Genomic DNA, 57,671 nt, shown 5'->3' on the forward strand with positions numbered 1-57,671 from the left:
TCGCGTTGCGCCGCCCCTCGCTCGACGACGTCTTCCTCACCCTCACCGGCCATTCGCAAGCGAGCCCCACGCCGTGACGGCCACGACGCGAGGCGTCTCGAATACGCGTGCGGTCACCGCTCCTCGGACAACCACCGGGTCGACGACGCAGCAGCCCAAGCGCCGGTCACGAACGCGGCCGTCCGGCTTCGTGCAGTGGCAGGCACTGACCGGGCGTGCACTGTGGACGATGCTCACCCAGGGTGAGCTGCTGATCGCGGTCATCGCTCCGCTGATCTTCACTATCGGCTTCTACCTTCCGCTCAAGTTCGTGATGGGCCTGCAGGGCATCGACTACGCACAGTTTCTGATGCCGATCATCGTGCTGCAGGCAATGGCGTTCACCGCCATCTCCGCCGCGCAGAGGGCATCGACTGAGGCGATGAGTGGACTCAACTCTCGGTTGAAAACGATGCCCGTCGTACGCGGCGTCCCGCTGGTGTCGCGAATCTCGAGCGGTGTTGTCCGCTCACTGGTATCGCTCGTATCCGCACTCGGCTTCGGCTACGTCATCGGCTTTCGGTTCTCCGCAGGATTCGGTCAGGCCCTGTTGTTCTGCGCGCTCGCCATGCTGATCAGCACCACGTTGTCGATCGGTGCCGACGCAATCGGAACGCTGTCGAAGAGCCCCGAAGCGACCAGCCAGGTGTTGACCCTGCCCCAGCTCATCCTCGGCATGGCCTCGTGCGGATTCGTTCCCGAAAGCGGCTTCCCGGAACTCATCCGACCGTTCGTTCGCAATCAACCGATTTCGCAGTTCTCGTTCGCTATGCGCGACATGGCCGAGGGCGGAGTCAGCTTCCAGGTGTTGTGGCCATCCCTCGCCTGGGTGGCCGGCCTGCTCCTGTTCTTCGTCCCGCTCGCCATCTGGGCGAGCTCGAGACCAGAATGACGAGTCCGAGATGACGATGACAGAAGCGTCGGTGAACGCTGCACGCGTATCCAACCTGACCTTTCCCGAACCCAACATGGCCCTGCGAGAAGGGTCGATTCGTGCGCTCGGGACACACAGCCTGATACAGGCCAAACGACTTCTGATGCGGTGGATGCGCGATCCGTCGACGATGATTCAGGCGTTGCTGTACCCCGCGTTGATGCTGGTCATGTTCCGTGTCGTGCTCGGGAACTCGATTTCCGCGGCCACCGGATCGCCGGCGATCTACGGCCAGGTGCCGATGATCGCTCTGGTCGGAGCCATGTTCGGTTCCATCGTCAGCGCTGTCGGCCTCAAGGGCGAACGAAAGTCGGGTCTGTTGGCTCGGTTCTGGACAACGCCCACTCACCGAGCGGCCGGCCTACTGGGCAGGATGATTGCCGAAGCAGTTCGGGTGCTCGTGACCACCGTGGTCATCATCTGTGCCGGTGTAGCGCTGGGGTTCAGGTTCACCCAGGGAATTCAGGCCGGCATCTTGTTGCTGCTGATTCCTGTCGTGTTCGGTATCGGGTTCGCAGTCATGGTCACGTTCCTCGCCACGGTGGCCGGCGACGCACCACTGGTCGAAGTGGTGTCGATCTTCTGCACGTTGTTGATGTTCTTCAATGCGGGGTTCGTCCCCGTCCTCGCGTATCCGCTCTGGCTGCAGCCGGTGGTTGCAGCGCAGCCGATGTCGGTTGCGGTCTCCGCGATGCGCGCGCTGGCACTCGGAGGGCCCGTCATGACTCCGATTCTCCAAACTCTCGCGTGGTCTCTGGGAATGGTCGTGATCTTCCTCTACCCTGCGATTCGGGGGTACAAGAAGGCATCTGCGTCGGGCTGATCGCGTCGCCCGGGCCGACATTTCTACGTTGGGGGATTCGTTGTGGTCGACCGGGCACGACCTGAGCATCCGTCGGTCTCGGTGATCATTCCTGTCGGTGGCCTCGATCCGCACTTGGACGCACAGTTGCAGGCTCTGGCCGATCAGGATGTCGGGTTTCCGTTCGAGGTGCTCGTTGCGGACAACACGCGAGGCGGGGACCTCGGCGAATACGTACTCACTCATCCTTTGCGAGAGCGGCTGCGGCTCAGGTCGGTCGATGCTTCCCGCGAGACCGGAGCGGGTTACGCACGCAACTGCGGTGCCCGAGAGGCGTCCGGCGATCTGTTAGCGTTCTGCGACTCGGACGATGTCGTGCACTCGTCGTGGCTCACCACGCTCGTACAGGAGGCGTCGTCGTTCGATGTTGTCGGTACTGCGGTCGAAACCGACACGCTGAACAGCGTCCGGGCGCTGTCGTGGACGCCCACGACAGCGCCGGAGAACCAGGGCCGCACCGACTTCCTGCCGTTCGCGATCGGCGCGAGTATGGCCTGCTGGGCATCGGTCTACAGCGATCTCGGCGGCATGGACAACCGCTACCGAGCAAGCCAGGATGTCGAGTTCAGTTGGCGGGCGCAACTGGCGGGTTACACCTTGGGGTTCAGTACCGAGGCAGTAGTGGCGTATCGACTGCGTGACGAGCTACGCCCTCTCCTGCGCCAGTCTTTTCGCCTCGGGTTCGGCTTCGCCAAGCTTCGCGGAATCTACCGGCCCCAGGGTTGCCCGGCACTGAAAGTGCGCCGAGTCGCGTCCTGGTGGATGGCGCTGCTGCTGCGCAATCCCCTGCTGCCGACGTCGCTGACCGGGATGTCACGCGGCCACTGGCTGCGTGCGTTCGTCATCCGGGTCGGCGAGCTTCGCGCAGGAATTAGATACGGAGCCATCGGTTGGTGATGTCCACCACACGGGCTCGCCGACCGGCCTGCCCGACCGGCACCCTTGACCTGCACGCCTGTTACGCCTGTGTGTCCGGCTGTTACGGTCGGTGACGCAGATGCAGGTGACAGCGGCGGATTCCCACGCCCCGGACGAGATAGAGGCCATGCCGAAGAAGTTCACGAGAGTATTGCCCACGGCGATTGCTGTCGCGGTGGCCGGTGCCCTGTCCTTCACCGGGACGGGCACAGCGGTCGCTGCGCCCTCGCCCACCGGAACCTCGGTTTCCGCCACGCCTACCCTCGAGGGTGCCAACGACTTCGGCTGTGTTCCCAGCGCGGCCCATCCCCGTCCGGTCGTGCTCGTCCACGGAACCAAGATGGATGCGTCCACGTGGAAGATCCTGGCACCGCAGCTGAAGAGCGAGGGCTACTGCGTCTTCGCACCCAACTACGGCGGAGTATCGCTGCTGCTCGACCCGGGCACGACAATCTGGGGCTCCGGCGACATCGCTGAGTCGGGCCGTCAGATCGGCCGTTTCGTCGACGAAGTACTCGCGGCGACCGGTGCCGAGCAAGTCGACATGGTCGGCCATTCGCAGGGTGGCACCGCCACTCGGCAGTACATGAAGTTCGATGGCGGCACCGATGCGCAGGACCCCGCCCGCAACAAGGTGCACACACTGGTCACACTGGGTGCCACCAACCACGGCACGACCTTCGGTGGTCTGCAGCAGCTCTCCGAACTGCTCACCTCTCTCGGCCTGCCCGGCGACGCACTCCCCCCCCTGACATACAACATGGCGGGTGCCCAGCAACTCGTCGGTTCGACGACGCTGACGAGCTTGAACGAAGGCGGAGACGTCGAACCAGGGGTCGAGTACACCGTCATCGCCACGCGCAACGACACCGTCTCGACACCGCCCGCGAACACCTTCCTCAAGTCCGGCGACCCTGCGATGGTGCACAACGTCTGGGTTCAGGACGTGTGCCCCACGGCGACGACGTCCCACGTCGGTCTCGTCGCCGATCCCGCTCCCCTGTACATGGTGAAGACCGCACTCGATCCCGATTACGCAACCACCACGCCCGCACCCTGCTGAACATTCTCCACACGCCACGACGAAGGCCTCACGACACGATGTCGGGAGGCCTTCGTCGTTGCCGAACGGACTACCGGTGCAATTCCGCGTCCAGCACGGGCCCGATCTCGGTCGATGCCGGCGACGACGCCATCTGCCAGTGGGTCGAATGGACCGGGACGACCGTCACGCCCTCGCTCAGCGCACCGCGCCACGTCGCCGCCGCCACGTTGCCCGTGGGATCGTCGGTGACCGATGCGAACAGCAGCGCTCGTCCTGTGAAGGTCTGTGGCACATAGGTTTCGATGAGCTCTGCCGATTGTGCGATCCCGTCGAGTATCCCGGCGACGCGTTCGCGGGAAATCGAGTCGAAAGGTGCCGGCATCGACTTCAACAGTTCGGCCACGGAGTCGACCGTGAGTTCACCGATCTCGAGGTGGTTGTCCGCACCGACACCCAGCCCGCCGAGAATCTCGTCCGCCGATACCGGCCTGTCGACGAGGTGGTCCGACCCACCCGCAACGAACGAGTCCATCATGGCCAACGTCGAGACCTCGTGGCCCTCACGTTGCAGTTGCACGGCCATCGCATGCGCGATCAGTCCGCCCATGGACCACCCCAGCAGGTGATACGGGCCCGACGGTTGCACGGCGCGAATCTTGTCCACGAATACCGCAGCCCACTGTTCTATCGACTGCGGCACAGGTTCTGCACCGGACAGCGCGGGCGACTGCAATCCGTAGATCGGACGGTCGTCGCCGATGTGAGACGCCAGGGCACCGAAGGCCCAGGACAGACCCACGATGGGGTGGATACAGAACAGCGGGGCCGAAGAACCGCCTACCCGTAGAGGTATCAGGACCTCGAGCCCGCTTGCTTCCGCTCCGTCGACTCCCGATGCCGTGGCAGCAGTGATCCGTGCCGCAAGGGAGGCAACGGACGCGTCCACGAACAACCAGTTCAGAGGAACAGGCCGACCACCGAGGGCCCCCTTCAGCGCGGAGACCAACTTCACGGCCAGCAGCGAGTTGCCGCCGAGCGAGAAGAAGTCGTCGTCGAGTCCCACGCGTTCGACTCCCAGAACGTCCGCGAACACACCGGCAACAGCTTCCTCCACCGGTGTCTGCGGTGCCCTGAACTCGCGGGTCTCGAACTCCGGACTCGGCAGCGCACGACGATCCAGCTTTCCCGGAGCGTTGAGCGGTAGAGCGTCGAGCACCACGAAGGCCGACGGAACCATGTAGGACGGCAGCGCAGAAATTGCCTCCGCCCGAACGAGCTCGACATCGATGTCGGTACCGGGTGTAGGGACCAGGTACGCCACCAACGACTCACCGACCGCCGAGTGCGACACCACGACGACAGCCTGACTCACCGACGACCGCGCCGTCAGCGCAGTCTCGATCTCTCCCAACTCGATTCGCTGCCCACGGAACTTGACCTGAAAATCGGTGCGACCGATGTACTCGAGCCGATCGGCATCCATCGACCACCGCACCAGATCACCGGTCCGGTACATCCGCGTCCCCACGCCGTCGAACGGGTTCGCCACGAACCGCTCCGCCGACAGGTCCGGCCGCGCAACGTAACCCCGCGCCAACTGCACACCCGCCAAGTACAACTCCCCCGGAACGCCCGCCGGTACCGGATGCAGACGCGAATCCAGCACGTGCACCGAGGTGTTCCACTCGGGCACACCGATGGACACCGATCCGGACCCCGCCCCGTCCTCGGAGACATCGCGATAAGTGACGCTGACCGCCGCCTCGGTAGGCCCGTACAGGTTGTGCACCCGCGCATCCGACACTGCCCGACAGGCATCGACGGTACCCGCGGGCAGCGCCTCACCGATGACGAAAACATGCCGCAGCGACGAGATCGACTGCGCCGACACCGCTTCGACGAACACCGTCAGCATCGACGGCACGAAGTCCGTCACGGTCACCCCGTGCCGCGCGATATCGGCGGCGACCGCCTCGACGTCACGCTGCGCGCCCGGGGCCGCCACGATCAACCGACCGCCGGTTCGCAGCGGCAGGAAGAAACCCCACAGCGAGACATCGAACGTCGTCGCCGTCTTCTGCAGGTACACATCCGACGCATCGAGACCGTATTCCTGCGCCATCCACGCCATCTGGTTGACGATGGCCCGGTGTTCGATCGCCACGCCCTTCGGACGACCGGTCGACCCGGACGTGAACAACACGTACGCCAGGTCGTCCCCGGCGGCGCGCGGAAACACCACCGACCCGGACGGCTCCGGTGGATCGGTGATGTCGACGACCGGAACAGCGGTCGCCGTGACGAAACCATCTCTGGCCGTGGACAACACGACCACCGGGGCGGCCGTGTCGAGTATGTAGTCGTTACGTTCGGTCGGCTGATCCGGGTCCACCGGAACGTACGCCGCGCCCGATCGCAGCACCGCATACATGCCGACGACCAACTCGACGGACCGCCGCATCGCGAGCCCCACCAGAACACCTGGCCCGGCACCGTGCTCCTGCAACAGCTGCGCAGTCGCGTCCACCCGAGCCGAGAACTCCCGATACGTCAGCGACCGTTCGCCGAACACCACCGCGACCGCGTCGGGCGTGTCGGCCACCACCCGATCGAAGCCGTCCAACAACACCTCGGCGGATTCGATGGCCACCTCGTCGCCGTTGCCGCGCACCATGATTCGTTCACGCTCGGCCGAATCGAGAACGTCGATATCACCGACCACGCCATCCGGACGAGCGGTCACCGCCTCGAGTACAGCCACCAACCGTCGCCCGAACGACGCCACCGTCGACTCGTCGAACAGATCCGTCGCGTACATCAGCTCGCCGGCCAGACCTGCGCCGTCTCCGAGTTCGGTGAGCGTCACCTGGAGATCGAACTTTGCCGACGCCGCCCCGGACCCGAATGCCTCGACGCCCAGATCGGGGAGCTCGAACGATCCCTGGGAGAAGTTCTGGAAGAACAGCGCTACCTGGACCAGCGGGTGCCGCCCTTGCGATCGCACCGGATCGAGTACCTCGACAAGACGCTCGAAGGGTACGTCCACATTGTCGAATGCCTCCAGGTCGGAGGTACGTACGGCATCGAGTACCGCACCGAACGAGGCGTCTCGAGCGATCTGCGTTCGCAGGACCACCGTGTTGACGAACATGCCCACCAGGTCGTCCAACCGTGCGTCGCCGCGACCACCCACCGGTGCTCCCACGGCGATGTCGGACGTCCCGGACAACGTGGCCAGCAGCACCGCCAACGCTGCGTGCACCACCATGAACGCGGTGGCGTCGTGCTCGCGTGCACACTCGAGTACGCGGGTGTGCAGTGCAGCGTCGATCTCGAACGCCGTCACCGCCCCCTGTCCCGATGCGACCCGCGGGCGCGGCCGGTCGGAGGGCAGATCCAACTGCTCGGGGAGGCCGTCGAGCGTGCGACGCCAATAGTCGATCTGCTTGCGGGCCACCGACTTCGGATCCGATTCGGAGCCGAGCATGTCGAGTTGCCAGAGTGTGTAGTCGACGTACTGGACCGGCAGCGGTGCCCACTGCGGTGCCGATCCGCCGTGCCGCGCGAGGTAGGCCGTCATGACGTCGCGGGACAGCGGGGCCATCGAGAGCCCGTCCGCCGAGATGTGGTGTGCAACGAAGGCCAGCACGTACTCCGGTGCTGCACCGGCGGGGTCCGTGATGTGGAACAGCCGGACACGAAACGGGATCTCGACGGTGACGTCGAATCCCCGGGTGAAGAACTGTGTGACCGCAGCGAGCGCGTCGTCACGAGCGATGCGGACCACGTCCATCCCGACGTGCGTCTCGGCCTCGTCCCGCACCTGTTGATACCCGACACCGTCGATCTCCGGGTACACGGTGCGCAACGATTCGTGTCGACCGACCACGTCCCCTACGGCAGCCTGCAGCGCGTCGACATCGAGTTCTCCGCGCAGCAACAGAGCGACCGGCACGTTGTTGAGGGCGGAGTCGGTGTCGAGGCGGTTGAGAAACCACATGCGCTGCTGTGCGGACGAGAGCGGGATGCGCTCGGGCCGCTGCCTCGACGTGTCGAGCGCAGCTCGAACCGGACCGTCCGCCGAATCGGCGGCCTGCGCCAAGGCCTCGACGGTGGAGGACTCGAACACCGAGCGCGCCGGAACATGAACGCCCAGAGCCGAACCCAATCGAGCCGCAAGCTGTGTGGCGATCAGGGAGTTACCCCCGAGCGCGAAGAAGTCGTCGTCCAGGCCGACCCGTTCGACCCCGAGCAGCTCGACGAAGATATCGGCCACCACATGTTCGGTAATGGTCGACGGGGACCGGAACTCCGCGGCCTCGAACACCGGTTCCGGCAGTGCGTCTCGGTCCAGCTTGCCGGTGGGAGTCAGCGGGATCGACTCGATCCGTGTGATCACCGAGGGCACCATGTGCGCAGGCAAACTCCGCCCGGCCTCGTCCAGCACCCGGTCCAGGTCGACGTCCGTCCCTGCCACCGGCAATACGTACGCTGCGAGAACAGTTGCGCCGGTGGGACTGCGGTGACCGAGAGTCACCGCGAAATCGACCCCGTCCTGCGCGGTGAGAACGGCGTCGATTTCACCGAGTTCGATTCTGAAGCCTCGGATCTGGACCTGAAAGTCGTTGCGGCCCAGGTATTCGATGGCCCGTCCGGACACCACTTCCCGCCAGCGCACCAGGTCACCGGTGCGGTACAGTCGGCTCTGCTCCGAGTTACCCTCGGCTGCATACGGATTGGCGACGAAACGCGCTGCGGTCAGCGCGAATCGTCGATGGTATCCCCGCGCAAGGCCGGCACCGGTCAGATACAGCTCCCCCGGCACCCCGGCGGGCACCTGCCGTAACCGGTCGTCGAGCACGTGGTAGCCCATGTCCTTGGTGGACGGCCCGAGCAGTACGGCTTCGCCCGCGTTCAACGGCGGCGAGATGTTGCACACCATCGACGCTTCGGTGGGGCCGTAGACGTTGTGAAAACGTCTGCCCGGTGCCCACTTCGACATCAGTTCCGAGGTGAAGGCCTCGCCGCCGATCGCGAGCACTCGCATGTCGGGCACCTCTGCCGGATCGAGTGAGGCCAGCGCCGCCGGGGTGATGAACGCATGGCTGACGCGGTGGTGGCGGAGCATGTCACCCAGATCGGAACCGCCGTAGACACCGGGCGGGACGATGACCATCGTCGAACCTGCGCCCACAGCCATCAGTAGCTCCAGCACGGACGCATCGAAGCTGGGGGACGCGAAATACAGTGTGCGCGAATCGGAGTCCAGCCCGTAGATCTCGACCTGAGTGGAGGTCAGCGGTGCCAGCCCAGCGTGGGAGACGGCGACGCCCTTGGGCAGACCGGTCGAGCCGGAGGTGTAGATGACGTACGCAAGCGTGGACGGGCGAATCGGTGCCCGTCGGTCGTCCGCCACGACGGGATCGTCGGACAACCCCTGGAGTGCGCCTTCGGTGTCGGACGAGTCGAGACTGATCCACGACACCGACGTCGGCATCGCCTCTTCGAATTGTGTTGCAGTGACACCCATTCGCACGCCGGAGTCGTTCACCATGTGCGTGATGCGGGCGGCCGGGTAGTTGGGGTCGATGGGCACGAATGCAGCACCGGTCTTCGCCACGGCCCACACGGCCGTGACAGATTCGATCGAACGGGTCAGTGCCAGAGCCACGAAATCCTCGGGGCCGACCCCGCGTTCGATGAGCAGCCGGGCCAGCCTGGACGACCGGGAGTCGATCTCCCGATAGGTGAGCGACCGGGTGCCGCACTCCACCGCGATACCGTCCGGGTTCTTTTCCACCGCCGCGGCGAGCAGAGTCGGCAGCGCGACCGTACGGGCCGGTCGCTGTCGGGTGGGTCGTGCACGGGTAGGCCTGGGGCGGCTCGACCGTCCACCCACTCGGCCGCCCGACTCGGACGGTGTGCCGGTCGATCCATCCGAACTCATCTGAACTATGACTCCTCACCAGTGTTGCCCCGCGCTCGGTCGTGGACGACGCGTCGGCCGATCCGACCGTTCATCGTCCACGACGCGGCGAGCGTTGCAGTTCGCCTCACCTTATCGGGCGGCGGTTCCTATCGACCCGGGCAGACGATGCACCGGAATGTCGACACCGCTCATCTCGGCACCGTCACCGTCGACCGACACGATCGCAACGAGGTCCTCGATGTCCTCGGGTTGCAGTCGATCGACCGCGGCAGCATCTGCTGAGGCAAGGAACGCATGGGTGACCCATTCTGCGGACACGATATCGGCGGCGTCCTCGGCGGACTCCGCCCGATCGGTGACCAGGGCTGCACCTGCCGTCACGGCGACCACACCGGCAAGAACTGCTGCACCGGAACCGAACCGGGTGGGAACGGCCAGCCGCGAATCGTAGGCCACGGCCCACTCCGTCACTGCGTTCGTCGCCAATGCAGCGAGTGTTCCGTGGTCGATCGCAGCGCCGTTTTCGACCACGACCAACGCTGGGCTGTCGGGTCCCAGAACCGCCGTTCTGTCCGAATACGTCACCGGCCGCCCAGAACTCGCGGCAATGGCGTCGACGACATCCGGATGTCCGAGGTGGATGGTCGTGGCGGACCCGGCCCAGCTCGGCGCGTCGTCACCGTCCAGGACGAGCACGGACGCGCCTGTTCGCTCCAGAACGTCGGAGGAGTTCGACGCGGCGATCGGAGCCACGGCTCCGCCTGCCTTGGCCACCGCCCACTGCGTCACGACGGCTGCAACAGCGTCGGTGACGAATACGCCGACCACGACTCCGGTTCGGACGCCACGTTCGATCAGTACCCGAGCCATACGTGAGGACTGCTCGTCGAGCTGACGGTAGGTGGTCTCGACTCCGTCCGACGACAACGCGGGCGCATCGGGATCTGCGTCCACCGTCGAGGTGAGTACCTGCGGCAAGGTCAGGTCCGACCGAACCGGTGCCGCAGTGGAGTCAGCGGTCTGCGGGGTCTCGGTCAGTGCCGCCCGCTCGGCGGCGTCGAGCACGTCGATGTCGCCGACGACGACCGCTGGTGTTGCCGCCACTGCACCGGCGATGCGTGCGAATCGTTCCGCCAGCGACGCGACCGTGGACTCGTCGAACAGATCGGCGGCATACACCCATTCGACGTTCAGGGTTCCGGTGCCGCTGTTCCCGTCGGCGTGCTGGGCCTCCACCGTGACCTGCAGGTCGAATTTCGCCGTCGGCTCGAAGCCGCTGACGGGTTCGACCACCAGGTTCGGCAGCTCGAAGCGCGCCTCGCCGTGGGGCTCCACCGACAGAACCGTCTGGAACAGCGGGGTGTACCCGGCGTTCCGGTCCGGTGCGATCGTGTCGACGACCCGCTCGAACGGGACGTCCGAATTCGCGAAGGCCCGAAGGTCGGTCTCCCGTAGAGCGGTCAGCAGCTCTGCGAACGTCGCATCCGGGTCCACGTCCGTGCGCAGCGCCAACGTGTTGACGAACATGCCCACCAGTCCGTCGAGCGCCTCGTGCCCGCGGCCGGCGATGGGCGTGCCGACGGCGAAGCTGCGGGAGCCGCTCATCCGCGACAACAGCACCCCGAGGACCGCGTGCAACACCATGAACAGAGTCGCGTTGTTCTCGCGCGCGATCGCCGCGAGTCCGGTGTGTACCGACTCGTCCAGCTCGACACTCACACTGGCTCCGCGCAGGTTGGCGGTAGCCGCTCGCGGCCGATCCCACGGCAACGACACGACCGGGGTGATCCCGCTGAGCTCGTCCGCCCAGAAGGCCAACTGCTGCGACAGAATCGACGTGGGGTCGCTGTCCGAGCCCAGCACCTGCCGCTGCCATACCGCAAAGTCCGCGTACTGCACCGTCAGCGGTTCGGGCGTGTAGTCGGTTCCCGACGCGGCAGCGAGGTACGCAGTCATGACGTCACGGGCCAGTGGTGCCATCGATGCGCCGTCTCCGCTGATGTGGTGCATCACGATGACGAAGACGTACTCGTCCGGGCCGAAGCGGAACAGTGCTCCCCGGACCGGGGGTGCGACGGTGACGTCGAAGCCCTCGTAGACGAGTGCGCGAATCCGTTCGGCGGTGTCGGAGTCGTCGGTCGCGTCGATGGGAGTCAGATCGGGTACGACCGATCCGGCGTCGACGAACTCCTGGTAGGGCGAACCGTTCGCATCTTCCGGGTAGCGCGTGCGCAGTGCCTCGTGGCGTTCCACGGTGCTGGACACGGCGCTCTGCAGTGCCGCGACATCCAGCTCGCCTCGCAGACGGAGCGCCAGCGGCATGTTGTAGGCCCCGGACTCGGGGTCGAGTCGGTTCAGTACCCACATGCGCTGTTGCGCGAGCGACAACGGAACGGTCTGGCCGGCCGGTCGGCGACGCAGCGGCATATCGTTCGCGTCGTCGATGCGTGATTCGGCGCGCGCGGCGAGTGCAGAGACCGTCGAGGCCTCGAACAGGTCTCGGACACCGATCTTCTTCCCGAGCGCAGCCGACACCCGTCCCGCCACTCTTGTGGCGATCAGCGAGTTACCACCGAGATCGAAGAAGTCGTCGTCCGATCCGACCCGCTGCACGCCGAGCAGCTCGGCGAAGATCTCCGCCACGATCTCCTCGACCGGCGTTGCGGGAGCACGGAACTCGCGAACCTCGAACACCGGCTCCGGCAGTGCTTTTCGGTCCAGCTTGCCGCTGGTGTTCAGCGGGAATTCGGCGAGCACCATCACCGTCGCCGGCACCATGTACTTCGGCAGAGCGCCGCCGACGAAGGTGCGTACCTCGGCCGGGTCCAGCGTTCTACCCGGCGCGGGCACCACGTATCCGACGAGCTGGTCGCCGGCACCGGTGGTCGCCACCACGGCCGTGGCCTGGTTGACGTCGGGATGGGCCAACAGTGCGGTCTCGATCTCACCGAGCTCGATCCGCTGGCCACGGAACTTGACCTGGAAATCGGTGCGCCCGATGTACTCCAGGACTCCTGCAGCGCCCGGCCCCGATCGCCATCGGACGAGGTCTCCGGTGCGATACATGCGCTCGCCGGCAGCCGAGAACGGGTTCGCGACGAAGCGGTCCATCGTCAGGTCGACCCGCCCGAGGTATCCGTCGGCGAGCTGCGTTCCCGCCAGATACAGCTCACCCGCGGTTCCTGCGGCAACCGGATGCAGCCTGCCGTCGAGAACGTAGGCCTGGGTGTTCCATTCCGGCGCACCGATCGGGACGGTCGCGCCCTCGTCGGCAGACGTCTCCCAGTACGTCACACTCACTGCGGCTTCGGTGGGGCCGTACAGGTTGTGGATCCCGGCAGAGGTGATCGCGCGGAAGTCCGTCACCGTCTCCGGCGGCAGTGCCTCACCCACCACGTAGACGTGTCGCAACGACCGGCACTGCTCCTCGGTGGCGTACGCGGCGAACACCGTGAGCATCGACGGCACGAAGTCCGTGACGGTGACGCCGTGCCGGGCGATGCGCTCCGCGACGTACGCCGGGTCGCGGTGGCCGTCGGGGGTCGCGAGAACGACGCTCGCACCGACCTGGAGTGGGAGGAAGAAGCCCCACAGTGACACGTCGAACGTCGTCGCCGTCTTCTGCAGGTAGACGTCGTTCTCGTCGAGCGAGTACTGGTCGATCATCCACGCCATCTCGTTGACGATCGCGCGGTGCGGCACCGCGACGCCCTTGGGTCGCCCGGTCGACCCGGACGTGAAGATGACGTAGGCGGTGTTCTCCGGGCGTACCGGTGCCAGTCGGTCGGCGTCGGCCACGGCGTCTGCCGGGTAGGACGCGAGATCGAGGGTGTCCAGTTCGAGAATCGGGAACCGTTCCGGCAGTCCCGTCCGATCGTGGCTGGTCGAGAGAACGGCGACCGGCACCGCGGTGTCGAGGATGTACTCGATGCGCTCGGCCGGGTGGTCCGGATCGATGGGCACGTACGCGCCGCCGGCTTCGATGACGGCGTACATGCCGACCATCAGATCGATGCCTCGCCTCATGCCGAGAGCGACGAGCGACTGCGGGCCGACGCCGAGCGAAATCAGGTGTCGGGCAAGACGATTGACCCGCTCCGAGAACTCGGCGTAGGTCACTGCGGTGCCCTCGTAGAGCACGGCCGTGGCGTCCGGGTTCGCCGCAACCCGAGCCCGGAACGGCGCGGTCAGCATGATGCCCGCGTCGACCTCGTGCGCGGTGTCGTTCCAGGTGTCGATCACGCGGGTTCGTTCTTCCGAGCCGAGCAGATCGATATCGCCGACCGCCGTCGTGGTGTCGGAGACGAAGGTTTCGAGAACACCGACGAGCCGGGACAGGATGGACTCGACGTACGTAGCGTCGAACAGATCGCTGATGTACTTGAGCGTGAACGAGATTCGATCCTCGGCCACGACCAACAACGTCAGTGGGTAGTGAGTGTTGTCGTTCGAGCTCACCGACTCGACGGTCATTCCGTCGATCGCTGCCGCTTGCTGCGTCAGCTCGGCTTCGTCCACCGGGTAGGACTCGAAGATGGTGAGGGTGTCGAACAGATTCCCCATTCCGATCGCCCGTTGGATGTCGACGAGTCCCATGTGATGGTGGTCGAGCAGGTCTGCTTGTTCTCCCTGAATCCGGACCAGGTAGTTCTCGACAGTGTCGGCCGGATCGAATCGAACGCGCACCGGGATGGTGTTGATGAACAGGCCGATCATCGACTCGACGCCTGGAAGAGCAGCGGGACGGCCGGAGACCGTGGCACCGAACACGACATCGGTGCGGCCGGTGATGTGTGCGATCAGCAGGCCGTAGGCCGCTTGCACCAGCGTGTTGACGGTGACGCCGAGCCTGCCACCGAGCGCCACGAGCGACGCGGTGGTCTCGGGATCGACGAATCGCTCCGTCTCTGCCGAGCGTGCGGAGATCTCTCGTCCGACACTCGGCGGTGCGACGAACGTCGGCTCCTCGACTCCGGCCAGCGCGGTGGTCCACGCACCGAGAGACACGGCCGGGTCCTGTCGGTTCAGCCAGGCCAGGTAGGAGCGATACGAGCGAACCCTCGGCATCGACGAGGTGGAACCCCGAGCGGCGTACAGGTACAAGAGTTCCTTCATCACCAGCGGCAGAGACCACCCGTCGAGGAGCACGTGATGGTTGGTCATCGCGAGCTTGTAGGTGGTCGGGGTGATTCGCACGAGGACGAAACGCAGCAGCGGTGCAGTGGAGACGTCGAAGTGCCGTCGTTGCTCGGCCGCCAGGGCATCGGCGACTGCTGTGCCACGTTCCGGCTCGTCGAGGTGCGACAGGTCCATCGTGGTCCAGGGCAGGAGGACGTCCTGATGGACGATCTGCACCGTCTCACCGTCGGCGGTCGCGGTGAACGAGGTACGCAGATTGTCGTACCGATCCAGCAGCGTCTGGGCAGCGTGATGCAACCGTTCGGCGTCAACCTCGCCGGCCAGGTCGAGTACGACCTGCATGGTGTAGACGTCGATCGACGCATCGGCGAACAACGCGTGGAACAGCAGTCCTTGCTGCAACGGTGACAGCGACCAGATGTCGGTCAGCTGTGGGTAACGCGCCTCGAACGACGCGATGTCGGCCTGCGACAGCGCCACCAGAGGCACGTCCGACGGGGTCAGGCCGCCCGAGCCGGGTACCTCGGCGTACGAGGCCAGCGCCGTCAACGCCTCGGACCACAGCCCGGCGAGACGCTCGACCGTGTCCGCGGACACGGCTCCGGTCGGGAACGCGAAGCTGGCGCTCAGGACCCCGCCCTCGTCGGTGTCGAGCACGATCGCGTTGATGTCGACGGTCTTGTTCGCGGCCATGTCGGCGTCACCGGGCGCGGAGAGCTCACCGTCGGCGGCCGGCAACCAGCCGAGCGACTTCATCTCGTCCGGCACCTCGCCGGCGTCGACCCGGCCCAGGTAGTTGAAGCTGATCTGTCCGGTGCCGAGTTCGGCCAGTTCCGCAGCGGTCTCCGAGTTCAGGTAGCGGAGCAGTCCCCAGCCCATGCCTCGATCGGGCAGCGCCAGCATCTGCTCCTTGACTGCCTTCACTGCATCGCCGAGCTGCGACCCTCCCGCGAACGCAGCATCGACGTCGATCCCGGTCAGGTCGAGGCGAACGGGGAACAGGCTGGTCAGCCAGCCGACGGTCCGTCCCAGATCAGCTCCGGGAACCACCGCTTCCTCGCGGCCGTGGCCTTCGAGCTGCACCAGTGTTGCCGGTGCAGTGATGCCGCGCTCGGACCGCAGTCTCGTGACGGCCAGAGCGAGCCCGGCCAGCAACCCGTCGCCCACTCCGCCGCGGAAGATCTCCGGAACGGTGGTCAGCAAGGTGCGCGTGACGTCGGGTGTCAGTTCGATGTTCACCCGTTCGAGCGTCGCCACGACATCGACCGCGGGATCGAAGGGGCGGTTGCCCAGCACGGGGTCCTCGGTGTCGGCGATCGAACGCCACAGCGGCAATTCGGCCAGCCGCGCCTCGCTCGCTGCCGCGTCGACCAGTGCATGGGTCCAACGCCGCATCGAGGTCCCGACCTCGGGGAGGGTCGGGGTCACTCCCCCGGACACCTGAGCCCAGGCGGAGACGAAGTCGGGGACCAGGATTCGCCACGACACTCCGTCGATCACGAGGTGGTGCGCCGCCACGGTCAGCGTGCCCGGCACCTCGGGTCCTCGATCGACCCAGACGAGGGCGAGCATGCGACCGGCCGTGGGGTCGAGCGTTCCCACCGCATCGTCGAATACTGTTGCAGCCGAATCGGTATCGGCCCGGGTGAGCAGTGTATCCACGTCGACGGTACCGGCACCCGCAACATCGAGACCCCAGCCGCGGTCGTCGTGCACCAGGGTGGACCGCAGCACGTCGTGTCGATCGACCACTGCGGTCACCGTGGCGAGAATCCCGGCTCGGTCGATACCGAGCGGCAGCTCCAGTGTGACGGCCTGATGGAAGCGTGACCACCCGCCGCCGCGCTCGATCATCGCTACACCGAACGGGGGTAGCGGCAGCCAACCGACACCGCCGCCGTCGAGTTCCTCGAGCACGACCGCATCATTGCCCTCACCGACGATCACGGCGACCTCGGCGAGACCGGCAACGGTCTTGCGCTCGAACACATCTCGCGGCCCGAACTGAATTCCCCTGGCCTTGGCTCGAGAGACGAGCTGAATCGAGACGATGCTGTCGCCGCCGAGCGCGAAGAACGAATCGTCGACCCCGACGGCGTCGAGGCCGAGGACGTCTGCGAAGACCTCGGCAATGATGCGTTCGGTGTCGGTTGTGGCGGTACGGAATTCGGCATCGCTGCCGAATTCCGGTTCGGGTAGTGCTCTGCGGTCCAGCTTGCCGTTCGGCCCGAGTGGCAGGGCATCGAGCACGATGAGCCCGGCCGGAACCATGTATTCCGGAACCAGGGTCGCAACCGAGGCGGTGACCGCTGTGGTGTCGATCGTCTCCCCGGCGACAGGAACGACGTAGCCGACCAGTAGTTCACCTGCCGACGGCGTCCGGCGCACGAGAACGACGGCCTGGTCGACCGACGGATCTGCAGTCAACGCGGCTTCGATCTCGCCGAGCTCGATCCGCAGGCCTCGGAGTTTGACCTGGAAGTCGGTGCGGCCGAGGTACTCGAGTTCACCGTCGCGCCTCCACCGCACCAGGTCTCCGGTGCGGTACATCCGCGAGCCGGCACTGCCGTGCGGGTCGGCGACGAACCGGTCGGCGGTCAGGTCCGGGCGGCCGAGGTATCCGCGGGCCAGTTGACGCCCCGCGAGATACAGCTCTCCGGGCACCCCGACGGGAACGGGGTGCAGTCGCGCGTCGAGCACGGTCACCCTCGTGTTCCACACCGGCGCGCCGATGGGAACCGACACGGTGTCCGACGGCAGGATATGGTGATACGTGACGTCGACAGCGGCCTCGGTCGGGCCGTAGAGGTTGTGCAGCTCGGTGGCGGGCAGTGCAGTGCGCAGGGCCGAGGCAACCGATGCAGGCAGTGCCTCACCGGAGGCGAACACCGCACGCAGGCCGGTGCAGTTCGACACACCGTCCGCAGCGGCGAACACGGCCAGCAACGACGGCACGAAGTGCGCGACCGTGACGCCGCGTTCGGCGACGGTGCTCACCAGATATGCCGGATCTCGGTGGCCGTCGGGCACCGCGATGACGAGTTCGGCACCGATCTGCAACGGCCAGAACAGCTCCCACACCGACACGTCGAACGTGACCGGCGTCTTCTGCAACACCTTGTCCTGCTCGGTGAGACGGTATTCGGCCTGCATCCACAGCAGACGGTTGACGATGGCCTCGTGGCTGACCGCAACGCCTTTGGGGCGACCGGTGGAGCCGGAGGTGAAGATGACGTACGCGGTGTCCGCCGGTCGCAGCGGTGCGGTTCGCTCGGCATCGGTCACCGGTGCCGTGGACAGACCTGTCGTGTCGACGGTGTCGACCAGGATTCTGGCGGCGTCGGTCACGAGATCTGTACCGTCGCGCTCGGTCGTGAGCAGCACCACCGGTGCCGCCGTGTCCAGGATGTAGCCGATTCGTTCGGCCGGTAGATCCGGGTCGACCGGAACGTAGGCACCACCGGCGGCGAGCACTGCGTAGATACCCGTCAGCATGTCGATGGAGCGGCGCATGGCCGTCGCCACCACGGTTTCCGGGCCGACTCCCTCGGCGATGAGCAGACGCGCGAGCGCGTTGACCCGTTCGGAGAATTCGCGGTACGTCACCCGATCGTCGAGGAAGCTCGTGGCGGTGTTGTCCGGGGACTCGGCAACTCGGGACTCGAACAGCGACACCAGAGTTGCACCGGGATCCACCTCGTGCGCGGTGGCGTTCCAGTCCTCGAGGACGCGGGCACGTTCGCCTTCCTCGAGGATGTCGATGTCGCCGACGACTCCGTCCGGTGCGTCGGTCAGCGCGTGCAGTACCCGGACGAGCCGTCGCCCGAGGGAGGCCATGCTGGATTCTTCGAATAGATCTGTGGCGTAGTCGAACTGCACGTCGATTCCGGCGGGAGCACCGCGGTCGTCCGTGTTCTCCCAGAGCGTCACCTGCAGGTCGAATTTCGCGAACGCGCTACCCAGATCGATGCCCTCGACACTCAACCCCGGCAGGGCCAACGTCTGGCGGTTCAGGTTCTGGAACGTCAGCATGACCTGGAAGATCGGGTGGCGAGCCTGTGATCGGTCCGGGGCCAGCTCGTCGACGAGCCGCTCGAACGGCACGTCGGCGTGCCCGAAGGCTCCCAGGTCGGCCTCGCGAACTGCGGCGAGTTGCTCGCGCAACGTTGCCGCGGGGTGCACCGCGGTACGCAGGGCGAGCGTGTTGACGAACATGCCGACGAGCTCGTCCAGATCGGCGTCACCGCGGCCGGCGACCGGGGTTCCGATCGTCACGTCGTCGGTACCCGCCATCGCGCCGAGGAGCACCGCGAGCGCGGTGTGGACCACCATGAAGTTCGTGGCGTTGTTGGCGCGGGCCGCGCGAGCGATGTTCGACTGCAGGGCCTCGTCGATCGAGAAGTTGTATGCCGCACCGCGATACGACGCCACCGCCGGACGCGGCCGGTCGGTCGCGAGGTCGAGCTGTGCCGGGGCACCGGCCAGAGCCGTCGTCCAGTAGGCGAGCTGCTTCGCCAACGGCGAATCCGGGTCGTCCTCGGAACCGAGTACCTCGCGTTGCCACAACGCGTAGTCCGCGTACTGCACCGGGAGTGGTGCCCACTGCGGGTTCTCCCCCGCGGCACGGGCGGTGTAGGCCACCATGACGTCGCGCGTCAGGGGTCCCATCGAGAACCCGTCCGCGGCGATGTGGTGGGCGACGAAGGCCAGTACGTGCTCGGTCTCGCTGACCCGCAGGATCCGGATTCGGACCGGAACAGCTCGGGTCACGTCGAATCCCGCGGACACGAAGTCGCGCAGGGCCTGCTCGATCGAACTCTCGTCGACGTCGTCGACGACAACCGTCACGCCGGCCTCCGCGGTACCGAGTACCACCTGATGGCCTCGTCCGTCGACCTCCGGGTACACGGTGCGCAGAATTTCGTGCCTCGCCAGCACGTCGTGCACGGCGTTGGTGAGTGCATCGACATCGATGCTGCCGGACAACCGAATTGCGACCGGGATGTTGTTCACGGCGGAGGTCGGATCGAATTGGCTCAGGAACCACATGCGCTGCTGAGCCATCGACAGCGGCACCGAGTCCGGTCGTGTTCGAGCCGTCAGTGCCCGGCGCGCACCGGTACCCACCTCGGACTCGATCGCACGTGCGAGCGACTGCACCGTCGGAGACTCGAAGATCGAGCGGACAGGTACCTGAGTATCGAGCGCCGCCCCCAGCCGGGAGACCACCTGAGTGGCGATGAGCGAGTTACCGCCGAGCGCGAAGAAGTCGTCGTCCAGACCCACGCGCTCGACAGCGAGCACCTCGGCGAAGACCGCCGCGACGGCCTCTTCCACCGGATTGGTCGGCGCGCGGAATTCGGCTGTCTCGAACTGCGGTTCGGGGAGCGCCTGTCGATCCAGCTTTCCGTTGACGCCGCGAGGAAGAGCCTCGAGCACGACGAAGGCCGCCGGGATCATGTACGACGGCAGACGTTCGGCGAGTGCACGACGGATGCCGTCCTGATCCAGCGTCATCCCATCGGCGGGCACGAGGTAGGCCACGAGCCGCGCGCCTGATCCCGTGTCCGCGAGAGCGATCACGGCGACGTCGCGAATCTCGTCGAGCGATCCGAGAGCGGCATCGATGTCGCCGAGCTCGATACGGAAACCGCGAATCTTCACCTGGAAGTCGGTGCGCCCGACGTACTCCAATTCGCCGTCGGCGCGCCAGGATACGAGGTCACCGGTGCGGTACAGGCGGCCGCCGGGGGTGAACGGGTCCGCGACGAATCGCTCGGCGCTCAGATCCGGCCGCGCGAAGTACCCGTCGGCCAGCTGCGCACCCGCGAGATAGAGCTCACCTGCGACGCCGACCGGAACGGGAGCCAGACGCGAATCCAGCACGTAGACACGGGTGTTCCACTCCGGGCCACCGATCGGAACCGTGGTGCCGTCGACGGTCGTCACCCGATGCGAAGTCACCGAGACCGCGGCCTCGGTCGGTCCGTACAAGTTGTCCAGTCGCGCAGCCGAACTGCGCAGCGCGCGCTCGGCCGTGGCGACCGGCAGTGCTTCGCCGATCGCCAGGATCCGCGTCAGGGGTACGGGCAGGGTGCCCGCCGACGCCGTGACCAGCGCGTCGAGCACGGACGGCACGGTGTGCAGTGTCGTCACCGATTCCCGGTTCATCAGATCGACGAGGTAGGCGGGGTCGCGGTGGCCCTCGGCGTCGGCCACGACGATCGCACCACCGGAGACGGTGGCGACCCAGAACTCCCACACGGACAGATCGAAGGTGGCCGCGGTCTTGAGCAGTACTCGGTCGGTACTGCCCAGTCCGTAATGGGCGCTCTGCCACAGCAGCTGATTGACGATGGCGGCATGACTCACCGCGACACCCTTGGGGCGGCCGGTGGATCCGGACGTGAAGATGACGTACGCGGTGTTCGCAGGCCGCAGCGGCGAGGTGCGTTCACTGTCGGTGACGGGCGCGTCCGAGACCTCTGCGTCGAGCACTCGCGGATCGGTGTCGACCAACAGCACCGGAACCGAGTCGACATCGACACCGTCCCGCGCAGTACTCAGGACCAGAGCGGGAGCAGCTACCTCCAGGATGTAGGCATTGCGGTCCGCCGGCTGATCCGGATCGATGGGCACGTACGCCCCGCCCGCCTTGGCGACGGCATACATCGCGACGAGCAGATCCACCGAGCGCCTGATCGCCAGGGCAACCGTCACCTGCGGGCCGACACCGGCACCGATCAGGACGCGGGCCAACCGGTTGATTCGACGATCGAACTCGCCGTACGACAGTGACTGCCCGGCATGGACCACCGCGACCGCGTCGGGCTGCGCCTGCACCTGACGATCGAACAGCGATACCAGCGTCTGCGACGCATCGACATCGTGATCGGTGTCGTTCCACGTGCGGACGATCCGGGTGCGTTCCTCGGGCGAGAGCAGCTCGAGATCGCCGACGACGGCCGACGGGTCCTCGGCCACGGCGGCGAGGAGGCGAACGAACCGGTCGGCAAAACCTTCGATCGTGGCGCGATCGAAAAGATCGGTGGCATAACTGAATTCGGCCGACAGTTCCGCGGGCGAGCCGTCCGGGGCGTAGCGATCCGAGATCGACAGTTGCAGATCGGTTTTCGCGGTCACCGCATCCGCCTCGACGGCACTCACCGTCAGACCCGGCAGCTCGAACGTCGACTCGGCAAGGTTCTGGAAGGACAGGCCTACCTGGAACAACGGGTTGCGTGCCGTCGACCGCACCGGGTTCAGCACCTCCACGAGACGCTCGAACGGAACGTCGGAGTGCGCGAACGCGGCCAGGTCCCGCTCTCGGGCCTGAGCGAGCAACTGGCGGAAGGTCATCGACGATTCGACCGACGACCGGAAGACCAGGGTGTTGACGAACATACCGATCATCGAGTCCAGAGCCCGCTCACCGCGGCCGGCGATGGGCGTTCCGACCGCGATGTCCTCGGAACCGGACAGGCGTGCGAGCAACACGGCGAATGCCGAGTGCACCACCATGAACAACGTTGCCTGCTCGGTACGTCCGAGTTCGGCGAGAGCAGCGTGCGTGCCGGCGTCGACGGTGAACCGCACGGCATCGCCGCGGAAACTCTGCGCCGGCGGGCGCGGGCGATCGGTGGGCAGCACCAGCTGATCCGGCAGCTCGGCGAGCGTATCCTTCCAGAACGACACCTGCTGCGCTGCAACCGAATCGGGATCCGATTCGGTGCCGAGTACGGTTCGCTGCCACAGCGCGAAGTCGACGTACTGCACCTCGAGTGGCTCCCAGTCCGGAGCCGTCCCTGCAGATCTCGCGGTGTATGCGGTCATGACGTCGACGGCCAGCGGGCCCACCGACGCGCCGTCGGCCGACACGTGGTGGACGACGAAGGCCAGGACGTGCTCGTTCTCGTCGACGCGGAACACGCGCGCGTCGACCGGCACCTCGGCGGTGACGTCGAAGCCCCGCGCAAAGAACTCGGTCACGGCGGCAACGACGTTCGCACCGGCCACGTCTCGCACGGCGAGGTCCATCGGTACCTCGGACGCAGGCAACACCTGCTGGAACGGGCCCTGTGCCGAGTCCGGGTACCGGGTACGAAGAGACTCGTGGCGCTCGACGACATCGCGCACCGCCGACTGCAGCGCAGCGACGTCGAGCTCACCCGACAACCGCACGGCGAACGGAATGTTGTCCACCGACGACGTCGTGTCGAACTGGTTGAGGAACCAGTACCGCTGCTGCGCAGGCGAGAGCGGCGGGTGTTCGGGACGCGGACCCGCCACGAGTGCAGCTCGTCCCCCCGAACCGACAGCGCTCTCCACGTGCGCCACCAGTGCGGCCACGGTCGAGCTCTCGAACAGCGCCCGCACCGGGACCACCGTGTCCAGGGCCGCGCCGAGCCGCGAGACCACCTGGGTGGCGATCAACGAGTTACCGCCCAGGGCGAAGAAGTCGTCGTCCAGTCCCACTCGCTCGAGGTGCAGGACGTCGGCGAACACTCCGGCGACGATCTCTTCGACCGCGGTGGTGGGTGCGCGGAATTCCCGGGCCTCGAACACGGGTGCGGGAAGCGCGGCGCGATCCAACTTGCCCACCGGGGTCAGTGGAACGGTGTCGAGAACGATGATCGACGACGGAATCATGTAGGCGGGCAATGATTTTCCGACGAAGGCGGTCAGCTCGTCGACGTCGACGACGGAACCACGCGTCGGCAGCACGTAGGACACGAGGGTGGTGACACCCGAGGGCAGTTCGTGTCCGAGTGTGACGGCGAAGTCGACCTCGGGAACAGCGGTGAGCGCGGAGTCGATCTCGCCGAGCTCGATACGGAACCCGCGCACCTTCACCTGGAAGTCGGTGCGGCCGACGAACTGCAGCTGCAGGTCGTCCGTCCATCGCACGACGTCGCCGGTGCGGTACATCCGTGCGCCGTCGATGCCGTACGGATTGGCCACGAAGCGCTCGGAGGACAGACTCGGCCTACCGAGATAGCCGCGAGCGAGCGCACCGCCCGACAGATACAGGTCACCCGCGACACCGGTCGGAACCGGTTCGAGCCTGGAATCGAGGATGAGCACGGACATGCCGTGAATCGGTCGACCGATGGTGATCGGCTCGCCGGGCGTCAACTCGGCGAAGCTCGAGATGATCGTGGTCTCGGTCGGTCCGTACCCGTTGAAGTACTTCCGGTCCCCTGCCCATCGGGCCAGCAGTTCGGGAGTGGTCACGTCGCCGCCCACCGAGAGGACCTCGAGCGAATCGATCCCGTGGGGATCCATCGTGCCGAGTACCGCAGGCGTGATGATCGTATGAGTGACCCTCTCCGCCTTCAGCAGTTCGGCCAATTCGGTGCCACCGAGAATCGAGGCCGGTACGACGACCAACGTCGCGCCGACCGAGAATGCCGCCATCCACTCCAGAACCGACGGATCGAAGTTGGGCGAGCAGACGTGCAGGAACCTCGAGGCCGGTTTCAGGTGATAGAGATCGGTTGCTGCGTCGAGGACGCCGCCGAGTCCGGCGTGCGTGACGACGACGCCCTTCGGCTTGCCTGTCGAGCCCGAGGTGTAGATGACGTAGGCGGGGTTCTGGAACGTGACGGGTCGCAGGCGGTCGGCGTCGGTGACCGGCTCGGCCGAGCGGGTGCGGACCTCGGCCACGAACTCCTCGTCGTCGACGCTCAGCCAGGCCAGATCCTGCAGTCCGCCGGGGAGCCGAGCCGAGTGCGCCCGGGTGGTCAGGCCCAGTACGGCCTCGGAGTCCGAGACCATGTGGGCGACGCGATCCTTCGGATACGTCGGGTCGACGGGTAGGTGCGCGGCCCCCGATTTCGCCACTGCCCAGACCGCGAGCACCATGAAGTAGGAGCGCTGGAATCCCAGCGCCACAACGGATTCGGGGCCGGCCCCGCGCTCGATGAGCACCCGGGCGAGCTGCGAGGACGTCGCATCGAGTTCGGCGTACGAGATCGAGCGGCCCTCGTAGCGAATCGCGGTCGCCGACGGGTCGAGTGCGGCTCCGGCAGCGAAGATCTCGGCCAGAGTGCCGCCGGCCAACACGTCGTCACCGTGGACGTGGGTGAGCCGGTCGTATTCGTCGTCGTAGAGGATGGACAGATCGCCCACCGGGGTGTTCGGTGTCGCCACGATCGCTTCGAGCAGCCAGCGGAAACGTCGCGAGAACACCTCGATCGTGTTCTCGTCGAACAGGTCTCGCGCGTAGAGGAAACCGGCGGACAGACCGGTGCCGTCGGCCTTATCGTGCAGCGTCAGCGACAGGTCGAACTTGGCTGTGTCGACCTCGACGTCGACCGCCGAGACCGTCAGATCGGGAAGGTGGAATTCGCTCGGCGGCAGGTTCTCGAACGCGATCGCGACCTGGAACAGCGGGTGCCTGGCCGTCGTGCGCTCGGGTTCGAGCAAATCGACGAGCCGCTCGAAGGGGATGTCCGCGTGTGCGAATGCATCGAGGTCGACGTCCCGGACGTGGCCGAGGAGGTCGGTGAATCCCTTGCTTCGATCGACCGAGGTGCGGAGCACCAGGGTGTTGACGAACATGCCGATCACGTCGTCCAGGACGGCCTCGCCGCGGCCTGCGACGGCGGTACCCACCGCAACGTCGTCCGAGGTGGACATGCGAGCCAGGAACAGCGCGAGTGCACCGTGTAGCACCATGAACAGGGTGGTTCCGGTCGACCGGGCCAGATCGTCGAGCGAGGCACGCAGATCCGCATCGATGTCGAACTGGAACCGCCCGCCCGAGTACGACTGCACCGCGGGACGCGGCCGGTCGTACGGCAGGGTCAGCTCACTGGGCAGGTCCGCCAGGGCCGAACGCCAGTAGTCCGCCTGTGCTGCCATCAGGCTGCTCGGATCCGCGTCGTCGCCGAGCACGGCGCGCTGCCACAGCGCGAAGTCGGCGTACTGCACCGCCAGCGGCGTCCACTGCGGTGCGTCGCCGGCCACACGAGCGAGGTAAGCCGTCATCACGTCGCGGGTCAGCGGTCCCATGGACCAACCGTCTGCGCTGATGTGATGAACCACGACGACCAGCACGTACTCGTCGTCGGTGACCTGGAACAGTTTCGCGCGCAGGGGAATCGACTGGGTGACGTCGAATCCTTCGGAGGCGAAAGCGATCAGGTCGGCCACCGCACCGTCGGCGGACGGTGTGGTGGGTGTCAGGTCCGGTGCCACCGATTCGGCAGGCAGGATCACCTGATGCCCCGCTCCGTCCACACTCGGGTAGACGGTGCGGAGTGCTTCGTGCCGGTCGAGAACGTCGACGACCGCTGCGTTCAGGGCCGCAGTGTCGAGTGCTCCGGTGAGCCGGATCGCCACGGGGATGTTGTTGACCGCCGATTCGGGCTCGAATCGGTTGAGGAACCACATCCGCTGCTGGGCGAGCGAGAGCGGAATTCGTTCGGGGCGTTCCTGCGGCACCAGAGGCGCGGAGACTCCGTGGCCGACGTGACTTTCCAACGCAGCAGCCAAGGCTGCCACCGTGCCTGCCTCGAACATCGTTCGGACGGGCACTGTCGTGCCCAGCTCGGCACCGAGTCGTGCGGCGACCTGAGTGGCGACGAGCGAATTGCCGCCGAGCGCGAAGAAGTCGTCGTCCACACCGACTCGGTCGAGTCCGAGGACCGCGCCGAACACGTTCGCGACGATCTCTTCGACCGGATCGGACGGTGCTCGGTAGGGCGTTGCCTCGAATTCGGGATCGGGCAGCGCTTTTCGATCGAGCTTGCCACTTCCGCCGAGCGGGAATTCGGCCAATTCCACGACGGTGGTCGGCACCATGTACTCGGCCAGACGTCCACGTAGCGCGGTGCGTGCCCGGTCCACATCGACCGGGCCTTCGGTGGGGACGACGTAGGCAACCAGTTGTTCTCGTCGCACGAGCACCACGGCCTGAGCGATCTCGGGAAGATCCAACAGAGCCGATTCGATTTCGCCGAGTTCGATGCGGAGACCACGCAACTTCACCTGGAAGTCGGACCGGCCCACGTACTCCAACTCACCGGCGGGCAGCCACCGCACCACGTCGCCGGTTCGATACATCCGCGCACCGTCGACCGCGAACGGATCGGCAACGAAGCGATCCGCGGTCAGATCGGGTCGGCTCACGTATCCCCTGGCGAGCTGGACACCCGAGAGATAGAGCTCTCCCGACACCCCGACCGGAACCGGCCGCAACGACGAATCCAGAACGCGCACATCGGTGTTCCACACCGGTGAACCGATCGGCACCACGGCTGTGTCCGCGTCGGAGACCGCGTGATAGGTCACGTCGACAGCAGCTTCGGTCGGGCCGTACAGGTTGTGCACCGACACCTGTGGGAGTGCGCGGCGCAGCGAATGTGCAGTAGCAGGCGCAAGCGCCTCCCCCGAGGCGAACACCGTACGCAGCGACGCTCCCGCGTCGGGCCTACGCAGCGCCTCCGGTGTGAACACCGACATCATCGACGGCACGAAGTGCACTACCGAGACATGTTCGCGTGCAATGACATCGAGCAGGTACGACGGATCCCGATGACCCTCGGGAACCGCGACGACCACGGATGCGCCGACCTGGAAGGCCCAGAAGAACTCCCACACCGACACGTCGAACGTAGCCGGTGTCTTCTGCAACACCACGTCCTGCGGACCGAGGGGGTACTCGTGCTGCATCCACGACAACCGGTTGACGATCGCCGCGTGCGATACGCCGACGCCCTTCGGCCGACCCGTCGACCCCGAGGTGAAGATGACGTATGCGAGGTTCTCTGCCCGCAGCGGTGCCGTCCGCTCCGCATCGGTCACCGGCGCCGACGAGAATTCCGACACGTCCACGGTGTCGATGTCCACCGTCTCCACGCCGGGGAACTCGACGTGATCTCGGGTGCTCGAGAGCACCCGTACCGGCGAGGCCGTGCTCACGATGTACTCGTTGCGCTCCGACGGCTGAGCCGGATCGATGGGTACGTACGCAGCACCGGCCTTGACGATCGCGTACATACCGACGAACAACTCGATACTGCGGCCGACTGCGAGGCCGACCGTCGAATCGGTCCCGACACCCACCGACAACAGGTACCGCGCCAGGCGGTTCGCGCGCGCATCGAGCTCGGCGTACGTCAGCCGAACGTCCTCGAACACCAGGGCCTGCGCGTCGGGGGTCTGCTCGACGCGACCGTCGAACTGCCCCACCAACGTTGTTCCGCTGGTGATCTCGTGCGCCGGTCCCGAACCGAACGTCAGCACCGACTCCCGCTCGACCGAGTCGAGCAGGTCGATCTCTCCGACGGCTGCAGCGGGCGCTGCGGTGATCGCACGAAGAACCCGAACGAACCGCTCTCCGAATCGAGCCATCGTCGATTTCTCGAAGAGGTCCGCAGCATAGGTCAGGGCGACGGTCAGGCCCGCGGGCTCGGAGCCGGCCGGTGCCGAATCCCACAGCGTCACTTGCAGATCGAACTTTGCCAGGTCTGCCTCGTAGTCGACCGCTGCGATGGTCAGGCCGGGGAGCTCGACCGAGGTTCGATCGAGGTTCTGGAACGTCAACATCACCTGGAACAGCGGGTGGCGTGCCTGCGAGCGCGCCGGGGCCAACACGTCCACCAGACGCTCGAAGGGCACGTCGGCGTGCGAGAACGCAGCGAGGTCCACCTCCCGGATCTCGCGCAGCAGATCGTCGAACGACGTCCGTGAATCGACTTCGGTGCGCAGCACCAGTGTGTTGACGAACATGCCGACGACGTCGTCGAGGGCCGCGTCTCCACGGCCGGCGACCGGCGTACCGATACTGATGTCGTCGGCGGCCGCGAGCTTGGCCAACAGCACGGCCAGCGCGGCGTGCACGACCATGAATGTCGTTGCGTTGTGGTCTCTTCCGAGCTTCTCCAGCGCGCGGACCAGTTCGGCGTCGATCTCGAACGGGTGCGTGCCGCCGTTGGTCGTGGCGACCGCCGGGCGGGGACGGTCGGTGGGTAGCTCCAACTGGTCGGGTGCGCCGCCGAGTCGGTGCCGCCAGTAGTTCTCCTGCGCCGAGATCAGAGATTCCGGATCGTCCTCGCTGCCGAGGACGGCCCTCTGCCACAGCGTGAAGTCGGCGTACTGCACCTCCAGCGGAGTCCACTGTGGTTGCTGCCCGTTGGTGCGCGCCACGTATGCGGCCACCACGTCTCGGGTCAGCGGGCCCATCGAGAATCCGTCGGCCGCGATGTGGTGCACCACGAACGCGAGCACGTGCTCGGTCTCGGCCGTCTCGAGGAGCACCGCCCGGAAGGGCAGCTGTACCGCCAGATCGAAGGGCCTGAGCGCGAACTCGAGCAGCACGGCGGGAACGTCGGCATCGGTTGCCGTCGCGCGCTCCAATTCCACTGCCACCGCATCGGATTCGAGTACTTGTTGGAAGCCGATGCCGTCGTGATCGGGGTAGACCGTCCGCAGCGACTCGTGCCGGTCCAACACGTCGATCAACGCCGCCTGCAGGGCGGTGAAATCGAGTTCGCCGCTCAACGCGATGGCGACCGGGATGTTGTTGACAGCCGAGTCCGGCTCGAATCGGTTGAGGAACCACATCCGTTGCTGGGCCAGCGACAATGGCACACGTTCGGGCCGCTGCTGCGCCACCAACGGAGGTCGCGCGTGCGTCGAGCCTGCAGCATCGACGGCCGCGGCGAGTTCGGCGACGGTCGGTGCGTCGAAGAACGACCGCACATCCACTGCTGTGCCCAGTTCCGCGTTGACTCGCGCGATCACGCGAGTGGCGTTGAGCGAGTTTCCGCCGAGGACGAAGAAGTCGTCGTCCACGCCGATACGGTCCATCCCGAGGACCGTCTCGAAAATTGCCACCAGGGCCGTTTCGGTGTCGGTGCCCGGGGCACGGTATTCGCGTACGAGCGAGGCGAAATCGGGCGCAGGCAAGGCTTTTCGGTCCAGCTTGCCGCTGGCGTTCAGCGGGAATTCGTCCAGCACGACGAACACCGACGGCACCATGTACTCGGGCATGCGCCGGCGCACCGCATCCGCCAGGCCGTCGTGATCGATATCGGGCTCGGTGCTCACGACATAGCCGACGAGCTGCTCACCCAACTGGGCCTGCGATCGGTCGGCGTGAACGAGTACCGCAGCCTGGGTCACCTGCGGCTCGGCGAGCAGCGCTTGCTCGATCTCGCCGAGTTCGATACGGAGGCCACGCAGTTTGACCTGGAAGTCGGTGCGGCCGATGTACTCGATCTGGCCGTCGGCGCGTCGGCGCACCAGGTCGCCGGTGCGGTACATCCGGTCCCCCCGGCTCACCGAACGGGTCGGCGACGAATCGATCGGACGTCAGGTCCGTGCGTCCGAGGTATCCGCGAGCGAGCTGCACGCCCGCGAGATAGAGCTCTCCCTCGACTCCCCGGGGTGAGCGCCGCAGACCCTCGTCGAGCACGTAGAGGTCGGTGTCGTCGACGGCAGCACCGATCGGTACCGAGCCGTCCTCCACCTGCTGGGTTCGGTAGTACGTGACGTCGACGGCTGCTTCGGTGGGACCGTACAGGTTGTGCAACTCGGCACCGGAGATCGCGTGGAACGCGTTGACGGTGCGCGCCGGCAGCGCCTCACCGGAGGCGAACACCATGCGAAGCGAATCGGCCTGTGCGGCGGTGGGTTCGGCAACGTAGACCGACAGCATCGACGGTACGAAGTGGGTCACCGTCACGCCGTGTTCATCGATGACGCGGGCGAGATAGGCGGGGTCGCGGTGCCCGTCGGGCTCGGCGATCACCAGTGTCGCGCCGATCTGCAACGGCCAGAAGAACTCCCAGACCGACACGTCGAACGTGAACGGCGTCTTCTGCAAGACGACGTCGGCCGGGGTCATCGTGTATTCCCGCTGCCGCCATGAAATATTGGCGACGATCGCGCGGTGGCCCACCGCCACGCCCTTCGGACGCCCGGTCGAACCGGACGTGAAGATGACGTACGCGAGGTCGTCTTCACCGAGAGTGCCGAGCCGGTCCGCATCGGTGATGCGCCCTCCCGTCACGCCGGTGACGTCGACGGCATCGACGAGCAGAGTCTGCGTGCCGTCCGGCAACTGCGGCAGGTCCTCCGATGTCGTGAGCACCAGAACCGGTCGCGCGGTATCGAGGACGTAGGCGAGTCGATCCACCGGGTGCTCGGGGTCCAACGGAACGTAGGCACCACCGGCTGCCGAGATGGCGTACATACCCACCAGCAGATCGAACGAGCGGCGGATCGACAGCCCCACCGTCGAATCCGGGCCGACACCCCGCTCGATCAGAACCCGGGCGAGGCGTTCGACCGACTCTGCGAACTCGGCATAGGACCGACTCTCGCCGCCGAACACGAGCGCGGGTGCGTCCGGTGTCCGCTCGGCCTGATCGGCGAACAGGGTGTAGAGGGTGGTTGCCTCGGGTTCGGCCGGGCTCGACGCCGAGTCGTCGTCACCGAGAACCGTCGCGGCATCGGAGACCACCGACGAGACCACGGCGTCGAGACCACCGTCGGTGGCCTCGATGAGGCCGGGAACGGTGTTGGACAGCACGACCGGGACCAGCGCGTCCGGGCCGAGAACCCCACCCATGGCCGTGTCGAGGGTGGTGATCTCCTCGTCCAACCGGGCGTAGGTCAACTCCGTGCCGAGGTGCGCGAGCGCCACGCGGTCCGGTTCGACCGCAGCGACGCTCCGAACCAAGCGCGGAAGGTCCTCGACCGTCAATGCTGCCTCGCGTCGACGTCCAACCGCCATCTAACTATTCCTCCTGATCGATCCACGTGCACAACCGGCGAGCTCGGCTTTCGTCACGACGACGCGATCACCGACTCCGCCCGTTGGATCAACGATGCCAGAGCGGTCGACAACCCCTCTGCACCGAGGGCGGGCAAGATGCCCGGAATCAGTGCGGACAGCGTGACCGTCACCAGAGCCTGCGGCTTCATCGCCGCGCCCATCGTCGCCGACATCTGCGTCAGTTTGGCGTTCAGGGCCGCGAAATCGACACTCGTCGATTCGTGCTCGAGCGCCACCGCATCGGGCGCGGTCGCCGCTGCGTCGGCAATCAACTGCGGTAGATCGTCGACCGTCTTCGGCTTGGCGCGCGGCGCGAACTCGGCCTTCTCCTCGTCCGTGAGGATGTCGATGGATCGCAGCACCACCTCGGGATCGGAGACGACCGTCCGCAGAATCTTCGACAGCCGCTCGGCGAACGTCGCTATCGTCGATTCGTCGAAGATCGACGTCGCGTAGGTGAACGTCGCCTCGATGTCCTGCAGCGCTCCGGTCTCGTCGAAGTTCTCGACGGCGGTCAGCTGAAGGTCGAACTTCGCCTGATCGTCGCCTGCCGGCAGCGCCTGCACCTGCAGGCCCGGCAACTCGAACGTGCCCGTCGCATGGTTCTGGAACGTCAACATCGCCTGGAACAGCGGTGTGTAGGCGCTCGACCGAGCGCGGCCGAGCGCATCGACCAGCCGCTCGAACGGAACGTCCGCGTGGCCGAACGCTGCGAGGTCCTTGTCCTTCGCCTGACGTACCAGGTCCAGGAACGTGCCGTTCGGGTCGATCTGCGTGCGCAGCACCAACGTGTTGACGAACATGCCGACCAGGTCGTCCAGTTGCTCCTCGCCGCGTCCTGCGGTCGGGGTGCCGATGCTGATGTCCGACGAGTTGCTCAACCGGCCCAGCAGAACCGCGAACGCGCTGTGCACCACCATGAACGTCGTCGCCGCATGCTCGCGGGCGATCTTCTCTATGGCCGACGCCACGTCGGAACCGAACGTGAAGCCGTACGACGCGCCTTCCATGGTCGGTCGAGGTGGCCGTGGGCGATCGAGCGGCAGTGCCAGTTGTTCCGGCGCTCCCGCCAGCTCGGCGGTCCAGTAGGCCAGCTGCTTCGCCAGTGGACTGTCCGGGTCGTCCTCGCGGCCGAGTACATCACGCTGCCACAGCGCGAAATCGGCGTACTGCACCGGCAGCGGTGCCCACGACGGCATCTCCCCCGCCACCCGAGCGGTGTAAGCGACCATGACATCGCGGATCAACGGCCCCATCGAGAACCCGTCGGCGGCGATGTGGTGAGCCACCACGGCGAGGACGTGTTCGTCGTCGCCGACCTGCAGCAGCGCAGCCCGGACCGGGACGGTCTTCGTCACGTCGAATCCCGCACCGAGGACGTCCGTCAGGCGGGACACCACGGCGTCCGGTGCCACCTGTTCGGGTTCGAGCTCCACCCCGACGTCGGCGACGCCACCGATCTGCTGCACCGGGCCGTCGACCGAATCGGGGTAGGCCGTCCGCAGAATCTCGTGGCGACCGAGCACATCGTCGAACGCGCCGCGGAGCGAGGCGATGTCGAGGGCACCGGTCAACCGCACCGCGACGGGGATGTTGTACGCGGACGAGCCCGGGTCGATGCGGTTGATCGTCCACATCCGTTCCTGGGCGATCGACAGGGGTAGTCGATCGGGACGCTCGCGAACCGTCAGTTCCCGGCGGGCACCGCCGCCGACGAGCGGCGCGATGTGTGCAGCGAGGCCCGCCACCGTGGACGCCGCGAACACCGATCGCACGGGAATCTGCGCGTCGAGAGCCTGGCCGAGGCGCGAGACCAGTTGGGTTGCGATCAACGAGTTTCCGCCGAGGGCGAAGAAGTCGTCGTCCAGCCCCGCGCGGTCCAGCCCGAGCAGTTCGGCAACGGTCGTCGCGACGATCTCCTCGATCGGGGTGACCGGTGCGCGGAACTCGGTGGCCTCGAAGTGCGGCGCGGGCAGCGCCTTTCGGTCCAGCTTTCCGTTGGCATTGAGCGGTAGCGCTTCGAGCACCACGAATGCCGCAGGCACCATGTACGACGGAACGAGATGCGAGAGTTCGGATTCGACGTGCGCGACATCGACGACCTCCCCGGCCCGGCCGACGACGTAGGCCACCAACTGGTCACCCATGGACTCGCCGCTGTGCACCACGACGGCCGAATCTGCCACTGCCGGCTGCGACCGCAGGGCCGCTTCGATCTCACCGAGCTCGATGCGGAATCCGCGAATCTTCACCTGGAAGTCGGCCCGATCGATGTACTCGAGGTGCGCCGGGGCCGGCGTTCCGTCGACGACGGGCACCCGCCAGCGCACCAGGTCGCCGGTGCGGTACATCCGAGAACCGTTCGCATCGAACGGATTGGCGACGAATCGCTCCGACGTCAGGTCCGCGCGCCCGAAGTAGCCGCGCGCCAGCTGCGCGCCGGCCAGGTAGAGCTCGCCGCTGACACCCGCAGGCACCGGATGCAACCGCGAGTCCAACACGAACACCGTCGTGTTCGCCTCGGGAACACCGATCGGCACCGCGGTCGTATCGGCGTCCGTCACCGCGTGCGCGGTCACCGACACCGCTGCCTCGGTCGGCCCGTACAGGTTGTGCAGGTCGGTCGATCCGTTCCGCTTGCGGAACTCCTGTGCGACGGCAGCGGGCAGTGCCTCACCGATAGCCAGCACCCGCCGCAGGCTCGGCGATACCTCGCCTGCGGCGACGGTGCCGAGCATCGACAGCATCGACGGCACCAGGTGCAGTGTCGTCACCGACTGCGTGCGAATCAGTTCCAGCAGGTAGTCGGGGTCACGATGACCGTCGGCCTCGGCCACGACGAGCCGTCCGCCGGAGGTCAGCTGCGACCAGAACTCCCACACCGACAGGTCGAACGTCGCTGCGGTCTTGAGCAGCGCTGCGTCGGTCTCGTCGAGTGCGTACTCCGCACGCAGCCAGTTCAGCTGGTTGACGACGGCACCGTGCGAGACCGCAACGCCCTTCGGACGACCGGTCGATCCGGACGTGAAGATGACGTACGCGGTGTTGGCTGCGGTGAGCACCCCGGTGCGTTCGGACGCGTCCACCGGACCACCCGAGTAGGCATCGGTGTCGAACCGGGCCAGATCCACGATCGGGGCAGCATCGGTGATCTCGGCACCCACATCGCCGGAGATCAGAATGCACGCAGGAGCGGCTGTCTCGAGGACCAACGCGTTGCGCTCGGCCGGCTGGTCCGGATCGATCGGAACGTACGCCCCGCCTGCCGTCGAGATGGCGTACATGCCGACGAGGAGATCGACCGAGCGCCGAATGGCAAGGCCGACAGGCACTTCCGGCCCGACACCCATGCCGATCAGGTGGCGCGCGAGCTGCGAGACCCGCTCGGCGAACTCTCCGTACGTCACCACGCCGTCGTCGTGGACGAGTGCGACTGCAGCGCGGTCGCGTTCGGCGGCTGCACCGAACAGATCGGGAAGGGTCGTGTGTTCCACGGCACCGAAATCGTGAACCGTGTCGTTCCAGTCCTCGACGATCGCAGATCGCTCGCCGTCCAGCAGCACGTCGAGATCGCCGATGGGTGTCGACGGCGACGCCACGACGGCGGCCAGCACGGCCTCGAAGCGGGCCACGAGTGAACGGGCGGTGCTCTCGTCGAACAGATCCGTCGCGTAGGTCAGCAGGGCATCGAAGCCACCTGCCGCGCCGTCGCCCTGCTGGGCATCGGACACGATCAGATGCAGATCGAACTGGGAGTTGCCGGTCTCGGTGTCGAGCGCCGAGATTTCCAACCCGTCGAGCTCGAACTCGCGGCGAGCGAAGTTCTGGAACGAGAAGCCGACCTGGAACAGCGGGTGCCGAGCCGTCGAGCGCGTGGGGTTGACCACGTCGACGAGCCGCTCGAACGGGATGTCCGAGTTGGCGAACGCCTGCAGATCGGTTTCACGTGCGGCGTCGAGGAGATCACCGAAGGTCGCCTCGCCCGGAACATCGAGTCGCAACACCAGGGTGTTGACGAACATGCCGACGAGATTCTCGATCTCGGCCTCGCCGCGACCTGCGATGGGTGTACCCACGACGATGTCCGAGGACCCCGAGATCCGCGAAAGCAGCACTGCGAAGGCCGCATGCACGGCCATGAAGACGGTCGCGTTGTGCGCGCGGGCCAGTTCCGCGAGACGCGCGTGCGCGTCGACGTCGATTCGGAAATCGATGCGATTGCCGCGGAACGTCTGGCTCGCCGGACGCGGGCGATCGAGAGGTAGCTCGATCTGCTCGGGCAACTCCGACAGCGCGGCAGACCAGTATCGAATCTGTTGCGCTGCAATCGATTCGGCGTCGTCCTCGGAGCCGAGAACGTCGCGTTGCCAGAGCGCGTAGTCGGCGTACTGCACCGGCAGCGGAGCCCATGCGGGATCGGACTTCCGGGTACGGGCGGCATAGGCCGTCATGACGTCGGTCGACAACGGCATCATCGACAGACCGTCGGCGCTGATGTGATGGACCACCATCGCCAGCACGAAATCGGTGTCGGAGACTCGGAACAGCGAGGTCTTCAACGGAACCTCTGCGGTCACGTCGAACGTCGACGCCAGCAGCTCCAGCACCCGAGCGGTCACCGATTCCGCGTCGGTGTCGATCACGTCGAGAGTCGTCGGCACCTGGGACATCGGCACGACCACCTGATGCGGTCCCTCGGGCGAATCCGGGTACACCGATCGCAGTGTCTCGTGCCGCTCGATGACGTCCGAGACCGCGCTCTGCAACGCGCCGACGTTCAGATCGCCGCTCAGGCGCAGAGCGAACGGGATGTTGTACGCCGTCGAGTCCGAGTCGAACCGGTTGAGGAACCACATCCGCTGCTGTGCGAGCGAGAGTGGAACTCGATCGGGACGAGGCCCTGGCACCAGCGCCGGCCGCGCGCCCGAGCCCTGCTCGACCCTCGCCGCGAGTGCCGCGACCGTCGGGGCCTCGAACAATGCCCGAACCGGGACCGTCGTGTCGGCGGAGGCACCGAGTCGGGACACCACCTGGGTGGCCACCAAAGAGTTGCCGCCGAGTTCGAAGAAGTCGTCGTCGAGACCGACCCGGTCGAGACCGAGGACGTCGGCGAACACCTCGGCGACCATGGACTCGATCGGAGTCGTCGGTTGCCTGAACTCACGGGTTCGTGCGGCCGGTTCGGGCAAGGCTCGCCGGTCCAGCTTTCCGTTGGTGGTCAACGGAATTGCGTCGAGCACCACGAACGCCGACGGGACCATGTACTCGGGGAGCTGCTCGGCCACCGACGCACGGACGGCGTCGACGTCGATCGTGGAACCGGTTGCGGGCACCAGGTAAGCAACAAGGCGCGCGGCACCGGGAGCGTCCTCGCGCACGATCACCGCGGCTTGTCCGACGGCCGGAGCCGACAGAACCGACGATTCGACTTCGCCCAGTTCGATGCGGAAGCCGCGGATCTTGACCTGATCGTCTGCGCGACCGACGAATTCGAGCTCACCGGTGGGCGACCACCGGGCGACGTCGCCGGTGCGATAAAGCACGGAACCGTCGCCTGCGAAGGGATCTGCCACGAATCGTGTCGCCGTCAGGTCCGGCCGACCCAGGTATCCCCGCGCCACCTGACCGCCCGAGACGTACATCTCTCCCGGGACACCCGCCGGCACGAGGCCGAGTCGCGCATCCAACACGTACACGGACAACCCGGAGATCGCCCGACCCACCAGTGACCCCGATGCCTCCGCGGCAGCCTGCGCATCGAGAGCCCGATGCGAGACGTGGACGGTGGTTTCGGTGATGCCGTACATGTTGACCAACTGTGGGGAACGATCGCCGTGCCGATCGAACCAACCGCTCAATCGACGCAGCTCCAACGCTTCTCCGCCGAAGACGACGTAGCGCAGCGCGTACTCGGCAGCACCCGATGCCGTGCGGTCGGCCTGGTCGAACTGGTAGAAAGCAGACGGGGTCTGGTTGAGCACGGTCACGCGTTCGCGAATCAACAACTCGCGCAGCGCTTCCGGCGACCTCGACGTGAAGTAGTCGACCACGACGACGGTGCCACCCGTGGTGAGCGGGCCCCACAGTTCCCACACGGAGAAGTCGAACGCGAACGAGTGGAACAGAGTCCAGACGTCGGCGGGGCCGAAATCGAAGTGCCGCTGGGTGTTCGCCAGCAGGCGGACGACGTTGCGGTGCGGGACGACGACGCCCTTGGGGGTGCCGGTCGAACCCGAGGTGTAGATGACGTACGCAGCTTCTGCGGCCGTCACCGTCGGCAGAACGTCCGTCGCGAACCGGGACTCGTCCGCTGGGGTGTCCATGTCGACCCTGGGCAGTTCCGGCGGTAGCGCGACCTCGACGCCGGTCCAGGTCAGTACCGCGGCGGGACGCGAGTCGGCGAGCACGAACTCGATGCGATCGGCCGGGTACGACGGATCGATCGGTACGTATGCACCTCCGGCCTTGAGCACCGCGAGCAGCGCCACCACGAGATCGGCCGTGCGAGGCAGTACGACTGCGACCGCGGATTCGCGGCCGACACCCTGTGCGACAAGAACTCTCGCCAGTGCCGTCGACTCGGTGTCGATGTCTCCGTACGTGCGCGAGCGACCGTCGAAGACGACGGCGGCAGCGTCCGGGTTCTGCGCGACCCTGGCCGCGAACAGGGAGACGATGGAGTCGGCAGAATCCGCGACCGCCGGTGCGTCCTGGGCGAGGGCGAGAACGTGATCGCGCTCGGCCGTATCCATCACCGGGATGTCCCCGACGGGCTGCTCGGCATCGGTACCGACCGACTCCAGCACGCGGATCAGGCGCTCACCGAAGGCGCGCGCTGTGTCGTCGTCGTAGAGATCACGGGCGAACGTCACGTCGATGGCCGAGCTGCCGTCCGCCTGGTTCTCGGTGAACGTGAACTGGATGTCGAACTTCGCCGTCTCGACGTCGAGATCGACTCCGCGCACGGTCAGACCCGGGAGCTCGAGTTCGGTCTGCTCCATGTTCTGCACGGTCAGCATCACCTGGATCAGCGGATGCCGCGCGGCCGACCTCGGTGGGTCAAGTACCTCGACGAGTCGCTCGAACGGCACCTCCGCGTGCGCGAACGCCGACAGATCGGTGTTGCGCGTACGGGCGAGTAGATCGGTGAAGGCAGCACCGGGATCGATCTCGGTGCGCAGCACGAGGGTGTTGACGAACATACCGATGACGTCGTCGAGTGCCGCCTCACCGCGACCGGCGACCGGAGTACCGATGGCGATGTCGGTTTCGCCCGACAACCGGGAGAGCAACACCGCGAGAGCAGAGTGCAACACCATGAACAGTGAGCTCTGATTGGCGCGGGCTACCGCGCCGAGGCGCGCATGCGTCTGCGCATCGAGCGTCAGCCGAATGTTGCCGCCGCGGTAGGACGACCGATCGGGACGCACTCGGTCGCCGGGGAACGTGCTCTCGTCCGGCAGTCCCGACAGCGTTCGCGTCCAGTGTCGAATCTGGCCGGACACCGGTGAATCGGGATCGCTCTCGGAACCGAGCACGGTCTGCTGCCACAGGGTGTAGTCGGCGTAGCGAACCGCGAGCGGCGCCCAACCCGGTTCGCTGCCTGCACTCCGGGCCGCGTACGCAACCATGAGGTCGCGAGTCATCGGTCCGATCGAGAAACCGTCTGCGGCAATGTGATGTGTGGCCAAGGCCAGCACATGCCGGTTCGAGTCGAGCTCGAGCAGAATGGCGCGGAGTGGGGGTGCGGCCGTGACGTCGAAGCCCTGCACGAAGAACTCGGCCAGGGCGGCGGTGACGTCGTCGGCGGTGACCTTCGTCGGTGCCAGCTCCGGAGCTACCTGCGCTGCGGGGACGATGACCTGAGAGGCCACCCCGTCCACCTCGGGGTAGGCGGTGCGCAGCGATTCGTGCCGTTCGATCACGTCGGCCACGGCAGAGCGCAGCGCGACGACGTCGAGGTCACCGATCAGTTCGATGGCGACGGGCAGATTCTCCGTTGCCGAATCGACATCGAAACGGTTGAGGAACCACATCCGGCGCTGGGCGAGCGACAGCGGAACGAAGTCCGGCAACTCGGTGCGCACCAGAGGAGTCTTTCGTCCCGATCCCGAGAGTTCGTCCAGCTTCGCCGCCAGAGCCGCCACCGTCGACGCCTCGAAGATGGTCCGAACACTGACCGTGGTGTCCGTCGCGGCACCGATGCGCGACGCCACCCTGGTCGCCACGAGCGAGTTACCGCCGAGAGCGAAGAACTCGTCGTCGGCTCCGACGACATCGACGCCGAGCACGTCGCGGAACACCTGCGACACCACGATTTCCGACGTGGTCGTCGGAGCGCGGAAGGCACGCTGCTCGATATCCGGTGCCGGGAGCGCGCGCCGGTCGAGCTTGCCGTTGGCGGTCAGCGGAAGTGCGTCGAGCACGACGGTCGCAGCCGGAACCATGTACCCGGCGAGCGAGCGGGCGGCGAACGCCGTCAGGTCGGCCACGTCGACGGTCGCACCGGAGGCGGGGACCACATAGGCGACCAGTTGATCTCCGGCGACGGCCGTCTGCCGAACCAGCACCACGGCCGACTCCACCGACGGGTGCCGGCGCAGCACGGTCTCGATCTCCCCGAGTTCGATGCGCAAACCACGCAACTTGACCTGGAAGTCGGTGCGGCCCAAGTACTCCAGACGCCCGATGTGAGACGAGGACTCCCGCCAGCGCACCAGATCGCCGGTGCGGTACATACGAGAACCCGGTTCGCCGAACGGATCCGGCAGGAATCGATCTGCCGTCAGATCCACTCGACCCAGGTAGCCGCGGGCCAGTTGGACTCCGGCGAGATAGAGCTCACCTGCGACCCCGGGAGCAACCGGGGACAGTCGGGAGTCGAGGACGTACGTTCTGGTGTTCCACACCGGAACACCGATCGGAACCAGGTCGACGTCCGCGTCCGACACCTCGTGATAGGTGACGTCGACAGCCGCTTCGGTGGGTCCGTAGAGGTTGTGCAGCGCCACGCCCGGCAGGACGCGACGGACGCGTTCGCCGACCTCGGCGGGCAGCGCCTCACCGGAGGCGAACAGAGTCCGCAGCGACGCGGCTGCGGACGACGAATCGGCTGCGACGACGGAGACGAAGACCTCGAGCAACGACGGCACGAAGTGTGCGGTCGTGACCGACTGCGCCTCGATGGTCTCGAGCAGGTACTGCGGGTCTCGGTGCCCGTCCGGCTTCGCGATGACCAGCGTCGCCCCGATCTGCAACGGCCAGAACAGTTCCCACACCGACACGTCGAACGTGACGGGGGTCTTGTGCAACACGACATCGTCGGCGACGAGCTCGTATTCCGACTGCATCCACAGCAGACGGTTGACGATTGCCTCGTGTGTGACGGCCACGCCCTTCGGCTGCCCGGTCGACCCGGACGTGAAGATGACGTATGCGGTGTTCGTCGGGGCCAGTGCACCGATTCGGTCCGCGTCGGTGATCGGTGCATCGGAGACCCCGGACAGGTCGAGAACGTCGATGTCGATCACGTCGAGCCCGTCGGCATCCACCGAGTCTCGTGACGTGCTCAGTACGCACACCGGTGCCGCGGTGCGCAGGATATGCGCGATTCGCTCGGCAGGCTGATCCGGGTCGATCGGTACGTAGGCACCGCCCGCCGCGACGATCGCGTGAATTCCGACGAGGAGCTCCACCGAACGACGGGCAGCGATCGCCACGGTGGTCTCGGGCCCGACACCACGATCGACGAGGTACCGCGCAAGACGAGCCACCCGTGCGTCGAACTCGCCGTAGGACACCGACTCGTCACCGAAAACCAGTGCGGTTCCGTCGGATTCGACCGACCGCCCGAGCGAGGCCAGCGTCTGCGACCGGTCGACGTCGTGGTCGGTGTCGTTCCAGTCGTCGAGCACGCGCTTGTACTCGACGTCGTCGAGCAGTTCGATGTCGCCCACGACGGTCGAGAGATTGTCGGCGACGGATTCGAGGACCTTGATCAGACGCTCACCCAGGGTGACCACCGTGGACTCGTCGAACAGGTCGGTGGCGTAGGTGACATCGAACGTCATACCCTGCGCCGCGCCACTGGGCCCGAACGATTCGACGAACGTGAACTGCAGGTCGAACAGTGCAACCAGGGTCTCGAAGTCGACGCCCGAGACCGACAGTCCCGGTAGTTCGAGATCCTTCTGACCCAGGTTCTGGAACGCGAGCACCACCTGAACGAGGGGATGACGTGCCGTGGAACGTACCGGGTTGAGGATCTCCACCAGACGCTCGAACGGAACGTCCACGTGCGCGAGCGCCGACAGATCGGTCTCGCGAGCATCGGCCAGTACCTGGTCGAACCTGCGCGCGGTGTCGATCTCCGTTCGGAGCACGAGGGTGTTGACGAACATGCCGATCAGGTCGTCGAGCGCGGCTTCACCGCGGCCCGCGACCGGTGTGCCGATGGCGATGTCGGTCTCGCCGGACAACCGTGACAGCAGTACGGCGAGGCTGGTGTGCACCAGCATGAACAGCGACGCGTTCTCACGTCGGGACGCCTCGATCAGAGCGCGATGCAGTTCTCCGTCGATCGAGAAACGCACCAGCGCACCGCTGTTCGATGCCACCGCCGGCCTGGGACGGTCGGAGGGCACATCGAGCTGATCGGGCAGACCGGCCAACGTCGTCGTCCAGTAATCGATCTGCTGCGAGACCACGGACGTGGGGTCGTCCTCGGAGCCCAGCACCTCGCGCTGCCACAGGCTGTAGTCGGCGTAGTCGACCGGAAGCGGAGTCCAGTACGGCTCCTGGTTCATCGACCGCGCCGCATAGGCATTCATGACGTCGCGAGTGAGTGGGCCGAGCGAGAAACCATCGGCGGCGATGTGGTGCACCACGAACACCAGCAGGTGCTCGGTGGGGCTCACCTCGAACAACCGGGTACGGAACGGGAGGTCCTTCGACAGGTCGAATCCTGTCGTCGCCAGCTCGCGCATGGCATCGGCCACCTGATGCGCGGAAATTTCGATCGGCGTCAATTCCGGTGTGGCCGACTGCGCGTCGACGATCACCTGATGAGCCGTGCCGTCGGTCTCCGGGAACACCGTCCGCAGAGACTCGTGCCTGGCGACGACGTCCGCGACCGCGATCTGCATGGCCCGGCGGTCGAGCAGACCGGACAACCGGACGGCGATCGGGATGTTGTTGGCCGCCGATTCGACGTCGAACTTGTTGAGGAACCACATCCGCTGTTGCGCCAGCGACAGCGGAATGTGCTGCGGACGCTGCTGCGGTACCAGCGGCGGCCTGCTGCCGGTGGCGACCAGGGTGCCCAGTCTGGCTGCGAGGTCGGCCACCGAGGACGCATCGAACAGTTCGCGAACGGCGATCCGGGTGTCCAGCGCGACGCCGAGTCGGGACACGAGTTGCGTTGCGATGAGCGAGTTTCCGCCCAGCTCGAAGAAGTCGTCGTCGAGACCCACTCGCTCGACGCCCAGCACCTGGGCGTACACCTCGGCGACGGTGCGTTCGATGTCGTTGGTCGGTTCGCGGTACTCGGTGACCTCGAATGCGGGGTCGGGCAACGCCTTTCGGTCGAGCTTTCCGCTGGCGCCGAGCGGGAACTCGGGCAGCACTATCAGTGTCGACGGCACCATGTACTCCGCCAGACGACCGCGTAGCGCCGACAGAACGGCTCCGGTGTCGACGGACACTCCCGAAGGGACCACGTATCCGACGAGTTGGTCGCGGCGGACCACGACTACGGCCTGAGAGACCGACCGCTGGGCGAGCAGCGCCGTTTCGATCTCACCCAGTTCGATGCGCAGGCCGCGCAACTTGACCTGGAAGTCGGAACGTCCGACGTATTCGAGCTCGCCGTCGCGATTCCAGCGCACGACGTCGCCGGTGCGGTACAGCCGCGCGCCGCCATCGGCGAACGGGTGAGCGACGAACCTGTCCGCGGTCAGGTCGGGGCGTCCCACATAGCCGCGCGCGAGCTGGGTGCCGGCGAGATAGAGCTCACCTGCAACACCGACCGGGGTGGGATGCAGTCGCGAATCCAGTACGTAGACAGCGGTGTTCCACACCGGAGCACCGATCGGCATGACGTCGGAGTCCGAATCCGTGACCGCGTGGTACGTCACGTCCACGGCAGCCTCGGTCGGTCCGTACAGGTTGTGCAGTTCCACCGACGCGACCGCACGCCGCAGTGCGCGAGCGGTGGTGGGTGGTAGCGCCTCGCCGGAGGCGAACATCAGTCGGAGCGAGGCTCCCGCGCTGCGACGCCGCTCGACTTCGGGCACGAACACCGACATCATCGACGGCACGAAGTGCACCACCGAAACACGCTCGCGTGCAATGACATCGAGCAAGTAGATGGGATCTCGGTGACCGTCGGGAACGGCGATCACCACCGAGGCACCGACCTGAAGCGCCCAGAAGAACTCCCATACCGACACGTCGAAAGTGGACGGCGTCTTCTGCAGCACCACGTCGCGTGGAGTCAGGGCGTATTCGCCCTGCATCCACAGCAGTCGGTTGACGATCGCGTCGTGCGACACCCCGACACCCTTGGGACGGCCCGTCGAACCCGACGTGAAGATGACGTACGCGAGGTTCCGCGAACGCAGTGGGGCGCATCGGTCGTTGTCGCGCAACGGTTCCGACGACAGGCTCGAAGTGTCGAGCGTGTCGATGTCGATCGTGTCGACGTCGGGGAATTCGACGTGGTCGCGCACGGTGGACAACACCCGGATCGGTGCCGCGGTGGCCACGATGTAGTCGTTGCGATCCGCCGGTTGGGTCGGGTCGATCGGCACGTATCCGGCCCCGGCCTTGACGATCGCGTACATGCCGACGAACAGGTCGAGGCTGCGGGCGATCGCGAGGCCGACCAACGTGTCGGACCCGACGCCCAGCGAGACCAGATGGCGCGCAAGACGGTTGACGCGTGCATCGAACTCGGCGTACGTCAGCCGCTCACCTTCGAAGACCAGCGCAGTTGCGTCCGGGGTCAGGGCGACCTGTCGGTCGAACAGGTCCACCAGAGTGATGTCGGCGGGGACCTCGTGTTCGGTGTCGTTCCATTCGGCCACCACGCGGTCGTGCTCGCCGTCGTCGAGCAGATCGATGTCGCCGACGGCCACCGACGAATCGGCCACCACGGCCGAGAGCATCCGTACGAACCGGTCGGCGAACCCGCGAACGGTCTCGGCATCGAAAAGGTCTGTCGCGTAAGTCAGTTCGGCAGCCATGCCCTGTCCGCGGCCGTCCAGTCCGATCGACTCGGTCACGGTGAGCTGCAGGTCGAACTTGGCGATTTCGGCATCGAGGGCGACGCTGTCCACCGACAGGCCCGGCAGGTCGACGTGTGTTCGGGTGAGGTTCTCGAACGAGAGCATGACCTGGAACAGCGGGTGTCGAGCTTGCGACCGCGACGGGTTGAGGACCTCGACCAGACGCTCGAACGGTAGATCGGCGTGGCCGAAGGCTCCGAGCGCGACTTCGCGCGCGCGGCCGATCTGTTCGGAGAACGTGCGTCCTGAGTCGATGTCGGTGCGCAGAACGAGCGTGTTGACGAACATGCCGACGACGTCGTCGAGCGCTGCGTCACCGCGGCCGGCGACCGGAGTACCGATGGCGATGTCCTTGGTGCCCGACAGTCGGGCCAGAAGCACGGCCAGTGCGGCGTGGACGACCATGAACAGCGATGCGTTGTGGGTATGTGCCAGAGCGGACAGGCCCTGGTGCACATCGGCAGGCACGTCGAATCCGATGGAGGAGCCCTGGTAGGACTGGCGACTGGGGCGCGGCCGGTCGGTCGGCAGATCGAGCTGGTCGGGTAGGCCGGCGAGGATGTCGGCCCAGTAGTTCACCTGACCGGAGATCAACGACTGCGGATCGTCCTCGGAGCCCAGAACCGAACGCTGCCACAGGCTGTAGTCGGCATACTGCACTTCCAGCGGCATCCAGGCCGGGTTCTCCCACGCGGTGCGCGAGGCGTAGGCGATCATGATGTCTCGGGCCAGCGGTCCCATCGACCATCCGTCGGCCGAGATGTGGTGCACCACCATGGCGATCACGTGTTCGCGTGGGCCGATCTCGAACAGTCGCGCCTGGATCGGAACGTTGACGGTCACGTCGAACGTCGTCGACGCGAGCGCGAAGACCTGTCGCTGAATGTCGGCTGCCGAGGTCGGAATCGGCATCAGGTTCGGCACCGTCTGAGCGGCGTCGAGAATGGACTGCTGCGGTCCGTGCGCGGTGTCGGGATAGACGGTGCGCAGCGACTCGTGCCGGTCGATCACATCCATGATGGCGACCTGCAGTGCGGCGACATCCAGGTCGCCGGTCAGCTTCAGCGCGAACGGAATGTTGTATGCAGCGGAGTCGACGTCGAACCTGTTGAGGAACCACATGCGTTGCTGCGCAAGCGACAACGGGATGCGCTCCGGACGGACGGTCGCGACCAGTGCAGTCCGGCCGCCCTCCCCCGCCGCCTGTTCGACGCGCACCGCGAGCAGCGCGACCGTCGACGCCTCGAACAGCATGCGCACCGGCACGGTGGCGTCGAGTGCCACTCCGAGCCGCGAGACCACCTGGGTGGCGATCAGCGAGTTACCGCCGAGCTCGAAGAAGTCGTCGTCCAGTCCTACCCGCTCGACGCCGAGAACCTCGGCGAAGACGTCGGCGACGATCTCTTCGATCGGTGTCGTCGGTGCGCGGAAATCTCGCACCTCGAACACCGGCGCAGGCAATGCGCGCCGGTCCAGCTTTCCGTTGACCGTCAACGGAATCGTCTCCAGCGCAACGAACGCCGACGGAACCATGTACTCCGGCAACAGTTCGGCGATACCGGTTCGCAGATCCTCGAGGTCGAGGGTCGGCCGACCGTTCGCCACCGCCGAGACCACGTAGGCGACCAACCGGGCCGCCCCGGGCGAATCCTCACGGACGACGACGGCGGCCTGGGTGACGGCGGGGTGCGCGGTGACCGCGGCCTCGACCTCACCCAACTCGATTCGGAAGCCGCGCACCTTGACCTGATCGTCGGAGCGGCCCAGATATTCGAGCTCGCCCGACGCGTTCCACTGCGCCAGATCGCCGGTGCGGTACAGCAACGACCCGGCATCGGAGCCGGAGGCGAACGGATCGGCCACGAACCGCACCGCGGTGAGCGGTGCGCGTCCCAGGTATCCGCGCGCCAATTGTCCACCGGCAACGTACATCTCGCCGGGCACCCCGACCGGGACCGGATGGAGCCGGGTATCGAGAACGTAGACCCGCAGCCCAGCGATCGGCTTGCCGACCACCGATGCGGTCGTTGCGACGGACGCGGAGCCCAACGCCTGATACGACACGTGCACCGTGGTCTCGGTGATGCCGTACATGTTGATCAGCTGCGGTGCACGATCGCCGTGCCGCTCGAACCAGCCGCTCAATCGACGCTGCTCGAGGGCCTCGCCGCCGAAGATCACGTAACGCAGAGACAGCTCGCCGCCGGTCGATGCCGCACTGCGATCGGCCTCGGACAGTTGGTAGAACGCCGACGGAGTCTGGTTGAGCACCGTCACTCGTTCGTCCACGAGCAGCTGATGGAACGCTTCGGGTGAGCGCGAGGTGAAGTAGTCGACGACCACCAGAGTGCCGCCGTACAGCAACGGACCCCACAGTTCCCACACGGAGAAGTCGAACGCGTAGGAATGGAACATCGTCCACACGTCGTCGGCTCCGAAGCCGTAGACCGCATCGGTGTTCGCGAGCAGCCGAACCACGTTGCGGTGCGGCACCAGAACACCCTTGGGGCGACCGGTCGACCCCGAGGTGTAGATGACGTACGCGACGTTGGTGGGGCGAAGCGGGCGAATGCGATCGGTGTCGGTCACCGGTGCGTCCGAGATCGACGACAGATCGACCGTGTCGATGTCGACGAACGTTGCGCCGATACGAGATTCGACGTCCGCGGGCAGCTCGATCGGGTCCGTTCCCGAGAAGAGAATCGATGTCGGACGCGCATCGTCGAGCATGTACTCGACGCGGTCCAGCGGGTAGCTCGGATCGACGGGGAGGTAACCGCCACCGGCCTTCACGACCGCGACCAGCGCGACGACGAGTTCCGCCGACCTCGGTAGGGCGACCGCGACGAGGCTCTCGGGGCCCACGCCGTGCGAGATCAGTACGCGGGCAAGGCGATTGGTCCGAGCATCGAACTCGGCGTACGTCAGCGACGTGTCGCCGAAGCGCACGGCCACTCCGTCCGGCTGTGCCGAGGCCGCAGCGTCGAGCAGGTCGATCAACGTCACGTCGCGAGAGACGTCCGGCCCGGACACGTTCCAGGTGGACACGACGGACTCGTACTCGGCGGCGTCCACGATGTCGACATCGCCGACCGGAACCGACGCGTCGGTGGTGACTGCGTCCAGAATTCCGAGGAAGCGCCGCGCGAAGCTGTCGACCAGATCGGCGTCGAACAGATCGGTCGCGTACTCGAACACCGCATCGATACCCGCGGCAGTTCCGTCGACCTGGTGCTCGGTGAGCCACAGCTGGAGGTCGAATTTCGCTATCGGGACGTCGAATTCGGCGGCCACGGCGCGGAGGCCGCCGACGGTGAGTTCACGAGACATGGCCGATTCCAGGGAGAGCGCCACCTGGAACAACGGGTGCCGTGATGTCGAGCGGACCGGATTGAGAACCTCGACCAGGCGCTCGAACGGAACGTCGGCATGCGCGAACGCCGACAGGTCCGTGTCGCGGACGCGAGCGAGCAGCTGCTCGAACGACAGTGCCGGATCGACATCGGTACGAAGTACCAACGTGTTGACGAACATTCCGACGAGGTCGTCGAGTGCAGGCTCACCGCGACCGGCCACCGGCGCGCCGATGGCGATGTCGGTGGTGCCGCTCAGTCGAGCCAGCAACAGCGCGTACGCCGACTGCATCACCATGAACAGCGACGAGTTGTTCGCGCGGGCGAGATCGGCCAGAGCACTGTGCAACCGGGCCGGAATCTCGATGCGCAGCTTGCTGCCTGCGTTGGACGACACGGCGGGGCGGGGCCTACTCGACGGCAGCGCCAGCTGATCGGGTAGATCCTCGAGTGTGGCACTCCAATAGGCGATTTCGCGTGCAGCGAGCGAATGCGGATCGGTTTCGGGACCGAGTACCGCACGCTGCCAGAGCGCGTAGTCGGCGTACTGGACCTCGAGCGGCGTCCACTCGGGAGCGCGGCCCTGTATCCGGCTCGAGTAGGCCAGCAGGACGTCGCGCGCCAACGGTCCGAAGGAGGCTCCGTCGGCAGCGATGTGGTGCAGGACCATCGCCAGTTCGTACTCGGTGGGCGACATCTCGAACAGCGCGATTCGGAACGGCGTGTCGATCGTGACGTCGAAGCCCTTGGCCACCAACTCGTGCAGTCGGCCACCGAGCTCGTGCCGTTCGATGCGGATCGGGGTGATCGTGGCCGGTGTCCTGGCCGCGTTGAGCACGACCTGCTCGGGCGATCCGTCCACTTCCGGGTACACGGTGCGCAGCGTCTCGTGTCGTTCCACGACGTCCGCGAATGCGGCCGACAGGGCACTCACGTCGAGTGGACCGCTCAGATGGACCGAGAACGGCAGGTTGTACACCGCAGTGGCCGGATCGAACCGGTTGAGGAACCACATGCGTTGCTGTGCGGGCGAGAGTGGGATGCGCTCGGGGCGTTCCCGGGATTCGAGGATCGGGGTGTCGGATCCGCGGCCGGCGGCCGACTCGGCCCGGGCAGCCAGTGCGCCGACGGTGGGGGCCTCGAACAGCTCGCGCACTCCCAGGCGTACTCCGAGTGCGCCGCCGACTCGTGTCACCAACTGTGTGGCGATCAGCGAGTTGCCGCCGAGCTCGAAGAAGTCCTCGTCCAGACCGACCTTGGACGCGCCGAGCAGGTCCTCGTAGATTCCGGCGACGACGTATTCCGCGCGACTCTGCGGTGCTCGGTACTTCTTGGCGCTGGTGAACACCGGCTCCGGCAACGCTTTTCGATCGAGCTTTCCGCTGGTGTTGAGCGGCAGTGCATCGAGCACGACCACTGCTGCGGGAACCATGTAGGACGGCAACGCATGCCCGGCGAATTCGATGGCCTCGGCGGAGTCGATGGACTTCCCCGGCCCAGCAACGACGTAGGCGACGAGTTGGTCGCCGCTGACCGTCTGCACGACCAATGTCACTGCCTGCGAGATGGATTCGTGTGCGAGCAGCACGGTTTCGATCTCGCCCAGTTCGATGCGCTGGCCACGGAACTTCACCTGGAAGTCGGTGCGTCCGATGTAGTCCAGCACTCCGTCGCTGCGCCACCGAACGAGGTCGCCGGTTCGGTACATCCGCTCACCGGCGTCGCCGAAGGGGTTGGCCACGAACCGATCCGAGCTCAGGTCGGGGCGACCCACGTAGCCCCGCGCCAGCTGGACGCCCGCGAGGTAGAGCTCGCCCGCTTCTCCCACCGGAGTGGGTCGCAGCCGGCTGTCCAGTACGAAGGCGCGGGTGTTCCACTCGGGCACACCGATCGGGACGGTTCGCGTGTCCTGTGGGCTGCTCTCGTGGTACGTCACCGAGACCGCCGCCTCGGTGGGACCGTAGAGGTTGTGCAGTCCCGCGGCGCAGACGGATCGGAATGCTGCTGCCGTCTCGACCGGAAGCGCCTCGCCGATCACGAAGACGTGACGCAGCGAAGCACAGGTGTTGGCCGGCGCGTTGGCGACGAACACGGTGAGCATCGAGGGCACGAAGTCGGTGACCGTGACGCGATGCTCGGCGATCCTGTTCGCCACGTAGACCGAGTCGCGGTGCCCGTCGGGGGTGGCGAGCACCATCGTCGCGCCCACTCGCAGCGGCAGGAAGAACCCCCACAGCGAAACGTCGAACGTCGTCGCCGTCTTCTGCAGATAGACATCGGTGGTATCCATCGGATACTCCGCCAGCATCCACTCCATCTGATTGTGGATGGCGGCGTGCTCCACGGCGACGCCCTTCGGGCGGCCGGTGGAGCCGGAGGTGTAGATGACGTACGCGGTGTTCGAAACACGAAGCGGCGCAATCCGTTCCGCGTCGCCGACCGGAGCGGACGACCGGGCGGACAGGTCGACCAGATCGACGGCGACCGTCTCGGTGCCCTCGGGCAGCGACACGTCGTCACGCGACGAGATCAGTACGCACCGAGGCTGCGCGGAATCGAGGATGTAGGCCGTGCGTTCGGCAGGATGATCCGGGTCGATCGGTACCCACGCTCCGCCTGCCGCCACGATGGCGTACATGCCGACCACGAGATCGAACGAGCGTCGAATGGACAATCCGACGAGAGTCTCCGGGCCGACGCCCATATCGATCAGATGGCGAGCGAGGCCGTTCACCCGCGCCGACAGTTCTCCGTAAGTCAGGACGTCGCCCTCGTACACCAGAGCCGTGGCGTCGGGACGAGCTGCCGCAGCAGCCTCGAAGGCGGTGAGCAGAGTGCTGGGCGTGGTCTCGTGTTCGGTGTGGTTCCACTCGGAGACGACCAGTGCCCGCTCGGATCCGTCGGTCAGTGCCAGGTCCCAGACGAGGTCCGTCGGGGCTGCTGCCACGAAACGGCCGAGGAAGTCGACGAACCGCTCGTGATTGCGGCCGGACTGATCGGGACCGTAGAGGTTGGGGTTGGACTCGAAGTCGATGTGGGTCGTGGCCCCGGCGACGCTCGTGTAGAGGTTCAGTCCGAAGTCCTCGATGAGGCCGGTGGAGAGGATGTTGATCCCGCCGACCATCGATCCCAGGCGCACCTCGCCGAAGAACAGCATGATGTTGACCCAGGGACCGAAGAACGCAGCCTGACCGCTTGCGCCGCCGGCGTCGCGGCGAATGTCCTCGTGCCGGTACCGCTGGTGGCGCAGTGCACCGGAGACCTCGGCGTTGACGCGCGCCAGCATCGTTTCGACGGTGGTGTCGCCCGAGACGTCGAACCGCAGCGGCACCACGTTGGACACCATGCCGCCGGAGCGGCGCAGAACCGCGGTGGTTCGCGCGGTCACCGGCAGTGACAGCACGACGTCCTCGCGGCCGGTCATCTGGGCCAGATACGCCGCGAACGCGGCGATGACGATGGTCGCCATCGTCGTGTCGGTCTCGGCGCGCAGGGCATCGAGATTGCTCATCGTGTCAACAGACAGAGCGGTGCTGTCGATCTGACTCTTCGGGGCCGGCGGAGCGGTGTGCCCGGCGAGGGTGGTGACTCCGTCGATTCCGTCGATCCGCGACGCCCAGTACTCGCGATCGGCCTGGAAGCGGCTCGAATCGCGGTAGGACATCTCGATGTCGTAGACCTTGGTCAGATCCGAGGCCAGGTTCTTCGTCGGTTCGGTGCCCTCGACCTCGGACGTGTACAACTCCGCAGCGCGGTTCATGAAGGTCACGGCACCGAAGCCGTCGAGAACGACATGGTGCACGCGCTCGTACCAGAACCAGACATCGTCCTCGATACGCAGGACGGTGGCGGCGATCAGTCGATCGCGAAGAATGTCGATCGGAGCGCTGTAGTCGGCGTGCATCCACTCGAGGGCGGCCGCGCGAGGGTCGTTCTCGCCGCGCAGATCCACCAGTCCGAGCGAGTCGTCCAGGGTGGGGTCGACGATCTGTCGTGGCTCCGCGTCGATCTCGGTGATACGGACGAAACCGGACTGCAGTTCGAGGGCTGCGCGTGACGATGCGCGCCGCAACAGTTCGACGTCGAGATCACCGCGCAGTTCGACGTACTGCGCGATGTTGGCGGGTACCGAGGGGTCCACGTGCTGCGCGAACCACATCCCCAATTGGGCCGGTGACAGTGGGAACGAGGGATGCTGCCGACTGTCGACTCCCGTGTCGTCGTCTCCAGCACCTTCCACACCTAGCGGGTCCAATCGATTCCTCTCTTTCCCACAATCACACGCGCCCCCACCGGCCGCCGAAGCGGCGGACAACGATGGGCACCGAACACATCGAGCAAGCTGACTACGTCGATCTCTATTTTCTCACCATGAACAACTCGGAAGTTACCTTTCAGTACTTATCCGTCGAGATGGGCCGGACCGTTACATGCCCAGCACGCGTCGAGAGCACCCGCCCCCGTACGTGCAGAACCGGTGGCTGGATTCGGCACCCGGCCAATCTACAGGCCCGCACGCGCCGAGTTCGTCGGTTGTCACGCCGTCATGTCGAAAGCGGCAATCACCTTGGTAGGTACCAAACGAACGATCAATTCGCCCGGAACTCCATTGCGTCTGCCGAACTCCTCCCCTCTGTCGCGGCCCATGTACCGCGCTCCGATCTCGGTGGCCGTGCGCACCAGTTCTCGGGGATCCTCGTCGATCGAGGCAACGCCCTGCACCTGCACGAACCCGTACGGCGGCTCTTCGAGATCGACGGTCAACACGATCCGAGGGTCCCTGCGAATCGCTCGCCCCTTGGCGGTATCGGCTCCGGTGTTGAACACGATGGAATCGTCCTCGACGACGAACCAGATCGGGGCGACCAGGGGCCGTCCGTCCGAAGCGAGGTAGCCGACCTTTCCGGTGCGGGTACCTGCCGACAGAAACTCTCGCACGCGTGGATCGGTGAAAGACGTCATCGAAGTCACGCTACTCGGCCGGACCGACAGGTTCACGTCACCGACGAACTCGGCCAGGACGTGCCGCCCGATCGACGATGCTAAGCCGGACCGACGTGGGTGAGCAGACCGGCACAGATCGTGGCCCGCACCTCCGTGTCGGCCAGATCGTGCGCCGAGCGATGCACCGGGTGCTCCTCGAGAACGACGATGTCCACGACGTCCCCGACGCGGAGCGCACCGCGGCCGCCGCTCGCCGCCTGTAGTGCCGCGTCGAGAGGAACCGATTCCTCGGCATGCCACGGCGGCCGGTCGTCGTCGGTTCGGAATACCGCCGCCGCAACGCCTGCCAATGGCTCCGGTGGACTCACCGGAGCGTCGGAGCCGAAGAGCAGCGTGGCACCGCTTCGATGGAGCGACCCGTAGCCGTAGGCCACCGAGCGCCGACCTGCCCACAGATCCTCGGCGATGTCGCGGTCGGCCATGGCGTGCTGCGGCTGCACCGACGCCGCAACGCCCAGCGCCGCGAAGCGTGCGATGTCTTCGGGGACGAGCTGCTGCGCGTGTTCGATACGACCTCCGCAACCGGCCCGCTCGAACGCATCGAGCGCAACACCGTTCGCCCGGTCACCGATCGCATGGACAGCAGAGGTGATTCCGCCGCGAGCTGCGCGAGAGACGAGCTCGAACAGTCCGTCGTGGGTCTCGAGCAACAGTCCGTAGGCGTTGTCACCGTCGACGCCCGGGTAGCGATCGTGACAGCAGGCCGTTCTGGTGTTCAGCGAGCCGTCGAGCATGACCTTCAGCGGTCCGCGCCTGATCATGTCCGAGACGGCCGAGACGTCGCCGGTGCGCTCCCCACGATCGAGCGCTTCGTCGAGCCACTGCGGCCACACCGTGGTGTCGACGCGCACTGCGGGAGATCCGGCCGACAGGCGTCGATCCCAGACCGTCCGGTTGTCCGCGAACTCGAAATCGACGACGCAGGTCACTCCGCGGACCGCCAGTGCCGCGGTGGCGTCGAGCACAGCTCGGTCCAACTCGGCCGGGTCCTCCAAGGCCTCCAGCGCCATGACGGCCTCGAGACCGTCGACGTCACGAAGCACTCCGGTGGCATGGTCGATACCGAGATCGCGCAGCAGCGCCGGACTCAGCCACAGCGTGTGCAGGTCCATGCTCGTCAACGCCACACGCACACCGGGCAGCGCGTTCTCGAGCAGGTCCTTGTGTGGTTCGTCGGGCCACTGCGCGTCCCGGAACCCGTTGGCGCGCACTACGGAATCGCCTGCTGTGCGCGCATAGGGAAACACCAGTGCCACGGCATCGGCCGCCGACGAGGCCGGCCCGACATCGATACGCCGCCGCGCCGCTGCCCATTGCGTCAGATGAACATGACTGTCCACGAAACCCGGCAGGGCCACACCCCCCGCCCCGTCGACGACCTCGACGCCGCGGGTGCGATCGCTACCGGCCGGGGTGATGGACCCGATGGTCGAGCCGACGAGTTCGATGTCGAAGAGCACGCCGGAATCATCCAGTGCGACATTGGCGATAATCACTCCTGGGACTCTAGAGCGTCGCCCCCGACGCAGGCGTGCATGCCATCCTCTAGCAATGAAGACAGAGCCTGTGGCGATGCAGACAGATCGGATCGACCCCGTCGGATATCACGCGACCGTCACGGTGCGGTGGTCGGACATGGACGCATTCGCGCACATCAATCACGCCCGGATGGTCACTCTGCTCGAAGAGGCGCGCATCGAATGGCTGCTCAGCGAGGGCGAGGCCAACGAAAGCCTGATCAAGAGTGCGTTGATCGCGAACGTCACCATCGCGTACAAGAAGCCGCTTCGGCACTCGGACGGTCCGCTCGACGTCACACTCTGGTTCGAGAAGGTACGTGCGGTCGATTTCACCATCGGCTACGAGGTACGGGCAGCGGGCGCGGCCCCGGATTCGCCGCCTGCGGTGGTGGCGACCACTCGCATGGCGATGGTCGACGTCGGGGCAGAGACTCTGCGCCGGATAGCGCCCGAGGAGAAGGCCTACCTCGCGCGCTGGACTCGCTGATACTCCGCCGCACGATCTGCGAACCAGCGCACCGCCTCCGGATCGTCGACGGCACTGGTGTCGAGAGCAGTTGTCTCGGCAGCACCTTGGAACATTTTCTTGAGCGGGACTTCGAGCTTCTTACCGGTCCGCGTGTGCGGGATCGCGGGCGCTGCGACGATGTCGTCGGGAACGTGCCGCGGGGACGCCTGTGTCCTGATGACGGCAACGATGCGCTCGCGTAGCTCCGCGGTGAGCCCGTCCGGGACCACCACGAACAGCGGCATCCAGTATCCCCCGTCGGGCTGTTCCATGCCGAGCACCAGGGCCTCGGTGACCTCGTCGAGAGATTCGACGGCCTGATAGATGTCTGCGCTTCCCATTCGAATTCCGTTGCGGTTCAGCGTCGCATCGGAACGACCGTGCACGACGACGCTGCCGCGTTCGGTCACGGTGATCCAGTCGCCGTGCCGCCAGATGCCCGGATAGGTATCGAAATACGCGTCCCGATAACGGGTTCCGTCGGGATCGTTCCAGAACCGCACCGGCATGGACGGCATCGGTTCGGTGACGACCAGTTCGCCCACTGCGCCGTGCACCGACCTGCCTGCCTCGTCGTATGCATCGAGCGCAACGCCCAGGAACGGAACCGACAACTCGCCCGCCCAGACCGGCACGGTCCGCACTCCCCCGGCGAACGCCGACACCACATCGGTACCACCGGAGATCGAGAACACCGGTACGTGGGCTCCGACCTTCTCCGACAGCCAGATCGACGACGTCGCGGGCATCGCAGACCCGGTGATCCCGATGGCGCGCAGGCTCGAGAGATCGTGATCGGCACCGGGGTATGCGTCCGCCTTGATGCACGCGAGGACGTACCCGGGGCTGGTACCGAGGTACGTCACGCCCTGCGCGGCCGCGATGCCCCACAGCGCGTCCGTTCTCGGCAACGCGGGATTTCCGTCGGTGCACACGATCGTGGCCCCGACGAGCAGGCCGGCCACCTGGAAGTTCCACATCATCCAGCTCGGGCTCGTGTACCAGAAGAACACATCGTCGGGTCCTAGATCCGATTGCAGTGCAACGGATTTGAGATGCTCGAGCAGCACGCCACCATGGCCGTGCACGATCCCCTTGGGCCGTCCCGTGGTCCCCGACGAGAACACGACCCACAACGGGTGATCGAACGGCACTGCGACCGGAGCGAGCTCGCGCGGTGTCGCGGTCGCGTCCGCCCAGCTCAGCGCAATCCCCGCGGTTCCCACCGTCCCCGCAGTTCCCACGGTCCCGGCAGCGTCGCCGATCGTGACCACCGTGCGCACCGTCGGCAATCCCTCTGCGAGAGTGTTCACGTCCGCACCTTTGTCGCGGAAGGCCCCTCCGTAGACGTACCCGGACGCGGTGATCAACGCCGTGGGGTCGAGCTGCCCCAGTCTGTCGAGCGCTGCCGCCGCCGAGTAGTCCTGCCCGCATGCAGCCCACACCGCGCCGAGACTTGCTGTCGCCAGGAAGGCGATCACCGCCTCGGGCACGTTCGGCAGGTATCCGACGACGCGGTCGCCGCGTCGAACGCCTGCGTCGGACAGGGTGCCCGCCAACGCACCGGCCTGAGCAATCATCTCGGACCACGTGACGGTCCGCGTCGAACCGTCCTCGGAGGCATGAACAATGGCGGCTCGATCTCCTCGAGCGTGCCGAACGACCTGATCGACGTAATTCAGCTCGACACCCGGGAACCACTGCGCCCCCGGCATACCGTGGCCCTCGAGCACCGACTCCGGCTCGATGGTGGAGCGAATGTCGAAGTAGTCCCACACGGCTTTCCAGAACGATTCGATGTCGTCGATCGACCACCGCCACAACGCTGCGTAGTCGGGCAGCGTCACCTCGTGGCGCTCCTCGACGAACCGGGTGAACTCGGTGACCCGAGCGTTCTCGACATCGGTATCGGTGGGCGTCCACAGCGCACTGGTCATGGACGTCAGTATGTCAGCCCAACGGCTGGGTTCAGATCAATCCGAGCGAGCGTTCACGCATCTCGACCTTGCGCACCTTGCCGGTGACGGTCATCGGGAACTCGTCGACGACGTGCACGTAGCGCGGAATCTTGTAATGCGCGAGGCGACCGTCGCAGAACTGCCGCACCGCGTCCGAATCCAGTGGTGCGGCACCGTCTCTGAGCTGTATCCACGCCATCAATTCCTCGCCGTACTTCTCGTCGGGAACACCGATGACCTGAGCGTCGAGGATGTCGGGGTGGGTGTAGAGAAATTCCTCGACCTCGCGGGGATAGATGTTCTCGCCGCCGCGAATCACCATGTCCTTGATGCGCCCGGTGATCGCGACGTAGCCGTTACCGTCCATGACCCCGATGTCGCCGGTGT

General features: G+C 66.3%; 13 protein-coding genes, 1 tRNA gene and 2 pseudogenes (2 of these 16 running past the window's edge). 7 read left to right on the plus strand and 9 right to left on the minus strand.

Features of this window, described 5'->3' with window-relative positions:
• The 5 genes from AB0O58_RS12285 to AB0O58_RS12305 form a co-directional block, all read left to right on the plus strand.
• Positions 1-77 carry the end of a daunorubicin resistance protein DrrA family ABC transporter ATP-binding protein gene (locus AB0O58_RS12285; protein WP_027496305.1) on the plus strand. Its footprint begins 895 nt before the window's first position, so the window shows 77 of its 972 coding nt (coding positions 896-972); the start codon falls outside the window, past its left edge; it ends in the stop codon at positions 75-77.
• Positions 74-931: an ABC transporter permease gene (locus AB0O58_RS12290; RefSeq protein ID WP_032365639.1), complete on the plus strand. Its 858-nt coding sequence runs from the start codon at positions 74-76 to the stop codon at positions 929-931. Before AB0O58_RS12285 ends, AB0O58_RS12290 begins: the two co-directional genes overlap by 4 nt.
• Positions 932-941: 10 nt before the next feature.
• Positions 942-1,796 carry an ABC transporter permease gene (locus tag AB0O58_RS12295; protein ID WP_032365640.1) on the plus strand — a complete coding sequence of 285 codons (855 nt, stop codon included), beginning with the start codon at positions 942-944 and terminating at the stop codon, positions 1,794-1,796.
• 81 nt (positions 1,797-1,877) lie between these two features.
• Positions 1,878-2,732, plus strand: a complete 855-nt coding sequence (locus AB0O58_RS12300) for a glycosyltransferase (protein WP_176458062.1) — start codon at positions 1,878-1,880, stop codon at positions 2,730-2,732.
• 100 nt (positions 2,733-2,832) lie between these two features.
• Positions 2,833-3,816, plus strand: coding sequence for an alpha/beta fold hydrolase (locus AB0O58_RS12305; RefSeq protein ID WP_288124402.1), 984 nt, complete (start codon positions 2,833-2,835; stop codon positions 3,814-3,816).
• 70 nt (positions 3,817-3,886) lie between these two features.
• Here AB0O58_RS12305 and AB0O58_RS12310 read toward each other — a convergent pair whose 3' ends face one another.
• From AB0O58_RS12310 to AB0O58_RS12325, 4 genes and pseudogenes are all read right to left on the minus strand, one after another.
• A complete protein-coding gene (locus AB0O58_RS12310) occupies positions 3,887-9,745 on the minus strand; it encodes an amino acid adenylation domain-containing protein (protein ID WP_366238230.1) in 5,859 nt (1,952 codons plus the stop codon).
• Positions 9,746-9,856: 111 nt separating this feature from the next.
• The gene (locus AB0O58_RS12315; RefSeq protein ID WP_366238231.1) at positions 9,857-30,139 is read right to left on the minus strand and encodes a non-ribosomal peptide synthase/polyketide synthase; all 20,283 of its coding nucleotides are present in this window, start codon (positions 30,137-30,139) and stop codon (positions 9,857-9,859) included.
• 67 nt (positions 30,140-30,206) lie between these two features.
• Positions 30,207-31,613: pseudogene (locus AB0O58_RS12320) on the minus strand (AMP-binding protein); the annotation flags it as partial.
• Between the two features lie 53 nt (positions 31,614-31,666).
• A complete protein-coding gene (locus tag AB0O58_RS12325) occupies positions 31,667-42,571 on the minus strand; it encodes an amino acid adenylation domain-containing protein (RefSeq protein ID WP_366238232.1) in 10,905 nt (3,634 codons plus the stop codon).
• On the opposite strand from AB0O58_RS12325, the gene AB0O58_RS12330 reads away from it, so the two are divergent.
• Positions 42,524-42,630: transfer RNA gene (locus AB0O58_RS12330), tRNA-OTHER, on the plus strand. The genes AB0O58_RS12325 and AB0O58_RS12330 overlap by 48 nt on opposite strands.
• A 406-nt stretch (positions 42,631-43,036) precedes the next feature.
• Here the strand turns inward: AB0O58_RS12330 and AB0O58_RS12335 are convergent.
• The 3 genes and pseudogenes from AB0O58_RS12335 to AB0O58_RS12345 form a co-directional block, all read right to left on the minus strand.
• Positions 43,037-52,453, minus strand: a pseudogene (locus tag AB0O58_RS12335) (amino acid adenylation domain-containing protein); the annotation flags it as partial.
• Positions 52,454-52,830: 377 nt separating this feature from the next.
• Complete coding sequence (locus AB0O58_RS12340; protein ID WP_027496298.1) at positions 52,831-53,256, minus strand: PPOX class F420-dependent oxidoreductase; 426 nt, start codon at positions 53,254-53,256, stop codon at positions 52,831-52,833.
• An 80-nt stretch (positions 53,257-53,336) separates the two neighbouring features.
• Positions 53,337-54,794, minus strand: coding sequence for an amidohydrolase family protein (locus AB0O58_RS12345; RefSeq protein WP_032400147.1), 1,458 nt, complete (start codon positions 54,792-54,794; stop codon positions 53,337-53,339).
• 55 nt (positions 54,795-54,849) lie between these two features.
• Between AB0O58_RS12345 and AB0O58_RS12350 the strand changes: the two genes are divergently transcribed.
• On the plus strand, positions 54,850-55,305 hold the full coding sequence (locus tag AB0O58_RS12350; protein ID WP_228139185.1) for a thioesterase family protein: 456 nt from the start codon (positions 54,850-54,852) through the stop codon (positions 55,303-55,305).
• Here the strand turns inward: AB0O58_RS12350 and AB0O58_RS12355 are convergent.
• Positions 55,281-57,263: an acetoacetate--CoA ligase gene (locus tag AB0O58_RS12355; protein WP_032400148.1), complete on the minus strand. Its 1,983-nt coding sequence runs from the start codon at positions 57,261-57,263 to the stop codon at positions 55,281-55,283. The two genes, AB0O58_RS12350 and AB0O58_RS12355, sit on opposite strands and share 25 nt — an antisense overlap.
• Before the next feature lie 31 nt (positions 57,264-57,294).
• Positions 57,295-57,671: the end of an AMP-binding protein gene (locus tag AB0O58_RS12360; protein ID WP_196251001.1), read on the minus strand. Its footprint extends 1,240 nt past the window's final position; the window shows 377 of its 1,617 coding nt (coding positions 1,241-1,617); its start codon lies off the right edge, out of view; its stop codon occupies positions 57,295-57,297.

Source organism: Rhodococcus sp. NPDC080181, assembly GCF_040702225.1.
GTDB classification, from domain to species: domain Bacteria; phylum Actinomycetota; class Actinomycetes; order Mycobacteriales; family Mycobacteriaceae; genus Rhodococcoides; species Rhodococcoides fascians.

Coding starts and splice junctions, on each gene's coding strand:
- AB0O58_RS12355 (WP_032400148.1), bottom strand. CDS start 57,263: ATGACCAGTGCGCTGTGGACGCCCACCGATACCGATGTCGAGAACGCT.
- AB0O58_RS12305 (WP_288124402.1), top strand. CDS start 2,833: ATGCAGGTGACAGCGGCGGATTCCCACGCCCCGGACGAGATAGAGGCC.
- AB0O58_RS12310 (WP_366238230.1), bottom strand. CDS start 9,745: ATGAGTTCGGATGGATCGACCGGCACACCGTCCGAGTCGGGCGGCCGA.
- AB0O58_RS12350 (WP_228139185.1), top strand. CDS start 54,850: ATGAAGACAGAGCCTGTGGCGATGCAGACAGATCGGATCGACCCCGTC.
- AB0O58_RS12295 (WP_032365640.1), top strand. CDS start 942: ATGACGATGACAGAAGCGTCGGTGAACGCTGCACGCGTATCCAACCTG.
- AB0O58_RS12315 (WP_366238231.1), bottom strand. CDS start 30,139: ATGTACCGCACCGGCGACCTGGTGCGCCGACGCGCCGACGGCCAGATC.
- AB0O58_RS12340 (WP_027496298.1), bottom strand. CDS start 53,256: ATGACGTCTTTCACCGATCCACGCGTGCGAGAGTTTCTGTCGGCAGGT.